Origin of the sequence: Rhodococcus sp. ZPP (genome assembly GCF_017656075.1) — a bacterium.
In the GTDB taxonomy this organism is placed as follows: Bacteria; Actinomycetota; Actinomycetes; order Mycobacteriales; family Mycobacteriaceae; genus Rhodococcus_F; species Rhodococcus_F oxybenzonivorans.
Genome location: NZ_CP058638.1, coordinates 2,578,619 through 2,632,500, shown reverse-complemented (window position 1 = coordinate 2,632,500; position 53,882 = coordinate 2,578,619). Strand labels below are relative to the sequence as shown.

At 65.1% G+C, this 53,882-nt stretch carries 47 protein-coding genes, 2 rRNA genes and 1 riboswitch (1 of these 50 cut by a window edge); of the genes, 38 read left to right on the top strand and 11 right to left on the bottom strand.

Going from position 1 to position 53,882, the window contains the following annotated elements; all coding sequences use genetic code 11:
• Positions 1-253 precede the first annotated feature (253 nt).
• From HYG77_RS12460 to HYG77_RS12420, 9 genes are all read left to right on the top strand, one after another.
• Positions 254-3,387: ribosomal RNA gene (locus tag HYG77_RS12460) — 23S ribosomal RNA — on the top strand.
• A gap of 162 nt (positions 3,388-3,549) precedes the next feature.
• Positions 3,550-3,666, top strand: a 5S ribosomal RNA gene (gene rrf, locus HYG77_RS12455).
• A gap of 262 nt (positions 3,667-3,928) precedes the next feature.
• Complete coding sequence (gene ehuB / locus HYG77_RS12450; protein ID WP_208963364.1) at positions 3,929-4,774, top strand: ectoine/hydroxyectoine ABC transporter substrate-binding protein EhuB; 846 nt, start codon at positions 3,929-3,931, stop codon at positions 4,772-4,774.
• Positions 4,775-4,792: 18 nt separating this feature from the next.
• The gene (ehuC, locus tag HYG77_RS12445) at positions 4,793-5,524 is read left to right on the top strand and encodes an ectoine/hydroxyectoine ABC transporter permease subunit EhuC (RefSeq protein ID WP_208962809.1); all 732 of its coding nucleotides are present in this window, start codon (positions 4,793-4,795) and stop codon (positions 5,522-5,524) included.
• On the top strand, positions 5,521-6,165 hold the full coding sequence (gene ehuD / locus HYG77_RS12440; protein WP_109326399.1) for an ectoine/hydroxyectoine ABC transporter permease subunit EhuD: 645 nt from the start codon (positions 5,521-5,523) through the stop codon (positions 6,163-6,165). The genes ehuC and ehuD overlap by 4 nt, the downstream gene beginning before the upstream one ends.
• Positions 6,166-6,184: 19 nt before the next feature.
• Complete coding sequence (gene ehuA, locus HYG77_RS12435; RefSeq protein ID WP_109326400.1) at positions 6,185-6,946, top strand: ectoine/hydroxyectoine ABC transporter ATP-binding protein EhuA; 762 nt, start codon at positions 6,185-6,187, stop codon at positions 6,944-6,946.
• Positions 6,947-7,002: 56 nt separating this feature from the next.
• Positions 7,003-7,650, top strand: coding sequence for a GntR family transcriptional regulator (locus tag HYG77_RS12430; RefSeq protein WP_109326401.1), 648 nt, complete (start codon positions 7,003-7,005; stop codon positions 7,648-7,650).
• Positions 7,647-8,912: an MFS transporter gene (locus tag HYG77_RS12425; RefSeq protein WP_208962808.1), complete on the top strand. Its 1,266-nt coding sequence runs from the start codon at positions 7,647-7,649 to the stop codon at positions 8,910-8,912. Before HYG77_RS12430 ends, HYG77_RS12425 begins: the two co-directional genes overlap by 4 nt.
• Positions 8,913-9,113: 201 nt before the next feature.
• Positions 9,114-10,520, top strand: coding sequence for a family 43 glycosylhydrolase (locus HYG77_RS12420; protein WP_208963363.1), 1,407 nt, complete (start codon positions 9,114-9,116; stop codon positions 10,518-10,520).
• Positions 10,521-10,532: 12 nt separating this feature from the next.
• Here HYG77_RS12420 and HYG77_RS12415 read toward each other — a convergent pair whose 3' ends face one another.
• Together HYG77_RS12415 and HYG77_RS12410 are read right to left on the bottom strand one after the other, a co-directional pair.
• Positions 10,533-11,885 (bottom strand): M1 family metallopeptidase, encoded by a 1,353-nt coding sequence (locus HYG77_RS12415; RefSeq protein WP_244461294.1) that lies wholly within the window; start codon positions 11,883-11,885, stop codon positions 10,533-10,535.
• Positions 11,846-15,736: a Pls/PosA family non-ribosomal peptide synthetase gene (locus HYG77_RS12410; RefSeq protein WP_208962807.1), complete on the bottom strand. Its 3,891-nt coding sequence runs from the start codon at positions 15,734-15,736 to the stop codon at positions 11,846-11,848. Before HYG77_RS12410 ends, HYG77_RS12415 begins: the two co-directional genes overlap by 40 nt.
• Positions 15,737-16,251: 515 nt before the next feature.
• Between HYG77_RS12410 and HYG77_RS12405 the strand changes: the two genes are divergently transcribed.
• From HYG77_RS12405 to HYG77_RS12395, 3 genes are all read left to right on the top strand, one after another.
• Positions 16,252-17,499 (top strand): MCE family protein, encoded by a 1,248-nt coding sequence (locus tag HYG77_RS12405; protein ID WP_208962806.1) that lies wholly within the window; start codon positions 16,252-16,254, stop codon positions 17,497-17,499.
• Positions 17,500-17,540: 41 nt separating this feature from the next.
• Positions 17,541-17,655: riboswitch (SAM riboswitch) on the top strand.
• A gap of 47 nt (positions 17,656-17,702) precedes the next feature.
• The gene (locus HYG77_RS12400; RefSeq protein WP_208962805.1) at positions 17,703-18,998 is read left to right on the top strand and encodes an aminotransferase class V-fold PLP-dependent enzyme; all 1,296 of its coding nucleotides are present in this window, start codon (positions 17,703-17,705) and stop codon (positions 18,996-18,998) included.
• 150 nt (positions 18,999-19,148) lie between these two features.
• Positions 19,149-19,775, top strand: coding sequence for a hypothetical protein (locus tag HYG77_RS12395; protein WP_109326408.1), 627 nt, complete (start codon positions 19,149-19,151; stop codon positions 19,773-19,775).
• 75 nt (positions 19,776-19,850) lie between these two features.
• Here the strand turns inward: HYG77_RS12395 and HYG77_RS12390 are convergent, their stop codons facing one another.
• The 3 genes from HYG77_RS12390 to HYG77_RS12380 all read right to left on the bottom strand — a co-directional run bounded on the left by HYG77_RS12390 (position 19,851) and on the right by HYG77_RS12380 (position 22,049).
• Entirely contained in the window at positions 19,851-20,411 is a 561-nt protein-coding gene (locus tag HYG77_RS12390; RefSeq protein WP_109326417.1) for a flavin reductase family protein, read from the bottom strand.
• Between the two features lie 38 nt (positions 20,412-20,449).
• Positions 20,450-20,923 (bottom strand): YbaK/EbsC family protein, encoded by a 474-nt coding sequence (locus HYG77_RS12385; protein WP_109326418.1) that lies wholly within the window; start codon positions 20,921-20,923, stop codon positions 20,450-20,452.
• Positions 20,924-20,999: 76 nt separating this feature from the next.
• Entirely contained in the window at positions 21,000-22,049 is a 1,050-nt protein-coding gene (locus HYG77_RS12380; RefSeq protein ID WP_208962804.1) for a hypothetical protein, read from the bottom strand.
• Positions 22,050-22,172: 123 nt separating this feature from the next.
• Between HYG77_RS12380 and HYG77_RS12375 the strand changes: the two genes are divergently transcribed.
• Complete coding sequence (locus tag HYG77_RS12375; protein WP_208963361.1) at positions 22,173-22,751, top strand: TetR/AcrR family transcriptional regulator; 579 nt, start codon at positions 22,173-22,175, stop codon at positions 22,749-22,751.
• Between the two features lie 4 nt (positions 22,752-22,755).
• Here HYG77_RS12375 and HYG77_RS12370 read toward each other — a convergent pair whose 3' ends face one another.
• Positions 22,756-23,823, bottom strand: coding sequence for an alpha/beta fold hydrolase (locus HYG77_RS12370; RefSeq protein ID WP_208962803.1), 1,068 nt, complete (start codon positions 23,821-23,823; stop codon positions 22,756-22,758).
• 120 nt (positions 23,824-23,943) lie between these two features.
• Between HYG77_RS12370 and HYG77_RS12365 the strand changes: the two genes are divergently transcribed.
• Entirely contained in the window at positions 23,944-24,774 is an 831-nt protein-coding gene (locus HYG77_RS12365; protein WP_109326425.1) for a crotonase/enoyl-CoA hydratase family protein, read from the top strand.
• Positions 24,775-24,889: 115 nt separating this feature from the next.
• Positions 24,890-26,587, top strand: a complete 1,698-nt coding sequence (locus tag HYG77_RS12360; RefSeq protein WP_208962802.1) for an MDR family MFS transporter — start codon at positions 24,890-24,892, stop codon at positions 26,585-26,587.
• A 55-nt stretch (positions 26,588-26,642) separates the two neighbouring features.
• On the opposite strand, the gene HYG77_RS12355 is transcribed toward HYG77_RS12360, so the two are convergent.
• Positions 26,643-27,134 carry an inorganic diphosphatase gene (locus HYG77_RS12355; RefSeq protein ID WP_109326430.1) on the bottom strand — a complete coding sequence of 164 codons (492 nt, stop codon included), beginning with the start codon at positions 27,132-27,134 and terminating at the stop codon, positions 26,643-26,645.
• A 135-nt stretch (positions 27,135-27,269) separates the two neighbouring features.
• On the opposite strand from HYG77_RS12355, the gene dacB reads away from it, so the two are divergent.
• From dacB to hpt, 4 genes are read left to right on the top strand one after another with little or no spacing between them, the layout of a single operon-like run.
• A complete protein-coding gene (gene dacB, locus HYG77_RS12350) occupies positions 27,270-28,655 on the top strand; it encodes a D-alanyl-D-alanine carboxypeptidase/D-alanyl-D-alanine-endopeptidase (RefSeq protein ID WP_208963360.1) in 1,386 nt (461 codons plus the stop codon).
• On the top strand, positions 28,655-29,701 hold the full coding sequence (locus HYG77_RS12345; RefSeq protein WP_208962801.1) for a zinc-dependent metalloprotease: 1,047 nt from the start codon (positions 28,655-28,657) through the stop codon (positions 29,699-29,701). Before dacB ends, HYG77_RS12345 begins: the two co-directional genes overlap by 1 nt.
• An 8-nt stretch (positions 29,702-29,709) precedes the next feature.
• The gene (gene tilS / locus HYG77_RS12340) at positions 29,710-30,687 is read left to right on the top strand and encodes a tRNA lysidine(34) synthetase TilS (RefSeq protein WP_208962800.1); all 978 of its coding nucleotides are present in this window, start codon (positions 29,710-29,712) and stop codon (positions 30,685-30,687) included.
• A gap of 4 nt (positions 30,688-30,691) precedes the next feature.
• A complete protein-coding gene (gene hpt / locus HYG77_RS12335; RefSeq protein ID WP_109326452.1) occupies positions 30,692-31,246 on the top strand; it encodes a hypoxanthine phosphoribosyltransferase in 555 nt (184 codons plus the stop codon).
• Between the two features lie 7 nt (positions 31,247-31,253).
• Here the strand turns inward: hpt and HYG77_RS12330 are convergent, their stop codons facing one another.
• A complete protein-coding gene (locus HYG77_RS12330; protein WP_208962799.1) occupies positions 31,254-33,395 on the bottom strand; it encodes a serine/threonine-protein kinase in 2,142 nt (713 codons plus the stop codon).
• Positions 33,396-33,526: 131 nt separating this feature from the next.
• Between HYG77_RS12330 and HYG77_RS12325 the strand changes: the two genes are divergently transcribed.
• The 17 genes from HYG77_RS12325 to HYG77_RS12245 all read left to right on the top strand — a co-directional run bounded on the left by HYG77_RS12325 (position 33,527) and on the right by HYG77_RS12245 (position 51,277).
• Entirely contained in the window at positions 33,527-34,870 is a 1,344-nt protein-coding gene (locus HYG77_RS12325; protein WP_208962798.1) for an amidase family protein, read from the top strand.
• A gap of 211 nt (positions 34,871-35,081) precedes the next feature.
• Positions 35,082-37,361: an ATP-dependent zinc metalloprotease FtsH gene (ftsH, locus tag HYG77_RS12320; protein WP_109326454.1), complete on the top strand. Its 2,280-nt coding sequence runs from the start codon at positions 35,082-35,084 to the stop codon at positions 37,359-37,361.
• 59 nt (positions 37,362-37,420) lie between these two features.
• A complete protein-coding gene (gene folE, locus HYG77_RS12315) occupies positions 37,421-38,038 on the top strand; it encodes a GTP cyclohydrolase I FolE (protein ID WP_109334833.1) in 618 nt (205 codons plus the stop codon).
• Positions 38,035-38,892 carry a dihydropteroate synthase gene (gene folP, locus HYG77_RS12310; RefSeq protein WP_208962797.1) on the top strand — a complete coding sequence of 286 codons (858 nt, stop codon included), beginning with the start codon at positions 38,035-38,037 and terminating at the stop codon, positions 38,890-38,892. The genes folE and folP overlap by 4 nt, the downstream gene beginning before the upstream one ends.
• The gene (gene folB / locus HYG77_RS12305; protein WP_109326456.1) at positions 38,885-39,247 is read left to right on the top strand and encodes a dihydroneopterin aldolase; all 363 of its coding nucleotides are present in this window, start codon (positions 38,885-38,887) and stop codon (positions 39,245-39,247) included. The genes folP and folB overlap by 8 nt, the downstream gene beginning before the upstream one ends.
• A complete protein-coding gene (folK, locus tag HYG77_RS12300) occupies positions 39,244-39,756 on the top strand; it encodes a 2-amino-4-hydroxy-6-hydroxymethyldihydropteridine diphosphokinase (RefSeq protein WP_208962796.1) in 513 nt (170 codons plus the stop codon). Before folB ends, folK begins: the two co-directional genes overlap by 4 nt.
• A gap of 20 nt (positions 39,757-39,776) precedes the next feature.
• Complete coding sequence (locus HYG77_RS12295) at positions 39,777-40,244, top strand: DUF3180 domain-containing protein (protein ID WP_201453587.1); 468 nt, start codon at positions 39,777-39,779, stop codon at positions 40,242-40,244.
• Between the two features lie 72 nt (positions 40,245-40,316).
• Complete coding sequence (locus tag HYG77_RS12290; protein WP_208962795.1) at positions 40,317-41,336, top strand: DUF6779 domain-containing protein; 1,020 nt, start codon at positions 40,317-40,319, stop codon at positions 41,334-41,336.
• 113 nt (positions 41,337-41,449) lie between these two features.
• A complete protein-coding gene (locus HYG77_RS12285; protein ID WP_109326462.1) occupies positions 41,450-42,376 on the top strand; it encodes a DUF2520 domain-containing protein in 927 nt (308 codons plus the stop codon).
• 5 nt (positions 42,377-42,381) lie between these two features.
• Entirely contained in the window at positions 42,382-43,320 is a 939-nt protein-coding gene (panC, locus tag HYG77_RS12280) for a pantoate--beta-alanine ligase (protein WP_109334834.1), read from the top strand.
• 44 nt (positions 43,321-43,364) lie between these two features.
• Positions 43,365-43,811, top strand: coding sequence for an aspartate 1-decarboxylase (gene panD / locus HYG77_RS12275; protein WP_109326463.1), 447 nt, complete (start codon positions 43,365-43,367; stop codon positions 43,809-43,811).
• 3 nt (positions 43,812-43,814) lie between these two features.
• A complete protein-coding gene (locus HYG77_RS12270) occupies positions 43,815-44,633 on the top strand; it encodes a type III pantothenate kinase (protein WP_109326464.1) in 819 nt (272 codons plus the stop codon).
• 121 nt (positions 44,634-44,754) lie between these two features.
• Complete coding sequence (locus HYG77_RS12265; protein ID WP_208962794.1) at positions 44,755-45,288, top strand: cysteine dioxygenase family protein; 534 nt, start codon at positions 44,755-44,757, stop codon at positions 45,286-45,288.
• Positions 45,285-45,707 carry a rhodanese-like domain-containing protein gene (locus HYG77_RS12260; protein ID WP_208962793.1) on the top strand — a complete coding sequence of 141 codons (423 nt, stop codon included), beginning with the start codon at positions 45,285-45,287 and terminating at the stop codon, positions 45,705-45,707. The genes HYG77_RS12265 and HYG77_RS12260 overlap by 4 nt, the downstream gene beginning before the upstream one ends.
• A gap of 69 nt (positions 45,708-45,776) precedes the next feature.
• Positions 45,777-47,288 carry a lysine--tRNA ligase gene (gene lysS, locus HYG77_RS12255; RefSeq protein ID WP_109326468.1) on the top strand — a complete coding sequence of 504 codons (1,512 nt, stop codon included), beginning with the start codon at positions 45,777-45,779 and terminating at the stop codon, positions 47,286-47,288.
• A gap of 139 nt (positions 47,289-47,427) precedes the next feature.
• On the top strand, positions 47,428-47,781 hold the full coding sequence (locus HYG77_RS12250) for an Lsr2 family protein (protein WP_109326469.1): 354 nt from the start codon (positions 47,428-47,430) through the stop codon (positions 47,779-47,781).
• A 958-nt stretch (positions 47,782-48,739) separates the two neighbouring features.
• Complete coding sequence (locus HYG77_RS12245; protein ID WP_109326470.1) at positions 48,740-51,277, top strand: ATP-dependent Clp protease ATP-binding subunit; 2,538 nt, start codon at positions 48,740-48,742, stop codon at positions 51,275-51,277.
• Between the two features lie 64 nt (positions 51,278-51,341).
• Here HYG77_RS12245 and HYG77_RS12240 read toward each other — a convergent pair whose 3' ends face one another.
• Complete coding sequence (locus HYG77_RS12240; RefSeq protein ID WP_208962792.1) at positions 51,342-51,947, bottom strand: TIGR03086 family metal-binding protein; 606 nt, start codon at positions 51,945-51,947, stop codon at positions 51,342-51,344.
• 37 nt (positions 51,948-51,984) lie between these two features.
• Between HYG77_RS12240 and HYG77_RS12235 the strand changes: the two genes are divergently transcribed.
• On the top strand, positions 51,985-52,935 hold the full coding sequence (locus HYG77_RS12235) for a YafY family protein (RefSeq protein ID WP_109326477.1): 951 nt from the start codon (positions 51,985-51,987) through the stop codon (positions 52,933-52,935).
• A gap of 36 nt (positions 52,936-52,971) precedes the next feature.
• On the top strand, positions 52,972-53,409 hold the full coding sequence (locus HYG77_RS12230; RefSeq protein WP_109326478.1) for an OsmC family protein: 438 nt from the start codon (positions 52,972-52,974) through the stop codon (positions 53,407-53,409).
• Between the two features lie 6 nt (positions 53,410-53,415).
• Here the strand turns inward: HYG77_RS12230 and HYG77_RS12225 are convergent, their stop codons facing one another.
• Together HYG77_RS12225 and scnC are read right to left on the bottom strand one after the other, a co-directional pair.
• Positions 53,416-53,751: an SH3-like domain-containing protein gene (locus HYG77_RS12225; RefSeq protein ID WP_109326479.1), complete on the bottom strand. Its 336-nt coding sequence runs from the start codon at positions 53,749-53,751 to the stop codon at positions 53,416-53,418.
• On the bottom strand, positions 53,748-53,882 hold the final stretch of the coding sequence (scnC, locus tag HYG77_RS12220; protein ID WP_109326480.1) for a thiocyanate hydrolase subunit gamma. It continues 549 nt past the right edge of the window; only the last 135 of its 684 coding nucleotides appear in the window; its start codon lies beyond the right edge, outside the window; the stop codon is at positions 53,748-53,750. Before scnC ends, HYG77_RS12225 begins: the two co-directional genes overlap by 4 nt.

The following is a 53,882-nucleotide window of genomic DNA, read 5'->3' as shown; positions in this document are numbered from 1 at the left end:
GTGGTTGCTCATGGGTGGATCGCTGACAAGTATTGGTTCTCAACTGCCGGCCTGTGTGCTGGTGGGAGGGCGAATTATATCGACATACTGTTGGGTCCTGAGGGAACACGTGAGTGTTTTTTCTTTCAGGAAAGTGACGATCCGGTTCGGATGTCAGGCAGACCGCATCACTTTTGGTGGTGGGCATGGTGCTGGCGGGAGTTCGAGGCGGGTGTGTTGTTTGAGAACTGCACAGTGGACGCGAGCATCTTTGTTGTAAGTAATGAAGAGCGTACGGTGGATGCCTTGGCACCAGGAGCCGATGAAGGACGTAGGAGGCTGCGATAAGCCTCGGGGAGCTGTCAACCGAGCTGAGATCCGAGGATGTCCGAATGGGGAAACCCAGCACGAGTGATGTCGTGTTACCCGCATCTGAATATATAGGGTGTGTGGAGGGAACGTGGGGAAGTGAAACATCTCAGTACCCACAGGAAGAGAAAACAATAGTGATTCCGTGAGTAGTGGCGAGCGAAAGCGGAAGAGGCTAAACCATGGATGTGTGATAGCCGGCAGGCGTTGCATTCGTGGGGTTGTGGGGTTCATCTTGTCAATGCTGCCGTGTTGGCCGACAGTAAGAAATCATGGTGTTAGTGGAAGTGGTCTGGAACGGCCTGTCGTAGAGGGTGAGAATCCCGTACACGAAAACATTGTGACTGTCGTGATGGAAACCCAAGTAGCACCGGGCCCGTGAAATCTGGTGTGAATCTGTCGGGACCACCCGATAAGCCTGAATACTCCCTGGTGACCGATAGCGGACTAGTACCGTGAGGGAAAGGTGAAAAGTACCCCGGGAGGGGAGTGAAATAGTACCTGAAACCGTGCGCTTACAATCCGTCAAAGCCTTCGAGTGACTTGTCGCTGGGGGTGATGGCGTGCCTTTTGAAGAATGAGCCTGCGAGTTAGTGGCATGTCGCGAGGTTAACCCGTGTGGGGTAGCCGTAGCGAAAGCGAGTCCGAATAGGGCGTTTATAGTGGCATGTTCTAGACCCGAAGCGGAGTGATCTACCCATGGCCAGGTTGAAGCGACGGTAAGACGTCGTGGAGGACCGAACCCACTTAGGTTGAAAACTGAGGGGATGAGTTGTGGGTAGGGGTGAAAGGCCAATCAAACTCCGTGATAGCTGGTTCTCCCCGAAATGCATTTAGGTGCAGCGTCGCGTGTTTCTCATCGGAGGTAGAGCTACTGGATGGTCTAGGGGCCCACAAGCTTACCGAAATCAGCCAAACTCCGAATGCCGGTGAGTGAGAGCGCGGCAGTGAGACTGCGGGCGATAAGGTTCGTAGTCGAGAGGGAAACAGCCCAGATCGCCAGCTAAGGTCCCTAAGCGTGTACTAAGTGGAAAAGGATGTGGGGTCGCGAAGACAACCAGGAGGTTGGCTTAGAAGCAGCCACCCTTGAAAGAGTGCGTAATAGCTCACTGGTCAAGTGATCCTGCGCCGACAATGTAGCGGGGCTCAAGTACACCACCGAAGCTGCGGCATTCACACAATGCACCCCCATTTTCCTGCGGGAGGGTGGGCAGTGGTGTGGATGGGTAGGGGAGCGTCGTGTGGCCATGGAAGCGGCGGGGTGACCCAGCCGTGGAGGCCACACGAGTGAGAATGCAGGCATGAGTAGCGAAAGACGAGTGAGAAACTCGTCCGCCGAATGACCAAGGGTTCCTGGGCCAGGTTAATCCGCCCAGGGTGAGTCGGGACCTAAGACGAGGCCGACAGGCGTAGCCGATGGACAACGGGTTGATATTCCCGTACCCGTGTGAACGCGCCCCTGGTGAATCAGTGATACTAACCACCCTGAAACCGCGTGTGAACCTTCGGGTTCGTAGGTGGCGGATGCGTGGGACCTGATCTGGTAGTAGCCAAGCGATGGGGTGACGCAGGAAGGTAGCTGAGCCAGTCAGTGGTAATACTGGTGTAAGCCTGTAGGGAGTGACCTAGGCAAATCCGGGTCACACATATCCTGAGAGGTGACGCATAGCCGAATGAGGCGAATTCAGTGATCCTATGCTGCCGAGAAAAGCCTCTAGCGAGCTTTCACACGGCCCGTACCCCAAACCGACACAGGTGGTCAGGTAGAGAATACTAAGGCGATCGAGATAACTATGGTTAAGGAACTCGGCAAAATGCCCCCGTAACTTCGGGAGAAGGGGGGCCTCGTCTGGTGATCACTCTTGCAGTGTGAGCTGGGTGGGGCCGCAGAGACCAGTGAGAAGCGACTGTTTACTAAAAACACAGGTCCGTGCGAAGTCGTAAGACGATGTATACGGACTGACGCCTGCCCGGTGCTGGAAGGTTAAGAGGACCGGTTAGCCATTTCGGTGGCGAAGCTGAGAATTTAAGCCCCAGTAAACGGCGGTGGTAACTATAACCATCCTAAGGTAGCGAAATTCCTTGTCGGGTAAGTTCCGACCTGCACGAATGGCGTAACGACTTCTCAGCTGTCTCAACCATAGACTCGGCGAAATTGCATTACGAGTAAAGATGCTCGTTACGCGCGGCAGGACGAAAAGACCCCGGGACCTTCACTACAGCTTGGTATTGGTGTTCGGTTCGGTTTGTGTAGGATAGGTGGGAGACTGTGAAGCGCTCACGCCAGTGAGTGTGGAGTCGTTGTTGAAATACCACTCTGATCGTATTGGACCTCTAACCTCGGACCATGATCTGGTTCAGGGACAGTGCCTGGTGGGTAGTTTAACTGGGGCGGTTGCCTCCCAAAATGTAACGGAGGCGCCCAAAGGTTCCCTCAGCCTGGTTGGCAATCAGGTGTCGAGTGCAAGTGCACAAGGGAGCTTGACTGTGAGACTGACAAGTCGAGCAGGGACGAAAGTCGGGACTAGTGATCCGGCACCGGCAAGTGGAAGCGGTGTCGCTCAACGGATAAAAGGTACCCCGGGGATAACAGGCTGATCTTCCCCAAGAGTCCATATCGACGGGATGGTTTGGCACCTCGATGTCGGCTCGTCGCATCCTGGGGCTGGAGTAGGTCCCAAGGGTTGGGCTGTTCGCCCATTAAAGCGGCACGCGAGCTGGGTTTAGAACGTCGTGAGACAGTTCGGTCTCTATCCGCCGCGCGCGTTAGAAACTTGAGGAAGGCTGTCCCTAGTACGAGAGGACCGGGACGGACGAACCTCTGGTGTGCCAGTTGTTCCACCAGGAGCACCGCTGGTTAGCTACGTTCGGAAGGGATAACCGCTGAAAGCATCTAAGCGGGAAGCCTGTTCCAAGATGAGGTTTCTCACCCCCTCGAGGGGGTAAGGCCCCCGGCAGACCACCGGGTTGATAGGCCAGAACTGGAAGCCCAGTAATGGGTGTAGGTGACTGGTACTAATAGGCCGAGGACTTACCACAAAGAAGCTACGCGTCCACTGTGCAGTATCTGAAACAACACACAGATACCCCCTTTTTTCCTTTCACGGAACCCCCTGGACAGTTCCGCACCCCACCCGGGTGCGTGGCCACGGCGGGGGAACCGGAAAAAGGGAAGATGGGTGTGTGACAGTTTCATAGAGTTACGGCGGCCATAGCGGAGGGGAAACGCCCGGCCCCATTCCGAACCCGGAAGCTAAGCCCTCCAGCGCCGATGGTACTGCACTCGACAGGGTGTGGGAGAGTAGGACACCGCCGAACATCCGTTACCGGAAGCCCCCCAACACCTGTTGGGGGGCTTCCGGCATTCCACAACAGTTCCTTTCGCCGACGTTGATCGCGCCGCGGAAAATTCCGTCGTTTAGCACGCAATGACTCGTTCGCCTGCGTAACGTGACCCGGGCAGATCCAGTCGGATCGTGCCACGTGGTGCGCCCGGCCGGATCACCCCAGGCAACGAAGGGAATCTGTGGTGAGCAGCACCAACTCGAAACGACGTCCTACGGTCCGCGCCGCTGTCGCAATGGCGGGACTCGTCGTAGCAGCGGGCTCGGTCGCAGGGTGCACGAAGACCGACTCGAGCAGCGGCGAATCACTACTGGAACAGCTCCGTTCCGAGGGAACGGTGACCGTGGGATTCGCCGGCGAGGCCCCGTACAGCTTCGAGCAGGACGGGAATCTGACCGGCGCCACCGTGGCCCTGCACCGGGAGATTTTCACGAACCTCGGAATAGACAATGTCGAAGGCGTCAGCACCGACTTCGGAGCCCTCATTCCAGGACTGCAGGCGCGCCGATTCGACGTTGTCAGTGCTGGAATGTCCATCCTTCCGCAGCGCTGCGAACAAGCAGCGTTCAGCGAGCCCGAGTTCAACTACACGACAGCGCTGATGGTGCCCAAGGGCAATCCGGCGAAGCTCACCGACATGCAGTCGGTCAAAGACAGCGGCGTCCGGATGGCCGCCATGACCGGCGCAATCGAGTCGGACTACGCACAGGACCTCGGCATCGAGGCCACACAGGTGGCGTCCCCGCAGGATGGCATGGATGCCATTGCCAATGGCCGCGCCGACGTCTTCGCACTGACGGGAATCTCGCTGAACTGGCTGGCGCAGAACAACCCGCAAGTGCCTGTGGAGGTGACTGATTCCTTTGTCGCAGAAATCAACGGGGTCCCCCAGGTAGGCGCCGGCGGCACCGTCTTCCGTAAGGAAGACACCGAGCTGAGGGACGCCTACAACGCCGAACTGGCAAAGATCACGGCGGACAAGGACAAGTACCTCTCGATCGTCGGTCCCTTCGGATTCACCGAGGCAGAGCTTCCCGATCCGCAACTGACCACGGCGAAGCTGTGCGAAGGGGAGAGCTGAGTCGGACGGGACTCTGTTGTGAAGGAGGATTTCGATGCCCTCTTCGATGCCTGGCCGGGCATTCAAGAGGGAATCATCATCACCCTCGAACTCACTGCGGGAGGTGCTCTTCTTGCTTTCGTGCTTGCAGTGGTGCTCGGGTTGGCGGCTCGTTCACACCAGGTAGTCGTCAGAGGTTCTGCGCGGGTTTTCATCGAGTTCTTTCGCGGCACATCACTGCTGGTGCAGTTGTTCTGGCTTTTCTACGTGGTCCCGCTGTTCGGATATCTCATCGACCCCGTACTGTGCGGGATACTCGCCCTCGGACTCAACTACGGCGCCTACGGAGCGGAAGTTGTGCGGGGGGCGATCAATTCGGTACCGCAGTCGCAATGGGAAGCTGCCACGGCGTTGGATTTCACGCACTGGCAGAGGCTTCGCCGGGTGGTGTTTCCACAGGCCTGGGCCGAGATGATCCCTCCCCTCACGAATCTTCTGATCCAACTGCTCAAGGGCACTGCTCTGGCTAGTTACATCCTTCTGCAGGACCTGACGTTCGAGATAGATCAGCTTCGGCGTACGACGGGCAACACGCTCTTCGCGTTCGGGGTCGGGCTCGTCATCTACTTCGTCATCGGTTACGTGCTGACGCTGTTGATGAATGCGCTCGAAGTGCGGGCGAAGAACAGGCTGGGTACCGGTCCCTCCTTGCGGGAGATCTTCTCGCTCGCGCCCTCGGACCCGCGCGGACTGGAGGCTGCTGAAAAATGAGTGTCCAGTGGAGTTGGGATCGCGCGTTCGAGGCGCTACCCGTGTTGCTCGAGGGATTCAAGATCACCCTCGTCGCAACCGTATTGGGCTTCCTTATATCCGTGGTGCTCGGGCTGGTCATCGCGCTGATCCGGCAGGCCGCTCCGCGCTGGATCGCAATGCCGGTGCGGGCTGTGAGCGAATTCATCCGTCTCACACCCCTCGTCGTGCAGCTGCTGTTCGTCTATTACACGTTTACGGCACTGTCACCCTTGCAGATCGGGGTAGTGGTCCTCGGCATCCACTACTCGACCTACATGGCGGAGGTGTATCGGGCAGGGATCGAGGCGGTACCCGTCGGCCAGTGGGAGGCAGCGAGAGCACTGTCCATTGCGCCGGCCCGCACGTGGCGGGCGATCATCCTGCCGCAGGCAATCCGCCGGGTAGTTCCGGCTCTCGGGAACTATGCCGTGTCGATGTTCAAGGACACCCCTTTGCTGTTTGCGATCACGGTGATCGAAATGGTGACGGCGGCCCAGCAATTCGGGGCCCGGCATTTTCAGTACCTCGAGCCGTTGACCCTCGCCGGTGTGATCTTCCTGATCGCCAGTTACCCGACCTCCCTGCTCATACGGCGATTGGAGAAGCGTCTTGCCGGATAAAGCGAACTCAGGCACCCCGATGATCAGGTTCGACGACGTCGTGAAGCGGTTCGGCGACCACGTCGTGCTCGATCACCTCGACTTCCAGGTGGAGCGTGGCGACCGGGTCACGTTGATCGGCCCGAGCGGTTCGGGTAAGACGACGATTCTGCGATTGCTCATGACCCTCGAAAAGGTGAATGACGGCATCATCTGGGTCGACGGGGCGCGCCTCACCCACGAGGAGCGGGGAGGCAAACTCGTCCCGGCGTCGGAGAAGTACGTTCGTCGCATACGGCGCCGGATCGGGATGGTTTTTCAGCAATTCAACCTGTTCCCCAACATGAACGTTATCGAGAACATTACCGAGGCGCCCATCCACGTCCTCGGGCTCGACAAGGCGGCGGCAGTAAAGCGCGCCCGTCAACTGCTCGACACAGTAGGGCTGTCGGACAAGGAGACTGCGCATCCGACGCAGCTGTCCGGTGGCCAACAGCAGCGAGTTGCGATCGCCCGAGCGCTGGCGATGGATCCCGACATCCTGCTGCTCGACGAGGTGACGTCGGCCCTCGATCCGGAGTTGGTGGCGGACGTCCTGGACGTGCTGAGGAACGTGGCCCTCACCACGGACATCACGATGCTCATCGTCACACATGAGATGCAATTCGCACGCGACGTATCAAACCGGGTGATGATGTTCGACGCCGGCCGAATCGTGGAAGAGGGGGATCCCGTAACCATGTTCTCCGCACCGAAACACGAGCGAACCAAGACGTTCCTCAAGGCTGTGCTGGCCGACTGAGCTGGGGGCCGATGCCCCGCTCGGGCAGCGAGGGCGTATAAATACATCTTGTGTCTATGTTGTATTCGGCGGCGGAGCAGGTATACCGCGAGGTGAAGGAGCTCATCCTGTCGGGTGGGCTGCCCGGTGGTGAGCTGATCAGCGAAGGCGAGATCGCGGAGCGCATGGGTCTCAGTCGCACACCCGTCCGCGAGGCCTTTCTTCGTCTCGAGGCCGAGGGGTGGATGCGGTTGTATCCGAAGCGGGGCGCTCTCGTCGTCGCGGTGGCCGAGGGGGAAGCCGAGCACATCGTCGACGCGCGACAGCTCGTCGAGACACACGCCGTTCGGATCCTGGCGGAGCGGCCGCACGCACGTGAGGTGCTCGTCGCTCGGCTGCGCGCCAATCTCGAGGAACAGCGGCAGATCGCCGCAAGAGGCGATGTGGCCGCCTTCAGTGCGTCGGATGCCGACTTTCATCGCCTGATCGTCGATGCCGCGGAGAATCCACTGCTCGCTACGTTCTACTCGAGCCTCCGGGAGCGGCAGCGCCGGATGACCGCCCACTCGATCACCCGCGACCCCGGGCAACTGCCGAGGATTCTCGCGGAACACGAGCAGCTGACCGATCTGGTGAACGACGGTGACGCGGACGGGTTCGAGGCAGCGGTGCTCGCCCACATGCGTCGAGTTCACGCTCTGAATCCGAGGGGAGTGGCTCGATGACCTCCGTGCGCGAGTCGCAAGCGGCCCTGCCCGACACCGTGGTGTCCACGCGGGCGTGGTTGCAGGTCGCCGCGACGATGTTCGCGGTCGCGTGGGGAGGCAACGAATTCACGCCGCTCCTGGGCATGTACCGCGCCGACCACGGTTTCTCGCCGGTGACCGTCGACCTCTTCTTGTTCGCCTACGTTCTCGGGATCGTTCCCGCCCTCCTCCTGGGCGGGCCCCTGTCCGACCGGCTCGGCAGGCGTCCGATTCTGTTGCCCGCCCCGGTGCTGACGGTGGCAGGTTCGGTACTCCTCGCACTCGGCGCGGACTCCGCGGCCATGCTGATCGCAGGCCGAATCCTGTGCGGCGTCGCGCTCGGGCTCGGAATGGCAGTGGGGGGAAGCTGGGTGAAGGAGCTGTCGACCGCGCCGTGGGATCCCACCGCGACGGAAGGAGCCGGTGCCAGACGGGCCGCGATGAGCCTCACCGGTGGGTTCGGTCTGGGCGCCGGGGTCGCCGGCGTCCTTGCGCAATGGGCACCGCTGCCCAGCGTCCTGTCGTACCTCGTCCACAGCGGAATTGCGATCGCCGCGGCCATCGCATTGTTGCGTGCACCGGAAACCCGTGCAGCTCAACCGCTCTCCGACCGGGTGTCGCTCGCTCGGGATCTGGCGATTCCCTCGGCGGCACACCGGCGTTTCCTTCTCGTCATCGCACCCCTCGCCCCCTGGGTATTCGGGACTGCGGCCGCCGCGTATGCGGTACTTCCGGCGCTCATGTCCCAGCATGGCGGTGGGGTGCCCCTCGCGTTCTCGGCACTGATGTGCATGGTGGGCTTGGGGTCCGGCTTCGCGATCCAGGCGCTGGGCCGCAAGATCGATACGCCTCGCAATACGCGAGCAGTCGTCGTTGCCCTCGTCTTCGTCATGGCTGGGATGGGGATGGCAGCGGCCGCGTCTTCCGCGTTGACCGTTCCGCTCGCACTCGTCGCTGCGGTGGTGTTGGGTTGCGGATACGGCATGGCCTTGGTATCTGGGCTGCAGGAAATTCAGCGCATTGCCGGACCGGACGATCTGGCCGGCCTGACCGCGGTGTTCTACTCGCTCACCTATCTGGGCTTCGCGATGCCTGCGGCAATGGCATTTCTCTCCGAGAACTTCGCCGCGGTGACCTACCCGCGAATGTTCACTTTCGGCGCCATCGCGGCCGCGGGATGTCTCCTCCTCGCCGTCGTCCACTGGCGCTCGCATCTGCCCTCTGCCCGCGAAAGCTCGTAACAGCGTGCGCCACCGAATCGGTCGGTGGGGCGCACACGGGAGGGCACAGTTTGGTTTCGGTTCGACGCATCGGAGAACTCAACTCTTAACCTGAGCCTCAGCCGTATACATTTGCCACATTCCGCTCGGCTGGGGTCCACGGTAGGGAGCAACGTGCAGAAATCTGATGGCGTCGAGGCGGAGTCACGCGTGCGGCCACCCATGGGACGGCGAAGACTGCCGCGACGGGGATGGATCGTGACGACGCTGTCGCTGCTCGCTTTGATGATGGTGCCCGCGTCCCCGGTGGCGGCGAACCCCGTCGTGGAGCCCGTTGCCGCAGACCCCAGCGTGGTCCGTGCGGCCGACGGTATGTACTACATGTACACCACCGCGGACGACTGGGGCGACGGCCAGGGCATGCACAACATGTCGATGTTCAAGTCCTTCGATCTCATGGACTGGATGTATGTGGGCGACGTGTTCCCGGACCTGCCCGAATGGCATCCGGAGGGAAAACTCGCCTGGGCCCCGCACGTCCTGGAATCAGGCGGCGGATACAGCCTCTACTACTCGCTCTACGACGAGTCGAATCCGTGTATCGGACTCGCGACGGCTCCGGGCCCGACCGGGCCGTGGACCGATCTGGGTCGCCCGGTGTTCTGTGCGCAGGACGTGGGCATCGAGGGCACGATCGACCCCTTCGTGTGGGACGACGGAACATCGAAGACGATGGTCGTCGGCAACTTCCGCGGCATCTACGCAATTCCGCTGGACGGGGACGGTGCGGCGCCGGTGGGCGAACCGGTGCAGATCGCGGACGACCGGTTCGAAGGCCCCTTCATCACTTTCCGCAACGGCTACTACCACCTGTTTCTGTCCGCCGGGAACTGCTGCAACGGCGGGGACACCGCGTACCGCGTGGTGGTCGGCAGGTCCAGATCGCTGACCGGGCCCTACCTCGACCGCAAGGGGCAAGACCTCAACGAGGGGGGCGGCGCGCTCATCCTCGCGGGCAGCGACCCATGGGCCGGACCCGGACACAACACCGTGGTGACGGACGACGCCGGGAACGATTGGATCGTCTACCACGCCATTCCGCGCGACGACGTCACACTGCCCAGTGGAGCTCAGCGCCGCGAAGGCATGATCGACCGGATCGTCTGGGCCGACGACTGGCCCGACGTCGGTGACGGCTCGCCTTCCTCGACGCGACCCCAGCTACCCGACACCGACCTTCCGGTGCGGGTGTCGCTGACCGCGGACGACTCGACGACCCTGCCCGAGAACGGGGGAACCATCGCGGCGACGATGGTGGTGGCGGCACCCGAGGATCAGCCCTATGCGGGGCAGGTATGGGCAAGCGTGACGCCGCCGGACGGCGGGATCAGTGATCCGATCTTCGGGCCGATCGACGTCGACCTGGCTCCCGGGGAGGTATACGAAGAGCCGATCAGTTACGTCGTGTCGGCAGACGCCCTGAACGGAACCTATGACGTGTACGCCTTCGCCGGCATCTTCGACACCGAAACGGTCGAATTCGGGGCGCTCAACGGGGTGAAGTCCGGCCCGCAGATGACGGACGTCGCCAAGCGCGTCTCCGCCGTCGTGTGGCGAGACGGTGCGTGATCGTCGGCGTCTCTAGAGAGGTGGCAGCGCCTTTTCACCCAGCCAGGTGTCCCAGAGGGTTCGTAGCGACTCATCGGTGTACCGCGCGGCGAGATCGGTGAACTGTTCCGCGCTGACGCTGGAGTGGCTGTGCGACCGGGTCCACTGCTGCAGCAATGCGAAAAACCGTTCGTCACCCAGCCGAAGTCGCAGAGCGTGGAGAGTGATTGCGCCGCGCTTGTAGATGCGGTCGTCGAACATCAACTGCGGCCCAGGATCCGCGACCACCAGATCCTGCGGTTTCCGGGACAGACCCTGGTGTGCCTGTAACGCGAGTTGATGCGCTGCCGGTCCGCCGGAATTCTCCGACCAGAGCCATTCGGCGTAACAGGCGAATCCTTCGTGCAGCCAGATGTCCCGCCATTGACGCAACGTGAGGCTGTTACCGAACCACTGGTGGGCGAGCTCGTGGGCCACCAGTCGTTCGAAGGCGCGGCTGCCCGTGCAGTGGTTGGCGCCGAAGATCGACAGTCCCTGCGCCTCGACCGGAATCTCCAGGTCGTCGTCGGTGACGACGACCGTGTAATCGGCAAACGGGTACGGGCCGAACAATCTGCCGAACACATCTATCATTTCGGGTTGGCGTCCGAAATCGACATCGAACGACGAGCGAAGTCGCGGCGGGTGCACGGCGAAGATCTTGACGCCTCCCGAATTCACTCGTCGTCGTTCGTACGGGCCGATCTGAATCGTGGCCAGATAGCTCGACATCGGCTCGGCCTGCTCGTACACCCACGTGGTCTGGCTGGCCCGGGTCTGCTTGCTCACCAACGCACCGTTGGCCACCGTGTAGTACGGCGAATCGGTGGTGATGGACATACGGTAGCTGGCCTTCGAGCTCGGGTGATCGTCACACGGAAACCAGGATGCCGCGCCATTCGGCTGACTGGCGACGAGACTGCCCTCGGTCAGTTCCTCCCAGCCGACCTCGCCCCACATGCTGCGGATCGGCTTCGGGGAACCGCCGTATTGCACCGTGAATACCAGTGCACCGCCCGCCGGGATCTTCTGCGCAGGGGTGACGACGAGCTTGCCGTTCCGATGAACCCATTTGGTGTTCCGTGCGCCGTTGGCAGCAACCTTGGTGACGTGAAGGTCGGACGCCAGGTCGAGCGCGAACCGGGACCGCGCCTCGGTGGTGACAGCGGTGATCGTGGCCTTCCCGGTAAGCCGGTTGCTGTGGACCTTGTAGGTGAGGTCGAGTTCGTACCGTGACACCCGATAGCCTCGGTTGCCGTTCTGAGGGAGATACGGGTCGAGGGGTTCGTCGAGCTCTTTACCGGGCTTCACGTCGCCGCCCACGGTGCGATGGGGTTGCCCTGCCACCTGGTAGAGGGCGGAACGGTGTCGCCGCGCATGACCAGTGACGCAGGTCCGACCGTGGCGCCTGCACCGATTCCGGCGGCGGGCAGCGCGACGCAGTGCGGGCCGAGGGTGGCGCCGGCTCCCAACGTGACGGTGTCCATGGACATGATCCGATCATGGAACAGGTGAGTCTGCACGACGCACCCCCGTTCCACGGTGGCGCCGTCGCCGAGGGTCACCAGATCGGCTTCCGGGAGCCAATAGGTTTCACACCACACACCCTTGCCGATGGTCGCGCCGAGGCCGCGCAGCCACACGTTGAGTACGGCGGTGCCCGTGGCGGCGCGCGCGAACCACGGTGCGGCGACGGTCTCGACGAACGCGTCCGACACCTCGTTACGCCAGACGAATGAACTCCACAGGGGATGCTCGACCTTTCCGATGCGCCCCACCACCAGCCACTTGGCGGCTACGGATATCGATCCGGCCACGGCGCCTGCGCCGAGGAGGACCACGCCACTGGCCAGGGCGGCCAGCCAGAAGCCGATCAGGTCTGCCATCACCTCGAGCGTGAACAGCACCCCGAGCCCTATTCCGAACGTCACCATCACTGGGATCAAACGGCACGTTTCCACGATCGCCCGGGCGACCTTCAGCCGGAACGGCGGATGGAAAGTGCGTGCGGCGTCGGTGTCGCCCGGGGCCCTGCGCAGGCGGACGGGTGGGCTTCCCAGCCAAGAAGAACCGGACTTGGCCTTGGAGGGCGCCGCCGACAGCACCGCGACGAGCCCGTTCTTGGGCACCCGTCGTCCCGGGCCGGTCATTCCGGAGTTGCCGAGGAACGCCCGCTTGCCGATTTTTGCGTCCTCGATGTGCATCCAACCGCCGCCGAGCTCGTAACTCGCGACCATCGTGTCGTCGGCCAGGAACGCGCCGTCCGCGACCGTGGTGAACTTCGGCAGCAGCAGCACTGTCGAGGCTTCGACGTTCTTGCCGATCCGGGCGCCCAGCAATCGCAGCCAGCCGGGTGTCAACAGGCTCGCGTACAAGGGAAACAGGAACGTCCGGGCTGAGTCCATGAGCCGCTCGGTGGCCCACACCTGCCATCCGGTGCGACTGCGGACCGGGTGGTACCCCTCTCGCAACCGGATCGACAACAGCCGAACGGCGATCACGGTGAGAACGGCGAACACCGCAAGGCTGAGAACAGTGGCGATCGGGAGAACGATCAGCGACTGCCGTACGGCGGATCCGATCGTCCCGGCATCGCGGATCCGCCAGCCGATCAGGGCGATGCCGCACAGAAGGGCGAAGATCGGGAGTCCGGCAATCAGCATCGACGTGACCCCGAACACGGGCACCCAGTACGACGCGCGTCGCGGGGTTTCTTCGGGCCACGGGTGTGCGGCTTTACCGACCTTGACGGCGGGTGAACCCGCCCAATGCTGACCCGCCTTGACCCGTCCGAACACCGCCGAACCGGCCTCGACCTCCGCGCCTCGTCCGATGCGGGCGCCGGGCAGCAACGTGGACCGGGCACCGACGGTGGCCCCGGGACCGATCTTGATCTCGCCGATGTGCACGACGTCACCGTCCACCCAGTGACCGGACAGATCCACTTCCGGCTCTACCGAACAGCCGTCACCGAGTTCGAGCATGCCGGTGACGGGCGGAAGTGTGTGCAGGTCGACGCCCTTCCCGACGGTGGCGCCCAAGGCCCGGGCGTAATAAAGCATCCACGGTGCGCCCGACAGGTTGGCTGCGCCGCTGGCCTCGGTGAGTCTCAGTGCCACCCACAGCCGGAGGTGTTCACTGCCCCCGCGGGGATACGTTCCCGGCTCGAGCCTCCGGAGAAGGATCCGCGAGCCGATCACCGAGATCGCCATCCGGCCCACCGGGCTGATGAACACGACGAATGCGGCCAGGACCCACCACCACGACACGGTGGGCGCCCACGACGCGTCCGCGACGTACGCGAAGACGTTGTTGGCGATGGCAAGCCAGGTGACCCACTGCAGACCGGTGAGGGTAGTGAGCGGAACGGTGGCCGCGATCTGCAGCAGTTGGCTGCGACGCGGAGTGGGGGTGACGAGACGGGGTTCTACGGCATCGATGGGTGCGAGTTCGTCGAGATACTCCGCCAGCGAGCCGAGCCGCGGATGGTCGTAGAGTTGCGCCACGGTGACTTCGGGGAACCGCTCTCGTAGCGCAGTGACCAGCTGGGCGGCCGCGAGGGAACCGCCGCCCAGCTCGAAGAAGTCGTCGGCTGGGCCAGTAATCTGCGCGCCGAGAATCGACGTCCACAGCTCCGCCACCCACGCCGATGTGCCGTCGAGTCCGAGGTCCTCCGCCGAGTCGTCGATTCCGGGCGGCGGCCAGGGCAGTGCATTTCGGTCTACTTTGCCGGACGTGCGAGTGGGAAGCTCGCCGACCAGAACCAGCCGGGGCACCAGCGCGGCCGGTAGTTGCTCGGCGAGCGTCGCGTGGGCTGCTTTCAGATCGAAGTCGGGATCCGTGCTGGCGAGATAGCCGACGAGAATCTGATGACCGGCGCCGGTCCTGCGTACGGCCGCGGCCGCACCGCCGACTCCCGGAAGATTCTGGAGGGCATTGTCGACCTCGCCCAGTTCGATACGCCGGCCACCGAGTTTCACCTGATCGTCGGCGCGTCCCTGGAACAGCAGTCCGCGCCGATCCAGGCGGACGAGATCACCGCTGCGATAGGCGCGATCCCATCCGAGGGTCGGCATGGGCGCGTACTTCTCCGCATCCTTCGCAGGGTCGAGATAGCGGGCCAGACCGATACCACCGATCACCAGTTCGCCCACCTCGCCCTCGGACACCGGCTCCCCGGAGCCGTCGACTACCGCGAGATCCCAGCCGTCCAAGGGAAGGCCGATGCTGACAGGGCTCCGTCCGTCCATCAGCGCACCGCACGCGACGACCGTGGCCTCGGTGGGCCCGTACGTGTTCCAGACTTCTCGTCCGTCGACGGCCAGGCGCTCCGCGAGTTCGGGTGGGCATGCCTCGCCTCCGAAGATGAGGAGACGGACGGCCTCGAGCGCCTCCGCCGGCCACAGCGATGCGAGCGTCGGCACCGTCGACACGATGCTGACGTCTCGGGCCACCAGCCAAGGACCGAGGTCCATACCGCTGCGCACGAGCGATCGCGGTGCGGGAACCAGGCAGGCTCCGTGTCGCCACGCCAGCCACATCTCCTCACAGGACGCGTCGAATGCCACCGACAATCCGGCGAGTACCCGGTCGCCGGGCCCGATGGGTTCGTCCTGCAGGAACATTCGTGCCTCGGCATCCACGAATGCCGCGGCATTGAGATGACTGACCGCGACGCCCTTCGGTGTGCCGGTAGATCCGGAGGTGAAGATGATCCACGCGTCGTCGTCGACCCTCGGTGGGCGGGCGGCCGGAAGCTCCGACCGCTCGGAGGCGGTTCCCGGCGTGATGCCGGCGCCCGTCACCACACAGCGCACCCGAGCCTCGCCGAACACGAGGGCGGCGCGCTCCTCGGGATCGTCCGCGTCGACGGGAACGTACGCGGCGCCGATCGCCAGCGTCGACAAAATGGTGACATACAGAGCGCACGACCCCGAAGGCATGCGGATGCCGACCCGGTCGCCTGCCCCGACTCCGGACTCGGCCAATTGCTCCGCGCCGCGGCCGATTTCCTCGAGCAGTTCCCGGTAGGTCAACGACGTCGTGCCGTCGTCGATCGCTGCGGCGTCGGGATACTCGTCTGCGGTGGCGTACAGAACGTCGATGAGGGTGCGCGGCGCCGGTGCGAACTCGCGGCGAAGGAATTCCTGGGGTATGCGGAGCGAGCGATCCGAATCCGTCGGTGACTGGAGAGACAAACCAGGATTCCTTCTCTGAGCGGGCGGTTGATGCGTACTGCTCGTTATCTCACGATCAAGTAGCCAGTTGGTGAACAGTGGGTGCTCGCTGTCGGGCGCCCGTGGTCATTCTTCACCCCGGCGATTTCCGGCGAATGTCGGGCGGGCGGCGAATGAAGCAGTCCCAGATTTCCTTCGTGGATGCTGAGGTGAGCCGCGAGTCGTGAGGAACCCCGTCAGGCCGGAAGCAGTGGACATCACTATTCCGCCAGGTAGTGATTACGATCACCGTGCGCAGCGGAACGTGTGCCCTGACCTGCGGGTTTCGCCACCGGTCGGCCATGCAACGACGCGCGCTGCCCGCTCTGGCGCCCCAGGGCCCGACGCGGGGTTTGCACAGCCGAAGCCTTCCGGCTAGGTATATATGTGACTGCTCGTCCCACATAAAAATACCTCCCGGAGTGCCCTGTGACTGCCATTATCGAGACAGCCCGCGCCGAGCATGTGCAGCACAAGAGCGCGAGCGTCGCCAAGCGATGACCTCCGCACTCGTCAAGTGGCAGCTGGCCGGGCTGATTCTCATCGCCCTGGCCGGTCTGGTTTACGTCGGCGCCCAGTATGTGCGTCTCGACAATCTTCTCGGGTTCGGCGAATACACCGTCAGCGTCGAGCTCGCGAATTCCGGGGGGATTTTCAGCAATGCCGAGGTCACGTACCGGGGAGTTCCCGTAGGCCGCGTGGGTGAGATGTCGCTGACCTCGGACGGTGTCGATGTCGAGTTGAAGATCGACAAGAGCGCGCCTGCCATCCCTGCGTCCGCGAAGGCCGTCGTGGCCAACAGGTCGGCGATCGGCGAGCAATACGTCGACCTCCAGCCCGACACCGATCGTGGGCCGTTTCTCGAAGATGGATCCGTAATCACAGTGGGCAGCACGGCAACTCCCGTCCCGATCGAGGAACTGCTCGCCGGAACAAAAGAATTGGCCGACTCGGTCCCGGTCGATGCGCTGCGTACGGTCGTGACCGAACTCGGGGTGGCGTTCAACGGTAAAGGCGAGGACATTCAAGTCCTCGCGGATGCGCTGGCGGGACTGTCGCAGTCGGGCTCCGAGTCGCTCGACGAGACACTGGCGCTGCTGCGCGACGGCCGGCCTGTGCTGGCGACGCAGTCCGAACAGTCCTCGGCCATCGAGCAATTCAGCACCGACCTCGACGCTCTCGCAGCAAAGCTGCGCGCATCCGACCCCGACGTGCGGGCCCTGATCGAGAACGGAACGGCGGCCAGTGATGAAGTGGGCGCGCTCGTCAGCGAATCCGGAGGGGCGCTGACCCGGAACCTCACCAACCTCGGCATGACCGTCGGGACGCTCTCGGTTCAGGCGGACGCCCTTCGCACCCTGTTCGTATACTTGCCGGGAATTGCCGCGGCATCCTCCACCATCGCCCCCGGAGACGGCACCGTGCACCTGGGATTGGTGGGCGAGGTGAACAACCCACCTCCGTGCACGGTCGGTTACGAGGGCACGCAGGCGATACTCGAGGAAATGAAGCGCCAGGATCCCGACTTCGACGACACCCAGCAGGACTTTCCTCAGAACACGTCGGCGAACTGCGAAACGCCGCAGGGAAGCGTGACCGGTGTGCGAAGCGCCAACCGGATCGTTCTCGGTGACCCCGCAACGGTCCAGCCGTGGGATTCCAAGCCGAAGAAGGACCCGAATCGTTTGAACCTCAACCCGATTGCGACTCAGCTCGCACCACTTCTGGGGGTGAGCCCGAGATAGTGGGTTGACAACTTCGCGTCGATCCTGCAATCTTCGAATCAGGTCACGAGTACCAGCGTCAAGCCCCGGCTAGCTGGTCGGCAACCCTCCACCGCGGTGGGGTGCTCCGGGTGACGACCAGGCTGAGGTTCATACCGGACCCGGCAAGCGCGGACTCCGAGGGCTATCCCTGTGACGAGTCCCTGAGTACGAGGGATGTCGTGATGACTGCTGTATTGACCGCTGATGTGTGCGTAGCCCCCCTTGCCCCGGTTTCGGGCTCCGACCTGCGGGTTCCGCTGGTGCAGGGAGGTGACTGCACTTACGTCAACTTCGACTACGCGGCAAGCGCACCCGCACTGGCGCAGGTGACTGATCGAATCAGTGCGTTGCTGCCGACGTACTCGAGCGTGCACCGCGGGGCCGGGTACGCATCCCGGGTGTCGACCGCGTGCTACGAGAAGGCGCGCGTCTCGGTTGCACAGTTCGTGGCAGCTTGTGACGACCAGGTGGTGGTATTCACCCGGAACACCACCGATTCCCTCAACCTGTTGGCGGGGTGCGTTCCTGGCAGTACGGTGGTGCTCGACATCGAGCACCACGCTAATCTGTTGCCCTGGAGGAACTCCCGTGTTGTCCGGGCAGCTGACACCCTCGCTGAAACCGTTCGGTTGCTCGTGGCGGAATTGTGCTCGAAGCCCACTGCCCTTCTCGCTGTCACCGGTGCATCCAATGTCACCGGTGAGGTGCTGCCCATCGCGGTTCTGGCGGATGTCGCGCACCGTTGCGGTGCAAGGATTCTCGTCGATGGGGCGCAACTCGCGCCGCACAGGCGTATCGATCTGGAGGCATGGGGCGTCGACTACCTGGCGTTCTCCGGGCACAAGTTGTACGCACCCTTCGGGTCGGGCGTGCTGGTAGGAAAGCGTGACTGGCTCGATGCGGCGGAACCGTACCTCGCCGGTGGTGGGGCGGTGCGCAACGTGACCGTCGAATCCACCGAGTGGGCACCGGCTCCGGCCCGGCACGAGGCCGGCACTCCCAACGTCCTCGGCGCCGCAGCCCTCGCTGCGGCATGCGACGCGCTGGCCGAGTTGGACTTCGGCAGGGTCGCCGAGCACGAAGCGGCGTTGACGTCCCGACTTCTGTCCGGCCTCGCAGATGTGGACGGTGTGGAATTTTTGCGGCTGTGGTCGGACGCGCCGGACACCGTGGGAATCGTGGCGTTCACGATCGACGGGTACGAGCCCGGGGAGATCGCCGCCTACCTGTCTGCCGAGCACGGAATCGGAGTGCGTGACGGGCGGTTCTGCGCGCACCCGCTGCTGACGCGACTCGGCCGGCCAGACGGAGCAGTTCGGGTCAGCCTCGGTCTCGGCAGTTCCTCCGCTGATGTGGATCGGCTGGTGGACGCGGTCGCCGCATTGGTGGCCGGTCGTCGCAGCTGGGGCTATGCCAAGACCGACGGTCAGTGGAATCCAGTGCCGGAGACCCGTTTTTCGCACGACGCGCTACTATGAGCGCATGGCATCGCAGGCTGGGAGCGCAATGATTGCTCACTGGTGCCGTCGGCACGTCGATCTGTGCCGAACCGCCTCGGGTATGTGTTCGAGCTGACCGTTCTTTTCGGCTCCTGACATCGGCACACACATTCTCCGAGGAAATCCCACATGTCTTCAGGCAACGTTTTGTCCTCCCGTACCCTCCGCGTCGCCGTCGAGCTGACCGGATCGGGGCACCATCCGGCAGCCATCGGGGCCGCAGGCACGCGGCCCATCAGCGGTGCGGACTACTGGGTGGAGCTCACCGCTGATTCGGTGGACCCGCTCGACCTGACCTCCTTCCCGCCCGACGTGGTCCGGATTCGCGCCACCGATCTGCGGGGAGCGCAGCAGGAGCGCTCCCGGGTGCGCGCCGAAACTCTCGCCGCGGGGCGCGATCCCGACAGCGTCACAGTGCTGGTCGATCTCGAGGTGCTCATCGCCGCGGAAGCTCGCACCGCGCGCAAGGAGCTGGCACTCCTCGACAGCGCACTGGAAAGCCCACGAACCCCCGAGTCGCTGCAGTACGTCGGGACTCCGGTGGGGCTCGCCGGGCTGATCGCCGACATCCAGGCTGCCGGGGTGGCCGACGGTGTGACCCTGCTTCCGCTGACTCTGCCCAGGGTGCTCGAGCAGCTGGTCGACGGCACATTGCCGTGGTTGGAGCAGCGCGGGCTCGTCACGTCCGCGGAAGCTGTCGACGAGGCCTTGCGGCGTTTCGACCTTCCGCGCCGACAGCGTGTACTCGCTTCCTGAGGTTTCGACGCGCAGTCGCATACGACGCCGTGGGCCGGGAATCTCAGGATTCCGGGCCCACGGCGTCGTGCGATGTCAGTTGTCGAGCGGGGTCGGCCGGTAGTACCGCCCCTCGTGATACAGAAGGGGTGCGGCGGCGGACTCGTCGTCGTCCTCGGCGTGAACCCGCGTGACCAGCCCAATGACCAGCGTGTGATCACCGACCGGAATCAACTGGTCCACGGTGACCCGGAGCCAGCTCGGGGTCCCGTGCAGCACCGGCTCACCGGTGTCGAGCCGAGCCCAGAGCGACCGGTCCGCGAATCGTTGATCGGCGCTGCGTGCGAATCGCTGCGCCAGATGCTGCTGATGTTCGCCGAGCAGGTGGATCACCAGGGAATCGGCGGAATGCAGCGCGCCGATGCTGGACGAGGAATGCGCGATGTTGAACGACACCAGCGGCGGATTCAGGGAGACGGACGCAAAGGACGTGGCCGTGAACCCCACCGGCCCGGCCTCGGAATCGAGCGTCACGATAGTGACTCCCGCCGGATGACGCCGCAGCGCGGCGCGGTAGTCCTCGGCGCTGATCCCGGTAGCAAGTTCGGCCTCGGCCTCGCCGCCCGCGGCGCGGACGGAATCGGTGTTCTTCGCCATGATGGCGTCAACTATAGGCGGGTGGCCGATCGTGAGAATCAGTCGACGTCGATGGCGAGGCCCGCGGTAATGCGCACCAGCTCGGAGAAAGACGTGCGGAACACGGTGTCGGGGTGTCCGGCGGCGGCCCACAACTCCGAATGCTTGGCCAGTGCGTTGTCCACATAGGTCGGCAGGTTCGTGGGGTGCCCGAGCGGGGCGATGCCGCCGATCGGCTGTCCGGTGGCGATCCGCACCATCTCGAGCGGTGCCCGCGTCAGGTTTCCCTGCAGTCGTTTGCCGGTGTTCGCGAGGTCGACCTCGTGTGCCCCCGACACCAGGAGCAGGATCGGGTCGTCGTCCAGAAGGAACACCAACGACTTGGTGATGGCCCCGATGTCCACACCCAAAGCCTTCGCTGCCTCGTCGGCGGTGTGAACGGATTCCGGCTGGGTGACGATGACCCCGTGGTGTCCTCGCGCGATCAGAGTTTCGGCGACATGCGCGGCGTGGGGGTGCAGGGGCGTCGGCATGAACCAAGAGTAGGGCCATAACTCCGGAACGACACGAGGACGCGTCGTCCGAGACGACATCGACACTGGGCGTGGTCTATTCCGGCCTGGAAACCCGGCGGGCGGTGAAGCCGAAGAGCAACGCAAGTCCGAGCAGGGCGTAGAGCGCCAGAGTCAGCGCAGGCGCACCCGCACCCACATCGTCGAAGTAAACGATGCTGCGGACACCCTCCGTCCCCGCACCTGGGGTGATCCACCGTCCGATCGCCGCGTAGAAGGTGGGGATGACGTTGGAACCGAAAGCACCGCCCGCACTCGGGTTGCCGAGGATCACGAACACGGCGATGGCGAGCGGCACGGCAAGGACTCCGATCGCCGCCCGCAGTCCCAACGTGAACACGGCTGTCCCGAAGACGACCCCGGTACCGAGGAGCCAGAGGGGAAACCAGTGGCCGGCGAAGGTGCCCAGCACGTGCGTGGTGATCACTGCACCCAGAGCGCCGGAGATCACGGCGTATCCGAAGAGAACGCCGACGTGTGCCGCCGCCTGCCGCAGCGACGTAGGTGCTCCGATGAACAGCCCGATCGCGGCCGCAAGGAGGTAGCCGCCGACCACCCAGCCGACCGACAGGTAGAAGCCGGACAGTCCGCGATTGTCGTGGACGCCCACCGGGATCTCGTCACGAACCGTGAACTGCCGTCCCTGCGCGTTGTCGACCTGTGTGAACACCGACTCGAGGGCAGAGGAGATGGAACTTCCACCGGCGCTCGCCGTGATCAGCGTGTCCGCACCGACTGGTTCGACCACGTAGGCGCCCTGAATCTCGCGGGCATGCAAGAGCCGCCGCGCCTGCGCCGTGTCGGACACGATGCGCGCGTCGAGCGGGCGTCCGTCGATCCCATTGAGCCGGTCGGCGACCTGTTGGTCGACGCCGGGCGGCAGTCCGGGTGCGGCCACGACCGCAATCTCGATACCGCGGGGAGTGGGCTGATGGAATGCGGCCACATAGCTGAGGATGAAACCGAGCTGCAGCACGAGAACACCGAGAACGAGTGCCACCATGACCTTCGGTGTGCCGTACCTGGACGCGGGGCCGTCCGGGTGTTGCGGCGAGAAAGGGGCGTGTTCGGTCTCGGTCGTGGTCATCAGTAATCCTCGTCCTTGTCGATACCTCGGGTATTCAATACCGTAGGTATCGTGTCCGAACATGGTCAACACGACAGTCGTCACACCGAGTGGACGCCGACGACGCGTCCGGGACGTGATGTCGTGCGGCAACGACTGCTCGACGCGGCGGCGGACGAGTTCGCGGAACGGGGCTTCAACGCCGCGCGTCTCACCGAGGTTGCGCGGCGCGCGGGATTTACCAAGGGTGCCGTTTACTCGAACTTCGAGTCGAAACAGGACCTGTTCGCCGAACTTTTCGCCCAGCGTTCACTCGAACTCGCCGGCCGTGTCCTCGCCGAAATAGCGGGGCTGAATCCGTCGGCCGCAGTCGGGAAAGGCGGCGAGGCGATCGCTTCGTGGATGATGCGCGAGCCGGGGTGGTCGTTGTTGGTGCTCGAGTTCGGCGTACTCGCTGCACGGGATCCACAGATCGCGCAGGCCTACCTTCGCGAACGACGACACCTACGGTCGCGGCTCGTCGAGCTGATCGGTGAGCGTGCCCGCGAATGGGGAGTCGAAGACACCCTCGACGTGCGAACCACGGCCATTTCTCTGATGGCACTGATCTCGGGCTTGGTGCTCGAGCACTCGGTCGATCCCGAAGAGGTGGATCAGACGACGATGGGAGCGGCCGTCACAGCGCTGTTCGCTGGTGCTGTCGCAGGCACCGGCCGGGCTTGACCCCTCATGCGATGCGCGCGACGGCGTCGTCGAGGAACGCGTCGATGTGTGCCCAGGTGGTCGTGCGCGCAGTCGGTCCGGCCACCAGGCCCAGGTGACTACCGGGAGCCGACTCGTACCGCGCCGACGGCGATCCCGTCAGCACTTCGGTAGCGGCCCGGACAGAGGCGACGGGGGCGATGACGTCCTCGGTGCCGCCGATCGCCAGCACCGGAACGCTGATGTCCGCCAGTGACAACGGCCCGTTTCGCGTCTCGAACTTGCCTGCGACGAGGGCGTTCCCGAGGATCAACTGCGTGCAGACCTGCTGGAAGAATCGTGCGGGGTAACCCGGCATATCTGCCATGAACCGGTCGATGGACTCCATGCGGGCGAGGGTCTCCGTGTCGTGCAGATTGCGCGCGATGAACCATGGCTTGGTGAGTTCCCGCTGCAGTGCGGTGAATCGATAACTCGCCTGGACGAGTGGCGCCGGAAGGCCGCCCATCATCCCGGTCACGGCGGTGAGCGGCCGGTCTCCGGTGAAACGGCCCACGGTCCGCAACGGCGCGATCATCGAGACGGCGCGGTAGTCGATCGGTGTTCCGATCGCGGTGACCGAACCGATGGGAAGGTCGCCGCGGCCAGCGGCCGTCAACAACGACAGGGTTCCGCCGAGGCTCCATCCGATCAGGTCGACGGGAGCTTCGTCGTGGAAACGGGACACTTGCTCGACCGCGGTCGGGATGATGTCTTCGATCCAGTCCTCGAACCCGAGGCCGCGGTCGGCGTAGCCCATCGACCCGTAGTCCAGGAGGTACGTCGCCTTGCCGGAGTCGACGAGGTGCGCGGCCAGGCTCTGTCCCGGCCGGAGGTCGAAGCACTGCGCGGGCGCGGCCAACGGGGGGACGAGAAGGACGGGGCGGTCGTCGCTGATCGAGTTGCCGTCGAAGCGGTAGAGGTCTCGATGGGGACCTTCCGCGATCAAGGTCGAGGGTGTGCGCTCCACCGGCGCGATACCACCACCGAAGGACAGTCGCCACGCGTTGCGGGTGAGCGTGTCGAGGGTGGGGGTCCAGGCGATGTCGAGCACGGGGGTCCTCTCGTGGTGATGCCGATCCGAGATCAGATAACTGTGACGACAACATACAGTTAGTTCGACTTCTCGCGGACATCGACCGTCGCGCCTCGGAGCGATGGTTACCCTTGAGTAATGACCGAATCGAAGACCTGGAACGCGTTCACCGTCGAGCGGAAGGACCGCGTCGCGCGGGTGACACTCATCGGGCCCGGGAAGGGCAACGCGATGGGCCCCGATTTCTGGAGTGAACTCCCCGAAATCTTCGGTGAGCTGGACGCCGACCCGGAGGTGCGCGCCGTCGTCATCGCCGGTTCGGGCAAGCACTTCTCCTTCGGCCTCGACCTACCGGCCATGAGCGGGAGCTTCGGAGCAGTCCTGGCGGACAAAGCCCAAGCCGGCCCACGCACGGCCTTCCACGACACGATCAAGCGCATGCAGTCCGGCATCAACGCGGTGGCCGACTGCCGCAAGCCTGTTATCGCTGCAGTTCACGGCTGGTGCATCGGCGGCGGCGTCGATCTGATCTCGGCGGCCGACATCCGCTACGCCAGCGCTGACGCGCGGTTCAGCATCCGCGAAGTGAAGGTCGCGATCGTCGCAGACATGGGTAGCTTCGCCAGGCTTCCCGCGATCATCGGTGACGGACACTTGCGCGAACTCGCACTCACCGGCAAGGACATCGATTCGGCACGCGCCGAGAAGATCGGATTGATTAACGACGTGTACGAGGACGCGGACGCCGTGCTCGCGGCGGCGCACGCCACCGCCACCGAAATCGCGGCGAACCCACCGCTGGTGGTGCAGGGGATCAAGGACGTTCTCGACCACTCCCGCTCGGCCGCGGTCAACGACAGCCTGCGTTACGTCGCCGCCTGGAACGCAGCCTTCCTCCCGTCGCAGGACCTGACCGAGGCGATCACCGCCGTCTTCGAGAAGCGGGAGCCCGAGTTCACGGGCGAATAGCCCGTTCGCTGACCACAGCCGCACCCTCCGGGGTGCGGCTGTTGCGTTCACAGACACTTATCCGCAGGTAAAGCCCAGTTCATCAGTTGCCCGGAACCTCGCCGCGCTCGCATACTTGCGGACTACAAGTAAACGACAGCGCAGCGAGGAAACAGTGTCGAATTCGGTCGAAACGCCGGTGGCCTACACCCACCGGCAGATCTTGGCTGTACTCAGTGGCTTGATGCTCGGCATGTTCCTGGCCGCGCTCGACCAGACGATCGTGGCGACGGCGATCCGGACCATCGCCGACGACCTCGACGGGTATTCACTGCAGGCGTGGGCGACCACCGCGTACCTCGTCACCGCAACCCTGGCGACGCCGCTCTACGGCAAACTGTCCGACATCTACGGCCGCAAGCCGTTCTTCATGTTCGCGATCACGGTGTTCGTGATTGGCTCGGTCTTGTGCACGTTCTCGACGTCGATCTACATGCTCGCCGCCTTCCGCGCAGTTCAGGGACTCGGCGCCGGCGGTCTGTTCTCGTTGGCGCTCACCATCATCGGCGACATCGTCTCCCCGCGTGAACGGGCCAAGTACCAGGGCTACTTCCTGGCCGTGTTCGGCACGTCCAGCGTCCTCGGACCGGTCCTCGGCGGGGTGTTCGCCGGACAGGACGAGCTCCTCGGAATCGACGGCTGGCGTTGGGTTTTCCTCGTCAACGTGCCGGTGGGACTCGTCGCGCTCACCGTCGTATCCCGGGTGCTGCACCTGCCGCGGCGACCGAGCGGAAGCCGGCGGATCGACTGGTGGGGTGCGATCGCTCTCGCGGTGGGTGTGGTGCCGTTGCTCGTGGTCGCCGAACAGGGGCGCAGCTGGGGATGGGACAGCTCGAAGTCGTTGGCGTGCTACGTCATCGGCGTCACCGGAGTGCTGGCCTTCGTGCTCGTGGAGCTGGCGATGAAGGACGACGCCCTCATCCCGATGCGCTTCTTCCGCAACAGCACGTTCGCGCTCGGCGTCGTGATCAGTCTCGTCGTGGGCGCCGTCATGTTCGGCGGCATCACCCTCCTACCTCAGTATCTCCAGGTGGTGAAGGGCTCGAGCCCGACCCTCGCCGGTTTCCAGATCCTCCCGATGGTCCTCGGTCTGATGGCCGGATCGGTGGTCAGCGGTCAAATGATCTCGCGGACCGGCCGGTACCGGTATTTCCCGATTCTGGGTACCGCCCTGATCGCGGTAGGCGCGTTCCTTCTGCACACGCTGGCCGCCGACACCCCGATGCCCGTCGTGATGGCATTCATGCTGATTCTGGGACTCGGTCTCGGAAACCTGATGCAGCCGCTCACCCTGGCCATTCAGAACGCGCTACCCCCACAGGACATGGGGGTGTCGACCGGAGCGGCCACGTTCTTTCGGCAGATCGGCGGCACCGCCGGCGTCGCGATCTTCCTGTCGATCCTCTTCTCCCGCCTCACCCCGGCCATCGGCGAACGAGTGACCGCCGCAGCCGGCACACCCGACTTCCGTCGAGCCGTCGCCGCGGCCGCGCAGAGCAACGACCCCGCCGAGGCCGCCATGGGCCAGGGAATGCTCAGCCCCGACCGCGCCGGCGTGAGCGGCGTCCTCACGGACAGTTCGGTGATCGGAAAACTCGACGAAGTTCTGGCCCTGCCCTTCCGGGAGGGATTCGCCGACGCCATCGGATCCGTCTTCCTCAGCGTGTCGATGCTCGCCGTCGTCGCCTTCGTCCTCACCGTCCTGTGGAAGGAAGTACCGCTCCGCAGCGAGTCCGGACTTCAGGCAGCGGCGCGGGGCGAAGCGGAGGTGTGAGACGACAACGGCGCCCACCCCGCAGGGGATGGGCGCCGTGCGTTGGTCGGATCGGTCAGTGCCCGCCGGTGTCCTTCAGACGCTTGAACGACGCCTCGACCTCGGCCTTGGCCTCGGACAGCCCCACCCAGTCGGCGGCCTCGACGTGCTTGCCGGGCTCGAGGTCCTTGTAGTGGACGAAGAAGTGCTTGATGGCGTCCAGCTCGAACTGGGGAACGTCGCCGATGTCCTGAATGTGATCCCAGCGCGGGTCACCCGCGGGCACGCACAGCACCTTGTCGTCGCCGCCGGCCTCGTCGACCATCTTGAACATACCGACCGGGCGCGCCTCGACGATCACGCCGGGGAACACCGACTCAGGAAGCAGCACAAGCGCGTCCAGCGGGTCGCCGTCCTCGCCGAGCGTGTTCTCGATGAAGCCGTAGTCGGCCGGGTAGCCGAATGCCGTGTAGAGGTAACGGTCCAGCTTTACGCGACCGGTCTCGTGGTCGACCTCGTACTTGTTTCGCTGACCCTTGGGGATCTCGATGGTGACGTCGAACTCCACGCCGATTCCTCGCTGTCGTGTCGGTGATGATTCCGGGGAAGGATATCGGGTCGAGGATAAGGTTGGTGTGCTGACCACCCACGAGATGCAAGTGAAGAACACGGAGGCGCGTTGCCGGGCCAGGGAAAGAAGAAGATGGGCTCGTTAGCGGGACGTCACCGTCGGAACATGCGGATGCTCCTCGCAGCGGTAGTCGTGGCGGTGCTCGCCGTGGCCGCCGTCCTCGTGATCGCCGTCAGCACGCAAGGCGCCTCGGCGAGCCGCGGCGAGCTGACTATCGCGCCGGTCCCTGCGCCGATCACCGCGGCGCCGCAGGTCACACCCGTTCCGGACGACGCGCCGTTGCCGACGCCGCGGGGAATCGCCGCGGCACTCGGCCCGGCGTCCGCCGACCCGGCGCTCGGAAAGTTCAGCGGCACGGTGGCCGATGCCGTCACCGGGCAGGTGTTGTGGAGCGTCGCCCCGCAGACGCCGATGACGCCCGCCTCCACCACCAAGGTGCTGACGGCGGCGGCGGCGCTGCTGTCGTTGCCGTCCGATCACCGGGTGACCACCAAGGTTGTTCAGGGCGCGAATCCCGGAGAAATCGTGCTCGTCGCAGGGGGTGACCCCACGATCACCGCGAAACCGGTGGGCGAGAACGGCTATTACCCCGGCGCGGCGCATCTGTCCCAGTTGGTGGATCAGATCCGGGCGGCGGGCGTCGCCGCCACCGACATCGTGGTCGACACCGGCGTCTATACGGGCGGGACCATGGCACAGGGCTGGTTCCCGGCTGATGTCGGCGCCGGCTTCATCACTCCCACCGAACCGCTCATGATCGACGGCGGGCGGGCAGATCCTCTGGTGGACGAGTCGCCGCGAACCACCACGCCGGCGCTGGACGCCGGGCGGGCGCTGGCAAGCGCGCTCGGGGTGAGCCCGTCCGCGGTCACGACCGGTGTCGCGGCACCGGGTGCGGCCACCATCGCTTCCGTGGACTCTGCGCCGCTTCGTGACCGGTTGCGGCAAATGATGGAACACTCGGACAATGTGCTTGCCGAAGCGATCGGGCGGGAGGTTGCCATGAATGCCGGCGCAGACGCTTCGTTCGCGGGAGCCGTCGCCACGATCGGCCAGAAGCTGTTCGAGGCCGGATTCGACATGTCGGGCCTCACTCTGCACGACGCCAGCGGGTTGTCCGTCGACAACCGCATCGCACCCCAACTGCTCGACCAGGTTCTGACCGCTGCCGCGGGAGACGGCACGCCCGCGCTGCGGCCCATGCTCGACTACTTGCCCGTGGCCGGAGCGACGGGAAGTCTCTCGGACCGCTACGCGTCGGGCAACCGCACCGGTGCCGGGTGGGTGCGCGCGAAAACCGGCACGCTGTCCACTGCGAGCGCGCTCGCCGGGTACGTCGTGGACCAGAACGGCCGGGTGCTGACCTTCGCGCTGATGTCCAACGACCGGCCCCCGGAGATCAGTCGCCCCGCTCTCGACGCACTGGCGGCCGCCCTCCGCACGTGCGGGTGCCAGTGATGGCCCCCGACACGAATGCGTTCAGTGGAGTCGTCGACTGGAAACTCGCTGCCCGGACGGGGGTGAAGCTGGCCCGGAGCGGTCCGGCCACCTCGCGGTACACGGCCGAGGCCGTCGTCGCGGAGTTGGCCGACGCGTCCATGCGCGCGGAACTGCCGGTTCGGGAAGTGACCGGCCTGGCTGACGGACTGCCCGTACCGACGGCCCAGATCCTCGACCGGGCGGGGTGGATTCACGCCGCTGCCCATTCGATGTCGCAGCTCACCGGCGGCGACTCCGCACCCGGACTCCTCCTGGGAAAGCCGGCCGGTATCCAGGCCGGTGCCATGCTCGCCTACCTGTCCTCGGCGATCCTCGGCCAGTACGACCCCTTCACCGGGGACAACGGAACCCTACTGCTGGTGGCGCCGAACGTGGTGACCGTCGAGCGGGCACTGCGCGTGAACCCGAGCGACTTCCGGTTGTGGGTGTGCCTGCACGAGGTGACCCATCGGGTCCAGTTCTCGTCCTCGCCCTGGCTGACGCAGTACATGCAGGATGCGGTCGACACCCTGGGAACATCCGACGACGAGTCGGTGGCCGATGTCGTCGGACGGCTGTCGGCCGCGGTGCGTGACCGCGGGCGCCCGGATCCGGATGCGTCCGCCGCCCCCGGTGGAATCGTCGGACTGCTGCGCGCCACCCAGGCCGAACCGCAACGCGAGGCCCTCGACCGTCTCCTGGTTCTCGGCACCCTCCTCGAGGGGCACGCCGATCACGTGATGGACGCGGTCGGGCCGGCCGTGGTCCCGTCGGTCACCACGATCCGCGCTGCATTCGACAACCGGCGCCGCCGCAAGAGCAACCCGGTGCAGCGTCTGATCCGGGCGCTGCTCGGGATGGACGCGAAGATGGCGCAATACGTCCGCGGCAAGGCGTTCGTCGACACCGTCGTCGGCGAAGTCGGCATGGACCGATTTAACGTGATCTGGACCGGCCCCGACACCCTGCCCCGGCTGGCCGAGATCGATCGCCCGGCCGACTGGGTGTCGCGGGTACTGGGCTGAGACTCGCAGTGCTGCTTCCCGAGGAGCCGGCGATTCTCGAGGTGCGCCACGCAGTGCGACGCTGGCTCGTACAGCACTGTCCCGGCGGTGTGGTCGCGGTGGCGCTGTCCGGTGGTGCCGACTCACTGGCATTGACGGCCGCAGCGGCGGCGGAAGCGCGCACGGTCCGCGCCCTGGTGGTCGATCACCGGCTGCAGACCGGTTCCGCCGACGTGGCACAGGAAGCAGCCGCCCGCGCCCGCGCACTCGGGTGCGTGTCCACCGAGGTGCTGGGCGTCGACGTGACCGGTTCCGGCGGACTCGAGGCGGCCGCCCGGGACGCCCGCTACCGTGCTCTCGACTCGGCCCGTCGGAGCGATCCGGTGTTGCTGGGCCACACCCTGGACGATCAGGCCGAGACCGTGCTGCTGGGCCTGGCCAGAGGATCGGGCGGCCGATCCATCTGGGGAATGAGCGCCTACGACAGCCCGTGGGGACGCCCACTGCTCGGCGTCCGACGAGCTGTCACCCACCAGGCGTGCAGCGAACTCGGACTCCTCCCGCACGAGGACCCGCACAACGCATCCCCGGACTTCACCAGGGTCCGCTTGCGCACGGAGGTACTGCCGCTGCTCGAGGACGTCCTCGGCGGCGGTGTCGCGGGTGCGCTCGCCCGCACCGGCGAGCAGTTGCGCGAAGAGGGCGCCGTCCTCGACTCGGCCGCGGACACGGTCGGTGCGCGTGCCGTGGTCGACGGAGAGCTCGACGTCGCAGCCCTGGCGGATGTCGCACCGCCGATACGCCGGCGGGTGTTGCGGACGTGGCTTCTCGCGGCGGGCGCGCGGGCGCTCGGTGACAAACAGTTACGGGCCGTCGACGACCTCGTCGTGCAGTGGCGTGGGCAGGGTCCGGTCGCAGTCGGCGGCGGGACACCGGACGCCAGGTTGGTGGTCTGCCGACGACGTGGCAGGCTGAACGTCGGATTGGACGACCGACGAAGGGTTTGACCGCGTGTACGAAGGCGACATCGCATCGGTACTGATCTCCGAAGACGAGATTCGTCGACGTACCGTCGAGCTGGCCGAGGAGATCGCGAAGCGATACCCGGAGGGAACCCCTGAAGGGGATTTACTCCTGGTCGGTGTTCTGAAGGGCGCCATCTTCTTCATGACCGACTTTGCGCGGGCACTGCCCATCCCCACGCAGATGGAATTCATGGCCGTCAGCTCCTACGGATCGTCGACATCGTCCTCGGGCGTCGTCCGCATCCTCAAGGATCTCGACAAGGACATCGCCGGTCGGCACGTGCTCATCGTCGAGGACATCATCGACTCCGGGCTGACGCTGTCCTGGCTGATGCGTAACCTGTCGAGCCGCAATCCGGCATCGCTCGAGGTGGTCACGTTGCTCCGCAAGCCAGATGCCATCAAGGTCGACGTCAACGTCGCGAATGTCGGCTTCGACATCCCCAACGAGTTCGTGGTCGGATACGGACTCGACTACGCCGAGCGGTACCGCGACCTGCCATATATCGGAACTCTCGAGCCTTCCGTCTACGGCGGCTGAGCAGCCGCTAGCGCACGGACTCGTGGGACACGACGGGTTCGAGTGCCCGCAGGTCCTCCTCCAGTTGGCGGAACAGCCAGTAGACACCGACGAACGCGACGATCCCGCCGAGGCACAGAATGCGGACCGCGATGATCACCAGAGTGATCTCGTCAGGCGACAGGAAGGTCACGCCGGCCACACCGGCGAGCGGAACCGACGCGGCCACCGCGAGATACAGGGTGCTGCGTCGATCCAAGCCCCGAAGTTTCTGCGCATCGGCACTACTGGCGATGTCCTGCGGTAGCAGGCTGGGATAGATGCAGCGCACCGCGAAGAAGGCGACGACGAAGAACGGGTACGCCACCGACACCGCGCCGCACACGATCAGTGACGCGATGAAGTGGACGTATGCGCCCGGCGGAACGCCCCCGGCCGCCAGCTGCAGGGAAATCGGATAAGCGACCCCCGCGACGAACCACAACCCGAACACGACCAGCACGACGCGGTCGCCGAGCAGGAGGGTGTCGGTGCGCGCGCGGGTGAGAGTGTGCCGGTCGTACGTGCGCCCCTTGCGCAGCCCGCGCGGCACCAATAGGGGATAGCGGCACCAGTACAGCAGCAGGATCGCGCCCAGCGGAAACGCAATCGAGTTGATCACCAGCTGTATCTGCTCGAAGGAACGCTGCACCTCCGGAGTCAGCGCACTGATGATCAGCATCTTGTTGTGGTGATAGTTGTAGATTCCGGCCAGAGCGTTCGGCGCCGCGATACCGACGACGAGGATCGGCAGGGCCCAGCGGCGCAACCGCATGCGCCAACTGTGTGGCGGCGGGTCGACGAGGTCGCGGGCGCGCGGATTGAGGCAGAGGTCGAACTGCTTGGCCAGCTCCGCTCCGCTCGACCAGCGCCCTTCGGGCTTCGGCGACAGGCAGGTCAGCAACACGCGTCGCAACGATGCGGGGCAGTCGTAGGGCAGGTGGTCGAGGAACTCGGGATCGATGGCGCGACTGCGGTGATCCAGCATCGCCTCGAGCCCGACCAGCGACTCACTCGACACGTCCTCGTCGGGGAAGGGGCGTCGCCCGCACATCAACTCCCACAGCATTACACCCAGCGCGAAGATGTCGCTGCGGGTGTCCAGATCGGCCGCGGTGCCCGGCATGCCGCGATGACACGCTTCGAGCTGCTCGGGCGACATGTAGGCGAGGGATCCACCGAAGTAGGCCAGCGGTGACGCTCCCGAGACGGAGTCGCTGAAACTGATGTTGAAGTCGGCAAGCTTGGGCACACCCTCGGCCGTGAGCAGGATGTTGGCCGGTTTGATGTCGCGGTGCAGAACCCCACGTTTGCCGGCGTAGTCGAGGGCGTCCGCCAGCCGCCTGCCCAGCCACGCGATCGTTTCCGGCCAGGTCAACGACGCTATCTCCGCCCGGACACTCGAATCGGTGGGCCGGATCTCACCCTTCTCCCGCATTTCCTCGTCCACTACCTCGAGTAGGAGGCTGCCGTTCCGCTCGCGTTCGGGTGTGACGCGGACGCGCCGCAGCACACGCAGCAGCGTCCCACCCGGTAGGTACTGCATATAGAGCAGGCGGAGCTTGCGGTCCTCGAGTAGTCGCTGATCGAACACCCGCACGATGTAGTCGTGGTCGAGTTGCGCGAGAGTTTGCGGTTCGTTGCCGTGGTCGTGCGAGATCTTCACCGCAACGAGGCGTTGCATCGAACGCTGCCGGGCCAGGAACACCCGGCCGAACGCGCCGCTGCCCAAACCCATCAGCAGATCGAAGTCGTCGACCTGCTGGCCGACCTCGACATCGTCGAGGGTCTCTCGGGTCGGCGGTCTGGTGATCAGGGTGTCGACGGGAACGGCGGTGACAGTGCGGCTACTCTCGCTCGGCCGCTCGGCGCCCAGTGTGGGAGCAGCAGCCGTTCGCTCACCGTCAATCGTCGGAGCAGCAGCCGTTCGCTCACCGCTCAGCTGTCCAGAAACGGTTCGCTCACCGCCGAGCTGTGCAGACATGGTTCGCTCACCGCTCACTGGCGACGGGCCGGCCGCGACCGTCGCTTCACTGCTCTCGTGGTCGGAGTTCTGGACTCCGACGGTCTCTTCGGCAGAGGTTGATTCAGCGGCTGATCTGTCTCTGCCCGACCCGTTTCCTCTGGTCATAGCGCTTCGAGGTTCTACTGGGCGGGTGTAGCGAGCCCCGTCCGGGGACAAGCGAATGGTAACCCCGCGGACCTACCGTATCCAGCGCGAATAGTCGAAATGATCGAGTCGCTGAAACCTATACTCGAATGATGGGCGATCACCCGCTCTCCTCGGCCATCGGCATCGCCGACCGTGTGCGCTCCGGCATGTCGAGTCCGGTCGAGGCCGTGGAGTCGGCCTTGGCCGTCATCGCGGAACGAGACCCGAAGATTCGCGCCTTCGCCAGCGTCCTCGCCGAGCAGGCCCGCGCCGACGCTCTCGCCCTCACCCATCGTGCCGATCTGTCCTCGCTGCCGCTTGCGGGCGTGCCTGTCGCGATCAAGGACGACATTCCGGTCGCCGGCCAGCCGATGAGAGAAGGATCGCGCGCGACGAGCGCCGAGCCGAAGGCCTCCGACCATTCTGTCGTGGCCAGGCTGCGAGCAGCGGGAGCCGTCGTGGTCGGGCTGACCGCCCTTCCCGAACTTGCCGTGTGGGGCACGACGGACGCTCCCGGCGTCATCACCCGCAATCCATGGAACCTCTCGCGCACGTGCGGTGGCTCGTCCGGGGGATCGGCTGCGGCGGTCGCTGCCGGAATGGTCCCGGTCGCCCACGGGACCGACGGTCTGGGTTCCATACGCATCCCGGCCGCGAATTGCGGCGTGTTCGGTATCAAACCGGGTCGTGGGGTGGTGCCCTCGGAACTCGGTGCGACGTCCTGGTTCGGCATGGCGGAGAACGGCCCGCTGGCGACGACGGTGGCTGATGCCGCCTTGATGCTGTCCGTACTGGCGGATCGACCGGAACTAGCGCAACTCGCAGAGCCCGCACCCCTGCGGATCGCAGTGGCGCCCGGGTCTCCGACCCACCTGTCCGTCGTGGATCCGCACTGGCGGGCGGCAACCGAGCGGGCCGGCACGGAACTGGCCGGCTCCGGCCATCGCGTTGAGGCGGCGAAGCTGCCGTACCCGGTGAACCTTCTCCCCGTCCTCGCCCGGTGGACTGCCGGAACGGCAGCCGACGCGGATGGACTCGACTTTCGGCAACTGCAGCGCCGCACCCGGCGACACGTGGCCGTCGGCCGAGGGCTCCGACGAGTGGTCCGTTCACAGCAGGTAGTCCGGCTCGAGCAGACGATGTTCGCCTTCTTCGCGGACTACGACGTCGTGATCACGCCCACACTCGCCCAGCCACCGCTGGCCGCCGCGGCCTGGAGCGAGCGATCCTGGACGTCGAATATCGTCGCCAACGTCCGGTACGCCCCGTTCACGGCGCTCTGGAACCTCGTCGGGTGGCCGGCGGCAAGCGTCCCGGTGGGCACGCATCCGCAGTCGGGCACCCCGCTCGCGGTGCAGATCGCCGCGCCACCGGGAGGCGAGGCACGCATTCTGGCACTCGCCGCCCACATCGAACGTGTCGCAGCCTGGCCGAGAGTGGCGCCTGCACGGTGAACGACGGCAATGGTCCGCGCGCCGACGGGGTTGAGGGAACCTGGGGGCGGTCGCATGCGTTGACGTAGAGATACCGTCCCCACGGGCGGTTGGCTGCTACCTGGAGTCGCCGGCGTGCCGTCGCGGTAACCTGGATTGTCCGGTTGGCAGCCGGAAGGCGCACTCGGTAGACCCGCACTCTCGAAAGGACCGGCCACTTCGGCCGACCTGTATGAACCGTAAGACAGTGTTTCGTAACCTGGCGATAGTTGCCGGCATCCTGCTGGTGATCTATGCCTTCAGCTACTTCGGCAACGACACGCGCGGATTCAAGGGTGTCGATACGTCCGTGGCCATCGCGCAACTCGACGCGAACAACGTCGAGAAGGCGCAGATCGACGACCGCGAGCAGCAGCTGCGCCTGTGGCTCAAGGACGGCAACGACGCCACCGGCGGTGAGACCGAGATCCTCGCGAAGTATCCCGAGGCGGCATCGGAGCAGATCTTCACCGAGATCTCCGACAAGGGCCTGGCGAGCTACAACACCACGGTCACGCAGGAGAGCTGGCTCACATCGATCCTGCTGTTCGTGCTGCCGATGGTGATTCTGCTGGGCATCTTCTTCTTCGTGATGAGCCGAATGCAGGGCGGCGGCCGCGGCGGCGTGATGGGCTTCGGCAAGTCGAAGGCCAAGCAGCTGAACAAAGACATGCCGAAGACGACCTTCGCCGACGTCGCGGGTGCCGACGAAGCGGTCGAAGAGCTGTACGAGATCAAGGACTTCCTGCAGAACCCGATGCGCTACCAGTCGCTGGGCGCGAAGATCCCGCGCGGTGTGCTGCTGTACGGGCCTCCCGGAACCGGTAAAACCCTCCTCGCCCGTGCGGTCGCAGGCGAGGCCGGCGTCCCGTTCTTCACAATTTCCGGCTCGGATTTCGTCGAGATGTTCGTCGGTGTCGGCGCCTCCCGTGTCCGCGACATGTTCGAGCAGGCCAAGCAGAACAGCCCGTGCATCATCTTCGTCGACGAGATCGACGCCGTGGGCAGGCAGCGCGGTGCGGGTCTGGGCGGTGGCCACGACGAACGCGAGCAGACCCTCAACCAGTTGCTGGTGGAGATGGACGGATTCGGCGATCGGACCGGCGTCATTCTCATCGCCGCCACCAACCGCCCCGACATCCTCGATCCTGCGCTGCTGCGTCCCGGACGTTTCGACCGCCAGATCCCGGTCGGTGCTCCCGACCTCGCCGGTCGCCGCGCGATTCTCAAGGTCCATTCGCAGGGCAAGCCGATCGATCAGCATGCCGACCTCGAAGGTCTGGCCAAGCGCACCGTCGGAATGTCGGGTGCCGACCTCGCCAACGTCATCAACGAGGCCGCGTTGCTCACCGCCCGCGAGAACGGGACGGTCATCACCGAGGCCGCTCTCGAGGAGTCGGTCGATCGCGTGGTCGGCGGTCCCCGCCGCAAGAGCCGCATCATCAGCGAGCACGAGAAGAAGATCACCGCGTACCACGAGGGTGGGCACACGCTGGCCGCGTGGGCAATGCCCGACATCGAACCCGTCTACAAGGTCACCATCCTCGCTCGCGGCCGCACCGGCGGTCACGCGATGACGGTTCCCGAGGACGACAAGGGCCTGATGACGCGGTCCGAGATGATTGCCCGACTCGTGATGGCGATGGGTGGCCGTGCCGCCGAGGAATTGGTGTTCCACGAGCCGACCACCGGCGCGTCTTCCGACATCGACATGGCGACGAAGATCGCCCGCTCGATGGTCACCGAGTACGGCATGAGCGCCAAGCTGGGTGCGGTCCGTTACGGACAGGAGGGCGGCGACCCGTTCCTCGGCCGGTCGATGGGTCAGCAGTCCGACTATTCGCACGAGGTCGCGCGGGAGATCGACGAAGAGGTCCGAAACCTCATCGAGGCGGCGCACACCGAGGCGTGGGCCATTCTCAACGAGTACCGGGACGTCCTCGACATCCTGGCCACCGAGCTTCTCGAGCGTGAGACTCTCACCCGTAAGGACCTCGAGAAGATCTTCCACAGCGTGGAGAAGCGTCCGCGCATCACGGCATTCAACGACTTCGGCCACCGGACGCCCTCCGACAAGCCGCCCGTCAAGACCCCGAGGGAGCTTGCGGTCGAGCGCGGCGAGCCCTTGCCCCAGCACCAGCCGGAGCCGGTGTTCGCTCATCAGCAGTCGTCGCAGCAAGCCCAGCCGCAGCAGCAGTACCCGCAGCCGGCGGCCCCGGCAAATGGATACCCGCAGCCGGGCCCCTCGCGACCGCAGGGCGGGATCGCACAGCCGCGCCCGGACTACGGCGCACCCGCGGGATGGTCGGCTCCGGGATGGCCGCCGCGTGATTCGGGTGCGCAGGGCCAGGAAGGCCGGTACTCCGGCACCCCGAACCCGGGCAACGAGTGGAACCCTCCGCACGAGCAGCGTCCCAGCGGGGACGAGGATCCGCAGACGCGGCCCTGGCGAGGACCGGACGGATCGAACTGATCTGCGCGAACTAGGCTGATGTTTCGGGACACACGTTCCCGATAGTGGAGGAGTTTCGGTTGTCGGTAGATCATCTCGATAGTGAACCCGTGGCACTCGAAACGGGACGGGTGTTCGATCAGCCCCGGGCTGAAGCTGCTGTGCGCGAGTTGCTGATCGCGATCGGCGAAGATCCGGACCGGCCTGGCCTCATGGACACTCCTGCCCGGGTTGCCCGGTCGTATCGCGAGGTCTTCGCAGGCCTCTACACCGACCCCGACAGTGTCTTGAACACCACATTCGACGAGGGCCACCAGGAACTGGTGCTCGTTCGCGACATTCCGCTGTACTCGACGTGTGAGCATCATCTCGTCTCCTTCCACGGGGTCGCCCATGTCGGTTACATCCCCGGGACGACCGGCAAGGTGACGGGTCTGTCGAAACTGGCTCGCGTGGTCGACCTGTATGCCAAGCGTCCGCAGGTCCAGGAGCGCCTGACCAGTCAGATCGCCGATGCCGTGATGCGCAAACTCGATCCGCGCGGAGCGATCGTCGTCATCGAGGCCGAGCATCTGTGTATGGCGATGCGGGGCATCCGCAAGCCGGGAGCCAGCACCACCACCTCGGCGGTGCGGGGACTTCTCCAGTCCAGCGCGGCCTCACGTTCCGAGGCTCTGGACCTTATTCTGCGCAAGTGACCGCAATCGAGCTGCCCTCGCCCGGCCGGACCGTGGTGATGGGTGTCCTCAACGTCACCACCGATTCGTTTTCGGACGGGGGTCGGTTCCTGGATCGAGACGCGGCCCTGGCTCGCGGACTGGAACTGAAGCGTCTCGGGGTGGACATCGTCGATGTGGGCGGCGAATCGACTCGTCCGGGGTCGGCGCGGGTCGCCCCCGAGGTAGAGGCGGGGCGTGTGGCTCCGGTCATCGCAGATTTGGTAGCCGAGGGCATCTGCGTCAGCGTCGACACGATGCGAGCCTCCGTCGCCGAAGTGGCAATCGAGGCGGGCGCCTCCATCGTCAACGATGTCGCCGGAGGGCGCGCTGACGCGAAGATGGCATCCGTCGTGGCAGACGCTGGTGTTCCGTGGATCCTGATGCACTGGCGATCGGCCGGTGATTACGTTCACCGAGGCAACGCGGACCATTACGAAGACGTGGTGCGTGAGGTTCGAGACGAACTGATGACACAGGTGGACCTAGCGGTCGAAGCCGGTGTCTCGGCGAGTTCGCTGGTGCTGGACCCGGGACTCGGCTTCGCGAAGAATGCCGCCCACAACTGGGCGCTTCTCAAAGCATTGCCGGAGTTCACCGCCCTGGGATTCCCCGTCCTCATCGGTGCCTCGCGCAAGAGATTCCTGGGTTCGCTGCTGGCGGAACCCGACGGCACGAGTCGGCCACCGGCGGGACGCGAGGTCGCGACCGCGGTCGTCTCAGCACTCGCCGCCACGTACGGAGCGTGGGGTGTGCGGGTGCACGACGCGCAGGGTTCGCTCGACGCCATCGCGGTGGCCGAGGCGTGGGCACGAGGTGGCGTCGCCGGTGAGTGACCGAATCGAATTGCGCGGGTTGAAGGTTCGCGGTAATCACGGAGTCTTCGAGCACGAGAAGCGGGACGGCCAGGACTTCTACGTCGACATCACCGTGTGGATCGATCTCGCGCCGGCGGCAGCGTCGGACGCTCTCGAGGACACTCTGGACTACGGCGGACTGGCGGAGCGGGCCGCGGCGATCGTCGCCGGGCCGTCCCGGGACCTGATCGAGACCGTGGCCGCAGAGATCGCCGACGGGGTCATGACGGATCCTCGCGTGCAACGCACCGAGGTGGTGCTGCACAAGCCGTCCGCGCCGATTCCGTTGACCTTCGCGGACGTGGCGGTCGTTGCGCACAGGTCACGGCCATGAGCCGCGCCGTGCTGTCCATCGGGTCGAACGTCGGCGACAGCGTCGCCCACCTGCAATCCGTTCTGGATGCGCTGGGAAACAGTGTGGTGGCGGTCTCGCCGGTGTATTCGACCGCGCCGTGGGGCGGGGTCGAGCAGCAGGACTTTCTCAATGCGGTGCTGGTGGTAGATGATCCGGCCCTCGACGCCGCCGGATGGTTGCGACGGGGACAGCAGATCGAGGCGGCCGCGGACCGCGTACGGACGCAGCGATGGGGCCCGCGGACGTTGGATGTCGACGTCATCGTCTGCGACGGCGTCCGTAGTGACGATCCCCACCTGACCCTGCCGCATCCGAGGGCGCACGAACGCGCCTTCGTCCTCATCCCGTGGCTCGACGCAGATCCCGACGCAGTCCTGCCCGTCGGAGGGGAGTCGCACCGGGTCGACGAACTCCTGGCATCTCTTGACGAGGGTGAACGCGAGGGTGTGCGTCGTACGGAGTTCGCCCTGAACCGGCGGTCGCGATGAAACCGGAACCGACCGGCACGATGAAGCCCACTCGGATCTGGGACCTGCTGTTCCTGGCGGCCCTGGCCGTGGCGGCCACTTGGATTCTGGTCCGGGTCTTCTACGGCTCCTTTCCGCCCATTCCCGTGTACGCGGGGGCGTCGTTGTATCCGGTAGCGGTGATCGAGGTGATTCTCGCGTTCATGGTCCGGTCCAGGGTCAGCAACCACCAGGTCGGTGACGGTCCGCGTCAGCTGCATCCGATCACCGCAGCCCGGGTTGCCGCCTTGGCCAAGGCCTCCGCGTTGGTCGGTGCCGCGACCGCCGGAGTGTGGGGCGGCTTCCTGCTCTACCTCCTCCCACAGCGTTCGGTGTTGCGGGCCGCAGTGTCGGACACGCCGGGTGCCTGGGTCGGGTTGGTAGCCGCCCTGGCGCTCGTCGGCGCTGCCCTGTGGTTGGAGCACTGTTGCCGCACCCCGGACGACCCGTCCGACGAGCCGGCGCACTAGCACGTGGGGGGATCGCCGGACGTGTCCTGCGAATGCGCAGTGCACCGCTGACGGCCAAGTACCCTGGCAAGCATGACGAATCCTGGTCGCCTCAAGTCTGCGCGCCGCAACCAGCGCAGCGCGAGCCAGATGATCGTTGCGGCGTTGCTCGCGCTGGCCGTGGTCGCGTCCCTTTTCCTGATCTTCAGCGAGAGCGTGCCACTGCTGAGAGTTGGCGTGGTCGTGGCACTCTGGGCGGCCACTCTCGGTGCTATCGCGATGACGAAGTACCGGCGCGAGTCCGCTCTCGACAAGGCGAAGGTCAACGATCTGCAAACCGTCTACGAGCTCCAGCTCGAACGGGAGATCTCCGCGAGGCGTGAATACGAGCTGACCGTCGAGAAGCGGGTACGCAGCGAGGTGCGCGCCGACGCCGAGGAACTTGCGGCTCTACGGGCCGAGCTGTCTTCGCTGCGGAAGAGCCTCGAAGCATTGTTCGACGGCGCCATGCCGACCGAAAGGATCGCGCTGCGTGCCGACTCCACGCGGGTTCAGGAACTCGCGGGCGGGTCGTACAGCAGCTACCAACCGGCGGCGTCCGGACTCTATATCCCCGGGGCGGGACACTCCGGTCACCAGGGGCAGCAGAGCGGCGGGCCGCAACACCACTTCGCGAATCCCGACGACGAGCCGGTCACCGCCGAGACCTCCATCGTCGCCCCCGATAACCGGGGCTACGCGGAGGCGGAAATCGAGGTCGAGCCGGAGCCCGAGGCCCAGCCCGAGTCGGAAGCCCAGCCGGAGCAAGAGCCGGAGGCGGAAGCCCAGCCGGAGCAAGAGCCGGAGGCGGAAGCCCAGCCGGAGGTAGAAGCGCAGCCGGAGACCGAGCCCGAGAAAGAGCCGGAGGCGGCACCTCAACCGGAGGTAGAAGCTCAGGACGAGCCCGAGCCGGTGCCGGGGTCGCGGCGTGCTCGTCGACGGGCATCCGAGGACGACGAACCTACCGGCGCACACGCGAGTGGTTTGTCCGTGGCCGAGATCATGGCCAACATGCATACGACGGCGGGCACTGCGCAGGGCACCGGACGTCGACGGCGTCGCGAAGCCGAGTAATGAGGCACAGATCACTTCGCCGGCGCATGGCGGGGTGAACTGGAAGCGGGCTATTCTCACTCGAGAACGTCTGGTACCCGCCGAGCGGGACTGGAACGAACGAGAGGACGAAGGTGACCTCTTTCGGGATCACTAATGGCCCTGCGCCTGCGCGATTGTCGGTAGGAATTGTCTCCGCCGGCCGGGTCGGTACAGCTATCGGGGCGGCGCTCGAGCGGGCAGGTCACGTCGTTGTTGCCTGTTCGGCGGTGTCCGACGTGTCCCGTCATCGAGCGCGCACCCGTCTGCCCGACACGGAAATTCTCCCGGTTGCCGATGTCGCTGCCCGCTCCGAGCTGCTGATTCTGGCCGTTCCCGACGCGGAACTCGCTTCGCTGGTGGCGGGGCTGGCCTCCACCGATGCGGTGCCGAATCGCACGATCGTCGCCCACACCTCGGGGGCCAACGGCATCGGCATCCTCGATCCCCTTGCCCGGCAGGGCGTGGTTCCCCTCGCGATTCATCCGGCTATGACATTCACCGGTCACGACGAGGACACCGTACGCCTCGCGTCGGCATGTTTCGGGCTCACCGCGGCCGACGACATCGGTTATGCCATCGCGCAGTCGCTGGTGCTGGAGATCGGCGGCGAGCCGGTGCGGGTTCGCGAGGACATGCGACCGCTCTACCACGCGGCTCTCGCGCACGGCAGTAATCACCTGGTCACGCTGGTCGTCGACGCCGTCGCCGCCCTGCGTGTCGCGCTCGAAGGGCAGGAGCTCCTGGGGCAGGAGCTGATCGGCAACGAGCCGAACGGCGTTGCGGAACGAGTTCTCCAACCCCTGTTGTCCGCTGCCCTCGACAACGCGCTCCGCCGCGGCCCGGCCGCCCTCACCGGTCCGGTGGCACGGGGAGATTCGGAAGCTGTGGCCACGCACCTGCGGGTACTCGAAGAGGTCGATCCTCGGATCGCCGCGGGGTACCGGGCGTTGTCGCTTCGGTCGGCCCAGCGGGCAGGCGCTACACCTGAACTACTCGACATCCTGGAAGAGCGGAGGTGAGTTCCGTGAGCGAACTGCAAGGCGGATACAAGCGCGGGGAACTCACCGTGCACCACGACCCCAAGGTCCTGACCAGGGTCTCGAAGGCGCTTCGGGGCGTCGGTCGGCAGGTCGCACTGGTGCCGACCATGGGAGCCCTCCATGCCGGACACCTGGAGTTGGTGCGGCAGGCCAAGTTGACGGGCGCGGTGGTGATCGTGTCGATCTTCGTCAACCCACTGCAGTTCGGCGCCGGGGAAGATCTCGATTCTTATCCGCGCACGCTCGATGCCGACCTCGAGTTGCTGCGAGAGGCCGGGGTCGAATTGGCATTCGTGCCCACTGCGGCCGCGATGTACCCGGCCGGTCAGCGGACCATGATCCACCCGGGCCCGCTCGGCGCCGAACTCGAAGGAGCGGCCAGGCCGACGCATTTCGCGGGCATGCTGACCGTCGTTGCCAAGCTGCTCCAGATTGCCGCGCCGCACGTTGCGTACTTCGGTGAGAAGGACTACCAGCAGCTCACGCTGATCCGGCAGATGGTCACCGACCTCGACTTCGACGTCAGGATCCTGGGCGTGCCGACGGTCCGCGAGCACGACGGTTTGGCGTTGTCCTCACGTAACCGGTACCTCGACGAGGAACAGCGTGCTGCGGCGACAACGTTGTCCGCGGCTCTCATCGCCGGCGCCCATGCCGCTGCCGGCGGAGCCGAAGCGATTGTCGCCACCGCCCGTGAGGTGCTGGCGTCGGCGCCCGAAGTAGATGTCGACTACCTCGAAGTGCGGGGCGTCGATCTCGGTCCCGCTCCCGAACGGGGGGACGGTCGCCTGCTCGTCGCCGCCCGGGTGGGGTCCACCCGGCTGATCGACAACGTCGGGGTCGCGGTCGGCACCGGTTTTCTCGAACGTGCAACGGAACCGCCGTCCGGCACGGCGGTCTCCGAAGAGCTCACCTCCCGATAGAAAAGCGTCGAATCTTCCGTCTGTGGAAGAGTAAGGACCAGAACATGTTTCGCACCATGATGAAGTCGAAGATCCACCGCGCCACCGTGACGCACGCCGATCTCCACTACGTCGGTTCGGTCACGGTGGACCAGGATCTGATGGACGCCGCCGACCTTCTCGAAGGGGAGCAGGTGTGCATCGTCGACATCGACAACGGTGCGCGGCTCGAGACCTATGTCATCGCCGGCGCACGCGGTAGTGGTGTGATCGGAATCAACGGGGCGGCAGCACATCTGGTCAAGCCTGGTCACCTCGTCATCCTCATTGCGTACGGAGTCATGAACGAGGAGGAGGTGCGGGACTACCAGCCGCACGTCGTCTTCGTCGATGCAGTCAACAAGCCCATCGAGCTCGGCAGCGACCCGGCGCACGCACCGGAAGGTTCCGGCCTCATCACTCCCCGCATGCTCGGGTCGCTCGACGCCGAGCGTGAATCCAGCCTGGTGTAACCGGTGCTTCTTACCGTCGACGTCCGGAACACGAACATCGTTCTCGGGCTGTTCACCGGATCCGGCGAACACTCGAAGCTGGTGCAGGACTGGCGGATGCGTACCGACCAGAGGATGACGGCAGATGAGCTGGCGCTGATCTTCCGCGGACTGCTCGGCGTACACGTCGACCAGATCACCGGTGTGGCCGCGTTGTCGACGGTCCCGTCCGTGTTGCGGGAGATTCGGGTGATGTTGACGCGGTACTGGGGTCACGTTCCGCACGTGCTGGTGGAACCGGGAGTCCGAACCGGTGTCCCACTGCTCGTGGACAACCCGAAGGAAGTCGGCGCCGACCGGATAGTCAACAGTCTTGCGGCGCACCATCTGTACGGGGCGCCGTGCATCGTCGTCGATTTCGGCACGTCCACCTGTGTCGACGTCGTGTCGGGTAAGGGCGAGTTCCTCGGTGGGGCTATCGCCCCCGGGCTCGAGATTTCGTCGGACGCACTGGCGTCGCAGTCGGCGGCGTTGCGCAAGGTGGAGCTGCTCCGCCCCCGCTCGGTAGTCGGCAAGAACACCGTCGAATGCATGCAGTCGGGTGCGGTGTTCGGTTTCGCGGGTCTCGTCGACGGTTTGGTACGTCGGGTCCGCAAGGAGCTGCCGGCCTTCGCGGGCTCCGATGTGGTGGTGATCGCGACCGGTGATCGCGCGCCGCTGATCATGCCCGAGACGGAGACCATCGACGAGCACGAACCGGACCTCACCCTCGAAGGCCTGCGGCTGGTGTACGAGCGGAATCAGGCCCGTCGTGGGGCGTCCCGTCGGAGTCCGCTCGACTGACGGGTTCCGTCCGCCCGGAAGATGTGCCACAATGGTCGGCGTGAATCGCTGCGCGCGTGCTCAGGAGTGTTGTCGAGGCTGAACGCTGCCTTGACCAATTCACACTTCTGGAGTCTCTCTCGTGCTCGCAACCTATTCTTCTGCAGCTGTACCCACCCGTCTTCGTCCGGCCGATCTGCTGCGCATCACCGATCAAGGTGCTGCCGAGGTCCTCGACGGCCGGCACGACAACCTCCTCCCACATCGATGGCCGGCCGATGAACGCTGGTCCTCGCGGCTGTACAGCGATGACGACATCGATGTCTGGCTGATCAGCTGGGTTCCGGATCGAAACACCGAATTGCACGACCACGCAGGCTCTTTCGGGGCGCTCACCGTTCTCAGTGGGGCCCTCTCCGAGTTCCGCTGGGCGGGTGACCGCCTGCGTCACCGGACGTTGGAAGCAGGCGATCAGGCTTCCTTCCCGCTCGGATGGGTTCACGACGTCGTGCGAGCCCAGGACGTGCCCGGAGCGAGTGTTTCGACGCCGACTCTCAGCGTGCACGCCTACTCGCCGCCGCTGACGGCCATGTCCTACTACGAGGTCACCGAGCACGGCACCCTGCGCCGCACCCGCAGTGAACTCACCGATCTCCCCGAGGGCGGTTCGAAATGACCATCGATCAGATGCTCGAAGAGGCTCGCACGCAGATCGACCGGATGTACGCGTTCGAGCTGCCCGAGGCGGTGGCGCGCGGTGCGATCGTCGTGGATATCCGACCACAGGCGCAGCGGGCCGTCGAAGGCACACTGCCCGGCGCTCTGGCCATCGAACGGAACGTGCTCGAGTGGCGCCTCGACCCCACCAGCTCGGCGCACCTGGCATTGGCAGTCAACCACGATGTGGAGTGGATCATCGTCTGCTCCGAGGGCTACACGTCGAGTCTCGCTGCCGCGTCATTGCAACAACTTGGCCTGCACAAGGCGACCGACCTCGTCGGCGGGTACAAAGCGATCAAGGCGGCGGGACTTCTGGGAGCGCTCATCGGCTCGCGGCACTGCACGCGCGAGCTGGCCACCGTTTCGGCCCATTGACCGAAGCCGGCCGACGCCCGAAGACTCCTGAATAGGGGCGCCGCGGGCGGTCGATTAGGCTGGTGACCCGTGAGTGAAGCAGCAGACCAGCCAGTCGACGACACCCCCGAGCAGCTCCGGATCCGTCAGGAGAAGCGTGCGCGGATCCTCGCGGAGGGGCGCGAGGCGTACCCGGTGTCGGTTGCGCGCACCCACACGCTGTCGGAGATCCGCGCGAAGTACCCGGAGCTGGCGCCCGACACCACGACAGGTGACGTGGTCGGTGTCGCGGGTCGTGTCATCTTCGTCCGCAACACGGGCAAGTTGTGCTTCGCGACGCTGCAGGAAGGCGACGGCACCCAGCTGCAGGCGATGATCAGCCTCGCCTCTGTCGGGGAGGATGCGCTCGCGTCCTGGAAGGCCGATGTCGATCTCGGTGATTTCGTGTTCGTCCACGGTGAGGTGATCAGCTCCCGTCGTGGCGAGTTGAGCGTGATGGCCGATTCGTGGCAGATCGCCGCGAAGTCGCTTCGTCCGTTGCCGGTAGCGCACAAGGAGATGAGCGAGGAATCGCGCGTCCGGCAGCGTTACGCCGACCTGATCGTGCGAGCGGAGGCGCGCGAGAATGCGCGCAAGCGGGTGGCCGTAGTACGAGAACTGCGCAATGGTCTCGAACGCCGCGGATTCCTCGAGGTCGAGACACCGATGTTGCAGACGCTCCACGGTGGCGCCGCGGCCCGGCCCTTCGTCACTCATTCCAATGCCCTCGACATCGACCTCTATCTGCGTATTGCGCCGGAACTGTTCCTGAAGAGGTGCGTCGTCGGCGGTATCGAGAAGGTTTTCGAAATCAATCGCAATTTCCGGAACGAGGGCGTCGATTCCACCCATTCGCCGGAATTCGCGATGCTCGAGACCTACGAGGCCTACGGCACGTACGACGATTCCGCCGTCATGATCCGTGAACTGGTTCAGGAAGTCGCCGAGGCGGCTTTCGGGTCGACCGTGGTGACACTTGCGGACGGCACCGAATACGACTTCGGTGGCGAATGGAAGACCCTCGAGATGTACCCGTCGCTGTCACAGGCGATCGGTGTCGAGGTGACCCCCGCGACCACCGTCGACGAATTGCTTGCGCTCGCTCAGAAGGTAGGCCTCGAGGTACCCAAGGACAAGGGGTACGGGCACGGAAAGCTAGTGGAAGAACTATGGGAGCACCAGTGCGGCGACCAGTTGTACGAGCCCACATTCGTTCGGAACTTCCCGGTCGAGACGTCTCCGCTCACACGGGACCACCGGACCGAACCGGGAATCACGGAGAAGTGGGACCTATACGTGCGCGGCTTCGAGTTGGCCACCGGCTATTCGGAATTGGTCGATCCGGTGATTCAGCGTGAGCGTTTCGTCGATCAGGCCCGGCTGGCCTCGGCCGGTGACGACGAGGCGATGGTCCTCGACGAGGAGTTCCTCGCCGCGATGGAGCAGGGAATGCCTCCCACCACCGGTACCGGAATGGGAATCGATCGACTGCTCATGGCATTGACGGGATTGGGAATCCGGGAAACAATCCTCTTTCCCATTGTTCGCCCCTCGTCCCGCTGATTCACCTCGACGAAATCGTGCAAATAAGATAAGTCCATTCTCTGTATTCCGAGACGACGAATCAAGGGTATGGTTACCTCCGGGTAGTAGCTCGCGTTGACGATGACACGTTCGCTTCATTCGAGAGGAAATTCATCCCATGGCCAAGAAGGTTACCGTCACCCTGATCGACGATGTCGATCAAGAGGCATCTGCTGATGAGACCGTCGAGTTCGGACTCGACGGTGTCCAGTACGAGATCGACCTTTCCTCGGAGAATGCGGCTAAATTGCGCGAGCAGCTCGACGTGTGGGTTTCGCATGCCCGAAAGGTCAGTTCGCGCAAGCGTGGCAAGACCGTGGCGGCAGCCCCGGCCGCTACCAAGTCCCGCGTTTCTGTCGACCGGGAACAGAGCGCCGCCATCCGTGAATGGGCGCGCAAGAACAACAAAAAGGTTTCTGCACGCGGACGGATCTCCGCCGAAATTATCGACGCGTACAACAAAGCGAACTGAATGTCGGCTGGGAACAGAATTCGCTGAATCGGTCCCCGGGAGCCTTCTCGGCTGTTACGGTCCACGACTGATCGGATAATCGGTTAATGTGGACTGGCCACGCCTCGTTGCGTGCGGATTCGGCAATTCTGTTCCTGGCGTTCGGGCTGTAGGCCGACAGAGGACCGACCTCGGTGTAACAGCCCCTTCCGGGAGCGGAATCTTCCCTGTCCAGTGTGCTGCGCGAAGCGACAACACAGATGCTCTCGCCCACACCGACCTGAACCCTCGTGTGCTCGCCGACCTCCGGCCGTGTCGCCGGACGCGACTTTCCGGCCCCATCGCCACCGCCGGTTTCCTGCGAGCTTTCGGATGCGTCCTCGAGGCGCCGCAGGATCTGCTCTGCCCTCAGTCGTGTCGGGGGACTGCGTCGGCAGGGAGTGGGTGGCGAACACACAGGTCATCGACATACCCTGTCGGGACAGGCCGGACTGGCAGGCTTTCTGTTCGTGCGGCAACGCTGCGACGGAAACGACTGCGTGCGGGTCGCGGACTTCGCGACAGCTGTGGGAACTGTGGTCGACCCATCCGGCAACGTCCTTGCGACGAACAACTGGACAGAAGTATCTGTTCGAGCCCACCCCGGCGGCTACGAAACGGTGGCCTCGTCGGCCTCGCCGTCCCTGTTCGCTCCAGGCGTACAGGGAAGCGAAACGAATGCCGGAGCTGGGGCGTTGAATACGATAAGCAGGCTCGCCCGCTCACCTAAAGGGGTGGAGGGGCAGCAGGTCGATCGGCAGCCAACTAGAGTATGAGATGGGGTCGTGGAACCTTCGTCGGTTCAGGGCTGAGGCCAATTCAGGGCTGAGGCGTTCGAGCAGGCGGTGGCGATCTGCTTGTTGTGCCGGAGCGAAACGCGGCGAACAGGGACGAGACACCCGGTCTCGTGACTGCTCGTCGGAAAGTGTGAGGGAGAGCGATGTTCGAGAGGTTCACCGATCGCGCACGGCGCGTTGTTGTCCTGGCTCAAGAAGAAGCCAGGATGCTCAACCACAACTACATCGGTACGGAGCACATCCTGCTCGGCCTCATTCACGAGGGCGAAGGTGTCGCTGCCAAGTCGCTGGAGTCGTTGGGCATCTCCCTCGAAGGAGTGCGCAGCCAGGTCGAGGAGATCATCGGCCAGGGCCAGCAGGCCCCGTCCGGCCACATCCCCTTCACCCCGCGTGCCAAAAAGGTCCTGGAGCTCAGCCTGCGCGAGGCGCTGCAGCTCGGACACAACTACATCGGTACGGAGCACATCCTGCTCGGCCTCATCCGCGAGGGTGAAGGTGTCGCGGCGCAGGTGCTGGTCAAGCTCGGTGCCGATCTCAATCGCGTGCGCCAGCAGGTCATCCAGCTGCTGTCCGGTTACCAGGGCAAGGAGCCGGCCGAAGCGGGCGGCACTCGCGGCGAGGCGGGCACCCCGTCGACGTCGCTGGTGCTCGACCAGTTCGGTCGCAACCTCACCCAGGCAGCCCTCGAAGGCAAGCTCGACCCCGTCATCGGCCGCTCGAAGGAAATCGAGCGTGTCATGCAGGTGCTGTCGCGCCGTACCAAGAACAACCCCGTGCTGATCGGCGAGCCCGGTGTCGGTAAGACCGCCGTCGTGGAAGGTCTGGCCCAGGCCATCGTCAACGGCGAGGTCCCCGAGACGCTCAAGGACAAGCAGCTGTACACGCTCGACCTCGGGTCGCTCGTGGCCGGCAGCCGCTACCGCGGTGACTTCGAGGAACGCCTGAAGAAGGTCCTCAAGGAGATCAACACCCGCGGCGACATCATCCTGTTCATCGACGAGCTGCACACCCTCGTGGGTGCCGGCGCGGCCGAGGGCGCCATCGACGCGGCCTCGATCCTCAAGCCCAAGCTCGCTCGCGGTGAACTGCAGACCATCGGTGCCACCACCCTCGACGAGTACCGCAAGTACATCGAGAAGGACGCCGCACTCGAGCGCCGGTTCCAGCCGGTGCAGGTCGGCGAGCCGACAGTGGAACACACCATCGAGATCCTGAAGGGTCTTCGCGACCGCTACGAGGCGCATCACCGCGTGTCCATCACGGATGGTGCACTCGTTGCTGCCGCCACGCTGGCCGACCGCTACATCAACGACCGCTTCCTGCCGGACAAGGCGATCGACCTCATCGACGAGGCCGGAGCCCGGATGCGTATCCGCCGGATGACCGCACCGCCGGACCTGCGCGAATTCGACGACAAGATCGCCGATGCCCGCCGTGAGAAGGAATCTGCGATCGACGCGCAGGACTTCGAGAAGGCCGCGAACCTGCGGGACAAGGAGAAGACCCTCGTCGCGCAGCGCGCGGAGCGGGAGAAGCAGTGGCGTTCCGGTGACCTGGACGTCATCGCCGAGGTCGACGACGAGCAGATCGCCGAGGTTCTGGGCAACTGGACCGGCATCCCCGTGTTCAAGCTCACCGAGGAGGAGACCACGCGTCTGCTCCGCATGGAGGAGGAGCTGCACAAGCGGATCATCGGTCAGGAAGACGCGGTCAAGGCTGTCGCCAAGGCGATCCGTCGTACCCGCGCCGGCCTGAAGGATCCGAAGCGTCCGTCCGGTTCGTTCATCTTCGCCGGCCCGTCCGGTGTCGGTAAGACCGAGCTGGCCAAGTCTCTCGCCAACTTCCTGTTCGGCGAGGACGACGCTCTCATCCAGATCGACATGGGTGAGTTCCATGACCGCTTCACCGCGTCGCGGCTGTTCGGTGCCCCTCCCGGCTACGTCGGTTACGAAGAGGGCGGCCAGCTCACCGAAAAGGTGCGCCGCAAGCCATTCAGCGTGGTGCTGTTCGACGAGATCGAGAAGGCACACCAGGAGATCTACAACACCCTCCTGCAGGTGCTCGAAGACGGCCGTCTCACCGACGGCCAGGGCCGGACCGTGGACTTCAAGAACACGGTGCTCATCTTCACGTCGAACCTCGGAACCTCGGACATCTCCAAGGCGGTGGGCCTCGGATTCACGTCGGGCAAGGGCGACGAGTCGAACTACGAGCGGATGAAGCTCAAGGTCAACGACGAGCTGAAGAAGCACTTCCGGCCCGAGTTCCTCAACCGCATCGACGACATCGTCGTCTTCCACCAGCTCACCACCGAGCAGATCGTCAAGATGGTGGACCTGATGGTGGCACGCGTCGAGGTGGCGCTGAAGAACAAGGATATGACCATGGCGGTCACCGACAAGGCCAAGTCGCTTCTGGCCAAGCGTGGCTTCGATCCGGTCCTGGGTGCACGGCCGCTGCGTCGCACCATCCAGCGCGAGATCGAGGACCAGCTGTCGGAGAAGATCCTCTTCGGCGAGGTCGGCCCCGGTCAGATCGTGTACGTCGACGTCGAGAACTGGGACGGCGAGGGTGCGGGCGAGGACGCGAAGTTCACGTTCCGTGGCGAGACCAAGCCGGTCACGGTGCCCGATGAGGTTCCGATCGACCTGGCCAAGTCGGGCGCGTCCGACTCGGAGTAGGTAACTATCACACGAACGGGCCGCCGGTGGATTTCCACCGGCGGCCCGTTCGTCGCATGCGGCGTCAGAAGCTCTTGCGTCCGGACCAGTTGGCCAGGCGCTCGGTCGGGCCCGCGGCAGGCTGGGGATCGACCACTTCGGCGAATGGAACCTGTCCACCGCGGACTTCGGCCGGAATCGCCTGGCGGGCGACGGCGAGCGCCGCTTCGGCGAGCGCGGGCCGAGCTTCGGAGTGCTGACCGGTGGCGACAGCGATGTCCCAGCCGTGGACCAGTGTCTCGTTGATGTATCCCCACACGGCCGCACGGCCGGGCACCGTCTCCCACGGCGCTCGAACGTCGGCGTCCAACCGGTCGTCGCCCCAGGCCGGCCACATCCGTTCGATCGCGGACCGATAGGCGGCTGCGTAGTCCCCGTCGGAGAATTCGGTGACGACGAGGGGGATCGTGCCCGGATCCCCGCCTTCGCCGATGACCCGGGCACGTTCCACGGTGGCCACCAGATGGCCGAGAAGGGTGCGGACGTCGAAGTCGGCGCACGGGGTGGACGCCGCCAGCTGGTCTTCGCTGACCTTGTCGATGAGGCCGGTTGTCCAGGCGAGTGCCTCGCGGTAGAGGGGACGGGGATCGGTGGTCTGTGTCGTCATGCGGCAACTATCGCCGCGAAACATGACATCTCCTGTCATGTATTTCTGCGAGACTTTTCCCATGCGTGCCGACCGTCTGCTGTCGCTGGTGCTGCTGCTCCGAAACCGTGGTCGGATGTCGGCGTCGGCGCTCGCCCGCGAGCTCGAGGTATCACCGCGTACCGTGCTGCGTGACATCGACGCTCTGTCGTCGGCGGGGATACCGGTGTATGCCGAGCGTGGCCGGGACGGCGGCTTCGAACTGCTCCCCGGATTCACGACGGACCTCACCGGTCTGACCCTCGACGAGGCGAAGGCTCTGCTGGCGGCCGGTTCCGCCGCCACCTCGCAGTCACTGGGCATGGCTCCGGCCTTTGCGTCGGCGATGCGCAAGGTGGTGGCGGCGATGCCCGACGCACACCGCGCAGCGGCCACCAAGGTTGCCGAACGAATTTTCGTCACTCAAGGAACCTGGTTGTCGGACCCGGACCAAGCCGACGAATATCTCGGCCTGATCCAGCAGGCCGTGTTCGTCGGACGTCGCCTGAGCATTCTGTACGCGTCGAGAGGCGCGGCGGCGGTCCGGAGAATTGTCGACCCGCTGGGACTCATTTACGCGTCCGGACGGTGGTACCTCGTCGCCATGGATGCCGGCAGGGAGAGGATGTACCGACTCGAGCGCATCGAGGAGGCAGTGGAACTGGAGGAACCTGCGCACCGGCCGGCCGACATCGACCTCGCCGCCATCTGGCAGCGTCGCCGCGCAGCGTTCCGGGCGAGAACGGAACCGGTCGTCGCGGACGTACTCGTGCGTGTGGCCCGCCGGGACGATCTCGTGGAACGGGTGTTCGGTGTGCGCTCCCAGTCCGTGTTCGACCGTAGTCGGGTTCGCGTCGAGGTGGTGTTCGGCGACCGTGCCCATGCGCACGGTGTGCTCTGGGCGATGGGCGACGATGTCGAGGTCCTGGAACCTCCGGATCTGCGGACAGAACTGCGGTCCAGAGCGATGCGGATGCTCGCACGGTACGAGTAGGTTCGAGGAGAACTGACGTCACACGAGAGGATCGGCATGCCGACACGTACCGCACGCACCGCCTGGAACGGAACGCTCGAACAGGGAGGGGGGCAAGTCGAACTCACCAGCTCGGGAGTTGCCACGTTCGACGTGTCGTTCCCCAAGCGAGCGGCCGACAACGCGGACGGAACCACCAGCCCCGAAGAGTTGATCGCCGCAGCGCACTCGTCCTGCTTCGCGATGCAGTTGTCCGCGCTGATCGCGGAGGCAGGCGGAACTCCGCAGAGTCTCGAGGTGAAAGCCGATGTGTCCCTGGGTCCGGACACTCCGGGTTTCAAGCTGACCGGCATCCTTCTCACCGTGCGAGGTGAAGTGGAAGGCCTGGACGCCGACGGGTTCGCCAAAGCCGCACAGGCGGCCAAGGAGTCGTGTCCTGTCAGCAAGGCGTTGACTGGTGTCGAGATCACGCTCGACGCGGCCCTCGAGTCCTGAGCCGCGTCACTGCCGGTTGAATCGGGCGCGGATCTCTTCCATCTTGGCCTGCAGCTCCTCTTGACTGATCACGCCCCTGTCCATCAGCGCATGGGCAGTCGCGATGACGGAGCGGCTGCGGACCGGGAAGTCGCGGTAGACGGTCTCGCCCAGCTCGTCCTCGGTGTGGCGCCTCTCGAGATTGTCGAAGGCGCCACGCCAGGACAGGCATTCAGCCGTGGCCTGCATTCTCGATTCCCAGGGGTCGGGTTTACGGTCGAGGTCGGGAAGCGTGGCATCGTCACGGGTCGTGGAGGGTGTCAACGTGTTCAGGAGTACTTCGTAGCCTCTTTCAGTCATCACTGTGGGCCTCCAACCGAGGGTGGCGTGGTCGCCGTCCAGTCCACCTGAGGTACTGCGACCCCGATCATGGTGTCGCGGGTAACGATCGATGCGAGTTGCTCTTCACTCCAATCCTCGGTTCCGGACGGCCG

Excerpts from the sequence above, each read along its gene's own strand:
- HYG77_RS12240 (WP_208962792.1), bottom strand. The coding sequence starts at position 51,947 with ATGTTTCGCGGCGATAGTTGCCGCATGACGACACAGACCACCGATCCC.
- HYG77_RS12250 (WP_109326469.1), top strand. The coding sequence starts at position 47,428 with ATGGCCAAGAAGGTTACCGTCACCCTGATCGACGATGTCGATCAAGAG.
- HYG77_RS12295 (WP_201453587.1), top strand. The coding sequence starts at position 39,777 with ATGAAGCCCACTCGGATCTGGGACCTGCTGTTCCTGGCGGCCCTGGCC.
- HYG77_RS12420 (WP_208963363.1), top strand. The coding sequence starts at position 9,114 with ATGGGACGGCGAAGACTGCCGCGACGGGGATGGATCGTGACGACGCTG.
- ftsH (WP_109326454.1), top strand. The coding sequence starts at position 35,082 with ATGAACCGTAAGACAGTGTTTCGTAACCTGGCGATAGTTGCCGGCATC.
- HYG77_RS12390 (WP_109326417.1), bottom strand. The coding sequence starts at position 20,411 with ATGGCGAAGAACACCGATTCCGTCCGCGCCGCGGGCGGCGAGGCCGAG.
- HYG77_RS12325 (WP_208962798.1), top strand. The coding sequence starts at position 33,527 with ATGGGCGATCACCCGCTCTCCTCGGCCATCGGCATCGCCGACCGTGTG.
- HYG77_RS12365 (WP_109326425.1), top strand. The coding sequence starts at position 23,944 with ATGACCGAATCGAAGACCTGGAACGCGTTCACCGTCGAGCGGAAGGAC.
- HYG77_RS12260 (WP_208962793.1), top strand. The coding sequence starts at position 45,285 with ATGACCATCGATCAGATGCTCGAAGAGGCTCGCACGCAGATCGACCGG.
- ehuB (WP_208963364.1), top strand. The coding sequence starts at position 3,929 with ATGGCGGGACTCGTCGTAGCAGCGGGCTCGGTCGCAGGGTGCACGAAG.
- dacB (WP_208963360.1), top strand. The coding sequence starts at position 27,270 with ATGGGCTCGTTAGCGGGACGTCACCGTCGGAACATGCGGATGCTCCTC.
- HYG77_RS12395 (WP_109326408.1), top strand. The coding sequence starts at position 19,149 with ATGTCTTCAGGCAACGTTTTGTCCTCCCGTACCCTCCGCGTCGCCGTC.
- HYG77_RS12380 (WP_208962804.1), bottom strand. The coding sequence starts at position 22,049 with ATGACCACGACCGAGACCGAACACGCCCCTTTCTCGCCGCAACACCCG.
- HYG77_RS12385 (WP_109326418.1), bottom strand. The coding sequence starts at position 20,923 with ATGCCGACGCCCCTGCACCCCCACGCCGCGCATGTCGCCGAAACTCTG.
- HYG77_RS12430 (WP_109326401.1), top strand. The coding sequence starts at position 7,003 with ATGTTGTATTCGGCGGCGGAGCAGGTATACCGCGAGGTGAAGGAGCTC.
- HYG77_RS12425 (WP_208962808.1), top strand. The coding sequence starts at position 7,647 with ATGACCTCCGTGCGCGAGTCGCAAGCGGCCCTGCCCGACACCGTGGTG.
- HYG77_RS12330 (WP_208962799.1), bottom strand. The coding sequence starts at position 33,395 with ATGACCAGAGGAAACGGGTCGGGCAGAGACAGATCAGCCGCTGAATCA.
- HYG77_RS12245 (WP_109326470.1), top strand. The coding sequence starts at position 48,740 with ATGTTCGAGAGGTTCACCGATCGCGCACGGCGCGTTGTTGTCCTGGCT.
- HYG77_RS12345 (WP_208962801.1), top strand. The coding sequence starts at position 28,655 with ATGGCCCCCGACACGAATGCGTTCAGTGGAGTCGTCGACTGGAAACTC.
- folK (WP_208962796.1), top strand. The coding sequence starts at position 39,244 with ATGAGCCGCGCCGTGCTGTCCATCGGGTCGAACGTCGGCGACAGCGTC.
- HYG77_RS12290 (WP_208962795.1), top strand. The coding sequence starts at position 40,317 with ATGACGAATCCTGGTCGCCTCAAGTCTGCGCGCCGCAACCAGCGCAGC.
- HYG77_RS12230 (WP_109326478.1), top strand. The coding sequence starts at position 52,972 with ATGCCGACACGTACCGCACGCACCGCCTGGAACGGAACGCTCGAACAG.
- ehuD (WP_109326399.1), top strand. The coding sequence starts at position 5,521 with ATGAGTGTCCAGTGGAGTTGGGATCGCGCGTTCGAGGCGCTACCCGTG.
- HYG77_RS12235 (WP_109326477.1), top strand. The coding sequence starts at position 51,985 with ATGCGTGCCGACCGTCTGCTGTCGCTGGTGCTGCTGCTCCGAAACCGT.
- HYG77_RS12405 (WP_208962806.1), top strand. The coding sequence starts at position 16,252 with ATGACCTCCGCACTCGTCAAGTGGCAGCTGGCCGGGCTGATTCTCATC.
- HYG77_RS12400 (WP_208962805.1), top strand. The coding sequence starts at position 17,703 with ATGACTGCTGTATTGACCGCTGATGTGTGCGTAGCCCCCCTTGCCCCG.
- ehuA (WP_109326400.1), top strand. The coding sequence starts at position 6,185 with ATGATCAGGTTCGACGACGTCGTGAAGCGGTTCGGCGACCACGTCGTG.
- panD (WP_109326463.1), top strand. The coding sequence starts at position 43,365 with ATGTTTCGCACCATGATGAAGTCGAAGATCCACCGCGCCACCGTGACG.